At 35.5% G+C, this 57671-nt stretch carries 65 protein-coding genes and 1 other RNA gene (2 of these 66 cut by a window edge); 60 read left to right on the forward strand and 6 right to left on the reverse strand.

The genetic code is table 11. From position 1 onward, the window contains the following. The 32 genes from ypeB to CWR45_RS00800 all read left to right on the forward strand — a co-directional run. Window positions 1–138, forward strand: the end of a protein-coding gene (gene ypeB / locus CWR45_RS00645) for a germination protein YpeB (protein ID WP_115747865.1). The gene continues 1215 nt to the left of window position 1, outside the view; 138 of the gene's 1353 nt are visible here — the last part of the coding sequence; its start codon lies off the left edge, out of view; the stop codon is at window positions 136–138. Window positions 139–239: 101 nt separating this feature from the next. Beyond that, a complete protein-coding gene (locus tag CWR45_RS00650; RefSeq protein ID WP_115747866.1) occupies window positions 240–899 on the forward strand; it encodes a flagellar brake protein in 660 nt (219 codons plus the stop codon). A gap of 163 nt (window positions 900–1062) precedes the next feature. Then, on the forward strand, window positions 1063–1743 hold the full coding sequence (cmk, locus tag CWR45_RS00655) for a (d)CMP kinase (protein ID WP_115747960.1): 681 nt from the start codon (window positions 1063–1065) through the stop codon (window positions 1741–1743). A 125-nt stretch (window positions 1744–1868) separates the two neighbouring features. Beyond that, window positions 1869–3002 (forward strand): 30S ribosomal protein S1, encoded by a 1134-nt coding sequence (gene rpsA, locus CWR45_RS00660; protein WP_115747867.1) that lies wholly within the window; start codon window positions 1869–1871, stop codon window positions 3000–3002. Window positions 3003–3184: 182 nt separating this feature from the next. Next, window positions 3185–3790: a YphA family membrane protein gene (locus tag CWR45_RS00665; protein ID WP_115747868.1), complete on the forward strand. Its 606-nt coding sequence runs from the start codon at window positions 3185–3187 to the stop codon at window positions 3788–3790. Between the two features lie 673 nt (window positions 3791–4463). Then, on the forward strand, window positions 4464–5774 hold the full coding sequence (gene der, locus CWR45_RS00670; RefSeq protein ID WP_115747869.1) for a ribosome biogenesis GTPase Der: 1311 nt from the start codon (window positions 4464–4466) through the stop codon (window positions 5772–5774). A 12-nt stretch (window positions 5775–5786) separates the two neighbouring features. After that, on the forward strand, window positions 5787–6824 hold the full coding sequence (locus tag CWR45_RS00675) for an NAD(P)H-dependent glycerol-3-phosphate dehydrogenase (RefSeq protein WP_115747870.1): 1038 nt from the start codon (window positions 5787–5789) through the stop codon (window positions 6822–6824). Window positions 6825–6883: 59 nt separating this feature from the next. Continuing rightward, window positions 6884–7144 (forward strand): stage VI sporulation protein F, encoded by a 261-nt coding sequence (locus CWR45_RS00680; RefSeq protein WP_115747871.1) that lies wholly within the window; start codon window positions 6884–6886, stop codon window positions 7142–7144. 268 nt (window positions 7145–7412) lie between these two features. Beyond that, window positions 7413–7589, forward strand: coding sequence for a DUF2768 domain-containing protein (locus CWR45_RS00685; protein ID WP_342770074.1), 177 nt, complete (start codon window positions 7413–7415; stop codon window positions 7587–7589). A gap of 63 nt (window positions 7590–7652) precedes the next feature. After that, window positions 7653–8345 carry a hypothetical protein gene (locus CWR45_RS00690; RefSeq protein ID WP_115747961.1) on the forward strand — a complete coding sequence of 231 codons (693 nt, stop codon included), beginning with the start codon at window positions 7653–7655 and terminating at the stop codon, window positions 8343–8345. A gap of 192 nt (window positions 8346–8537) precedes the next feature. Further along, window positions 8538–10016 carry a stage IV sporulation protein A gene (spoIVA, locus tag CWR45_RS00695; protein WP_115747873.1) on the forward strand — a complete coding sequence of 493 codons (1479 nt, stop codon included), beginning with the start codon at window positions 8538–8540 and terminating at the stop codon, window positions 10014–10016. Between the two features lie 474 nt (window positions 10017–10490). Continuing rightward, complete coding sequence (locus CWR45_RS00700) at window positions 10491–10763, forward strand: HU family DNA-binding protein (RefSeq protein WP_114916642.1); 273 nt, start codon at window positions 10491–10493, stop codon at window positions 10761–10763. 493 nt (window positions 10764–11256) lie between these two features. Next, window positions 11257–11481: a trp RNA-binding attenuation protein MtrB gene (mtrB, locus tag CWR45_RS00705; protein ID WP_115747874.1), complete on the forward strand. Its 225-nt coding sequence runs from the start codon at window positions 11257–11259 to the stop codon at window positions 11479–11481. Between the two features lie 140 nt (window positions 11482–11621). Continuing rightward, window positions 11622–12416, forward strand: coding sequence for a heptaprenyl diphosphate synthase component 1 (locus CWR45_RS00710; protein ID WP_147294816.1), 795 nt, complete (start codon window positions 11622–11624; stop codon window positions 12414–12416). Between the two features lie 3 nt (window positions 12417–12419). Continuing rightward, window positions 12420–13133, forward strand: a complete 714-nt coding sequence (gene menG, locus CWR45_RS00715) for a demethylmenaquinone methyltransferase (protein ID WP_115747876.1) — start codon at window positions 12420–12422, stop codon at window positions 13131–13133. Between the two features lie 103 nt (window positions 13134–13236). Continuing rightward, window positions 13237–14208: a heptaprenyl diphosphate synthase component II gene (hepT, locus tag CWR45_RS00720; RefSeq protein ID WP_115747877.1), complete on the forward strand. Its 972-nt coding sequence runs from the start codon at window positions 13237–13239 to the stop codon at window positions 14206–14208. A 74-nt stretch (window positions 14209–14282) separates the two neighbouring features. Next, a complete protein-coding gene (gene ndk / locus CWR45_RS00725; protein ID WP_115747878.1) occupies window positions 14283–14729 on the forward strand; it encodes a nucleoside-diphosphate kinase in 447 nt (148 codons plus the stop codon). Window positions 14730–14787: 58 nt separating this feature from the next. Continuing rightward, window positions 14788–15561: a CheR family methyltransferase gene (locus CWR45_RS00730; protein WP_115747879.1), complete on the forward strand. Its 774-nt coding sequence runs from the start codon at window positions 14788–14790 to the stop codon at window positions 15559–15561. Window positions 15562–15691: 130 nt separating this feature from the next. Next, complete coding sequence (aroC, locus tag CWR45_RS00735) at window positions 15692–16861, forward strand: chorismate synthase (RefSeq protein WP_115747880.1); 1170 nt, start codon at window positions 15692–15694, stop codon at window positions 16859–16861. Beyond that, window positions 16861–17934 carry a 3-dehydroquinate synthase gene (gene aroB / locus CWR45_RS00740; protein ID WP_115747881.1) on the forward strand — a complete coding sequence of 358 codons (1074 nt, stop codon included), beginning with the start codon at window positions 16861–16863 and terminating at the stop codon, window positions 17932–17934. The genes aroC and aroB overlap by 1 nt, the downstream gene beginning before the upstream one ends. Continuing rightward, the gene (gene aroH / locus CWR45_RS00745; protein WP_115747882.1) at window positions 17931–18305 is read left to right on the forward strand and encodes a chorismate mutase; all 375 of its coding nucleotides are present in this window, start codon (window positions 17931–17933) and stop codon (window positions 18303–18305) included. Before aroB ends, aroH begins: the two co-directional genes overlap by 4 nt. After that, a complete protein-coding gene (locus tag CWR45_RS00750) occupies window positions 18302–19399 on the forward strand; it encodes a prephenate dehydrogenase (RefSeq protein ID WP_115747883.1) in 1098 nt (365 codons plus the stop codon). The genes aroH and CWR45_RS00750 overlap by 4 nt, the downstream gene beginning before the upstream one ends. A gap of 106 nt (window positions 19400–19505) precedes the next feature. Beyond that, window positions 19506–20795, forward strand: coding sequence for a 3-phosphoshikimate 1-carboxyvinyltransferase (gene aroA / locus CWR45_RS00755; RefSeq protein WP_115747884.1), 1290 nt, complete (start codon window positions 19506–19508; stop codon window positions 20793–20795). A 447-nt stretch (window positions 20796–21242) separates the two neighbouring features. Beyond that, window positions 21243–22502 (forward strand): tetratricopeptide repeat protein, encoded by a 1260-nt coding sequence (locus CWR45_RS00760; protein ID WP_115747885.1) that lies wholly within the window; start codon window positions 21243–21245, stop codon window positions 22500–22502. Between the two features lie 42 nt (window positions 22503–22544). Further along, window positions 22545–23120: a ReoY family proteolytic degradation factor gene (locus CWR45_RS00765; RefSeq protein ID WP_115747886.1), complete on the forward strand. Its 576-nt coding sequence runs from the start codon at window positions 22545–22547 to the stop codon at window positions 23118–23120. A 62-nt stretch (window positions 23121–23182) separates the two neighbouring features. Then, window positions 23183–23641, forward strand: a complete 459-nt coding sequence (locus CWR45_RS00770) for a YpiF family protein (protein ID WP_115747887.1) — start codon at window positions 23183–23185, stop codon at window positions 23639–23641. Window positions 23642–23949: 308 nt separating this feature from the next. Then, complete coding sequence (locus CWR45_RS00775) at window positions 23950–24462, forward strand: QcrA and Rieske domain-containing protein (RefSeq protein ID WP_115747888.1); 513 nt, start codon at window positions 23950–23952, stop codon at window positions 24460–24462. A gap of 6 nt (window positions 24463–24468) precedes the next feature. Then, window positions 24469–25143, forward strand: a complete 675-nt coding sequence (gene qcrB / locus CWR45_RS00780; protein ID WP_115747889.1) for a menaquinol-cytochrome c reductase cytochrome b subunit — start codon at window positions 24469–24471, stop codon at window positions 25141–25143. 16 nt (window positions 25144–25159) lie between these two features. Continuing rightward, window positions 25160–25936, forward strand: a complete 777-nt coding sequence (locus tag CWR45_RS00785; protein ID WP_115747890.1) for a menaquinol-cytochrome c reductase cytochrome b/c subunit — start codon at window positions 25160–25162, stop codon at window positions 25934–25936. Window positions 25937–26049: 113 nt separating this feature from the next. Then, the gene (gene lhaT, locus CWR45_RS00790) at window positions 26050–26625 is read left to right on the forward strand and encodes a lipoprotein heptaprenylglyceryl N-acetyltransferase LhaT (protein WP_115747891.1); all 576 of its coding nucleotides are present in this window, start codon (window positions 26050–26052) and stop codon (window positions 26623–26625) included. Between the two features lie 66 nt (window positions 26626–26691). Then, entirely contained in the window at window positions 26692–26949 is a 258-nt protein-coding gene (locus tag CWR45_RS00795) for a sporulation protein YpjB (protein WP_245975302.1), read from the forward strand. 63 nt (window positions 26950–27012) lie between these two features. Further along, window positions 27013–27702, forward strand: coding sequence for a zinc metallopeptidase (locus tag CWR45_RS00800; protein ID WP_115747892.1), 690 nt, complete (start codon window positions 27013–27015; stop codon window positions 27700–27702). Window positions 27703–27818: 116 nt separating this feature from the next. Here the strand turns inward: CWR45_RS00800 and CWR45_RS00805 are convergent, their stop codons facing one another. Beyond that, window positions 27819–28694: a YitT family protein gene (locus tag CWR45_RS00805; RefSeq protein ID WP_115747893.1), complete on the reverse strand. Its 876-nt coding sequence runs from the start codon at window positions 28692–28694 to the stop codon at window positions 27819–27821. A 175-nt stretch (window positions 28695–28869) separates the two neighbouring features. Here CWR45_RS00805 and CWR45_RS00810 point away from each other — a divergent pair, with 175 nt between their 5' ends. The 10 genes from CWR45_RS00810 to nth all read left to right on the forward strand — a co-directional run bounded on the left by CWR45_RS00810 (window position 28870) and on the right by nth (window position 40465). Next, the gene (locus CWR45_RS00810; protein ID WP_342770075.1) at window positions 28870–29226 is read left to right on the forward strand and encodes a nucleotide pyrophosphohydrolase; all 357 of its coding nucleotides are present in this window, start codon (window positions 28870–28872) and stop codon (window positions 29224–29226) included. Window positions 29227–29257: 31 nt separating this feature from the next. Next, entirely contained in the window at window positions 29258–30052 is a 795-nt protein-coding gene (dapB, locus tag CWR45_RS00815; protein ID WP_115747895.1) for a 4-hydroxy-tetrahydrodipicolinate reductase, read from the forward strand. A 14-nt stretch (window positions 30053–30066) separates the two neighbouring features. Further along, the gene (gene bshA, locus CWR45_RS00820; RefSeq protein ID WP_115747896.1) at window positions 30067–31191 is read left to right on the forward strand and encodes an N-acetyl-alpha-D-glucosaminyl L-malate synthase BshA; all 1125 of its coding nucleotides are present in this window, start codon (window positions 30067–30069) and stop codon (window positions 31189–31191) included. After that, window positions 31188–32414, forward strand: a complete 1227-nt coding sequence (locus tag CWR45_RS00825; RefSeq protein ID WP_245975303.1) for a CCA tRNA nucleotidyltransferase — start codon at window positions 31188–31190, stop codon at window positions 32412–32414. The genes bshA and CWR45_RS00825 overlap by 4 nt, the downstream gene beginning before the upstream one ends. Beyond that, entirely contained in the window at window positions 32390–33373 is a 984-nt protein-coding gene (locus CWR45_RS00830) for a biotin--[acetyl-CoA-carboxylase] ligase (RefSeq protein WP_115747897.1), read from the forward strand. Before CWR45_RS00825 ends, CWR45_RS00830 begins: the two co-directional genes overlap by 25 nt. A 97-nt stretch (window positions 33374–33470) precedes the next feature. Further along, on the forward strand, window positions 33471–36278 hold the full coding sequence (gene dinG / locus CWR45_RS00835; protein WP_245975304.1) for an ATP-dependent DNA helicase DinG: 2808 nt from the start codon (window positions 33471–33473) through the stop codon (window positions 36276–36278). Window positions 36279–36871: 593 nt separating this feature from the next. Then, entirely contained in the window at window positions 36872–37405 is a 534-nt protein-coding gene (locus CWR45_RS00840) for a cell wall elongation regulator TseB-like domain-containing protein (RefSeq protein WP_115747898.1), read from the forward strand. Window positions 37406–37616: 211 nt separating this feature from the next. Further along, a complete protein-coding gene (gene asnS / locus CWR45_RS00845; RefSeq protein ID WP_115747899.1) occupies window positions 37617–38909 on the forward strand; it encodes an asparagine--tRNA ligase in 1293 nt (430 codons plus the stop codon). A gap of 223 nt (window positions 38910–39132) precedes the next feature. After that, window positions 39133–39810: a DnaD domain-containing protein gene (locus CWR45_RS00850; RefSeq protein WP_115747900.1), complete on the forward strand. Its 678-nt coding sequence runs from the start codon at window positions 39133–39135 to the stop codon at window positions 39808–39810. 4 nt (window positions 39811–39814) lie between these two features. Next, window positions 39815–40465, forward strand: coding sequence for an endonuclease III (gene nth, locus CWR45_RS00855; protein WP_115747901.1), 651 nt, complete (start codon window positions 39815–39817; stop codon window positions 40463–40465). 75 nt (window positions 40466–40540) lie between these two features. Here nth and CWR45_RS00860 read toward each other — a convergent pair whose 3' ends face one another. The 3 genes from CWR45_RS00860 to CWR45_RS19985 form a co-directional block, all read right to left on the reverse strand. Further along, window positions 40541–43330: a transglycosylase domain-containing protein gene (locus CWR45_RS00860; RefSeq protein WP_115747902.1), complete on the reverse strand. Its 2790-nt coding sequence runs from the start codon at window positions 43328–43330 to the stop codon at window positions 40541–40543. A gap of 18 nt (window positions 43331–43348) precedes the next feature. Continuing rightward, on the reverse strand, window positions 43349–43939 hold the full coding sequence (gene recU / locus CWR45_RS00865; protein ID WP_115747903.1) for a Holliday junction resolvase RecU: 591 nt from the start codon (window positions 43937–43939) through the stop codon (window positions 43349–43351). 269 nt (window positions 43940–44208) lie between these two features. Beyond that, window positions 44209–44313, reverse strand: coding sequence for a spore protein (locus tag CWR45_RS19985; RefSeq protein WP_211315919.1), 105 nt, complete (start codon window positions 44311–44313; stop codon window positions 44209–44211). A gap of 157 nt (window positions 44314–44470) precedes the next feature. Here CWR45_RS19985 and CWR45_RS00870 point away from each other — a divergent pair, with 157 nt between their 5' ends. The 7 genes from CWR45_RS00870 to CWR45_RS00900 all read left to right on the forward strand — a co-directional run bounded on the left by CWR45_RS00870 (window position 44471) and on the right by CWR45_RS00900 (window position 49687). Further along, the gene (locus CWR45_RS00870; RefSeq protein WP_115747904.1) at window positions 44471–44683 is read left to right on the forward strand and encodes a hypothetical protein; all 213 of its coding nucleotides are present in this window, start codon (window positions 44471–44473) and stop codon (window positions 44681–44683) included. 76 nt (window positions 44684–44759) lie between these two features. Next, on the forward strand, window positions 44760–45107 hold the full coding sequence (locus CWR45_RS00875; RefSeq protein WP_115747905.1) for a DUF1798 family protein: 348 nt from the start codon (window positions 44760–44762) through the stop codon (window positions 45105–45107). An 80-nt stretch (window positions 45108–45187) separates the two neighbouring features. Then, window positions 45188–45583: a cytidine deaminase gene (locus CWR45_RS00880; protein ID WP_425453583.1), complete on the forward strand. Its 396-nt coding sequence runs from the start codon at window positions 45188–45190 to the stop codon at window positions 45581–45583. Between the two features lie 152 nt (window positions 45584–45735). Then, the gene (gene gpsB, locus CWR45_RS00885) at window positions 45736–46050 is read left to right on the forward strand and encodes a cell division regulator GpsB (protein WP_115747907.1); all 315 of its coding nucleotides are present in this window, start codon (window positions 45736–45738) and stop codon (window positions 46048–46050) included. Between the two features lie 71 nt (window positions 46051–46121). Further along, window positions 46122–46499: RNase P RNA component class B (rnpB, locus tag CWR45_RS00890), an RNA gene on the forward strand. Window positions 46500–46630: 131 nt separating this feature from the next. Next, window positions 46631–47758 (forward strand): THUMP domain-containing class I SAM-dependent RNA methyltransferase, encoded by a 1128-nt coding sequence (locus CWR45_RS00895; RefSeq protein ID WP_115747908.1) that lies wholly within the window; start codon window positions 46631–46633, stop codon window positions 47756–47758. 441 nt (window positions 47759–48199) lie between these two features. Continuing rightward, window positions 48200–49687 carry a carboxypeptidase M32 gene (locus tag CWR45_RS00900; RefSeq protein ID WP_115747965.1) on the forward strand — a complete coding sequence of 496 codons (1488 nt, stop codon included), beginning with the start codon at window positions 48200–48202 and terminating at the stop codon, window positions 49685–49687. 49 nt (window positions 49688–49736) lie between these two features. Here the strand turns inward: CWR45_RS00900 and CWR45_RS00905 are convergent, their stop codons facing one another. Then, on the reverse strand, window positions 49737–49937 hold the full coding sequence (locus tag CWR45_RS00905; protein ID WP_115747909.1) for a cold-shock protein: 201 nt from the start codon (window positions 49935–49937) through the stop codon (window positions 49737–49739). Between the two features lie 296 nt (window positions 49938–50233). Between CWR45_RS00905 and CWR45_RS00910 the strand changes: the two genes are divergently transcribed. The 7 genes from CWR45_RS00910 (at window position 50234) to CWR45_RS00940 (ending at window position 53968) form a co-directional block, all read left to right on the forward strand. Beyond that, window positions 50234–50824 (forward strand): HD domain-containing protein, encoded by a 591-nt coding sequence (locus tag CWR45_RS00910; RefSeq protein ID WP_115747910.1) that lies wholly within the window; start codon window positions 50234–50236, stop codon window positions 50822–50824. A gap of 93 nt (window positions 50825–50917) precedes the next feature. After that, window positions 50918–51874 carry a thymidylate synthase gene (locus tag CWR45_RS00915; RefSeq protein WP_115747911.1) on the forward strand — a complete coding sequence of 319 codons (957 nt, stop codon included), beginning with the start codon at window positions 50918–50920 and terminating at the stop codon, window positions 51872–51874. A 23-nt stretch (window positions 51875–51897) separates the two neighbouring features. Further along, window positions 51898–52389 carry a dihydrofolate reductase gene (locus CWR45_RS00920; protein WP_115747912.1) on the forward strand — a complete coding sequence of 164 codons (492 nt, stop codon included), beginning with the start codon at window positions 51898–51900 and terminating at the stop codon, window positions 52387–52389. A gap of 119 nt (window positions 52390–52508) precedes the next feature. Beyond that, on the forward strand, window positions 52509–52712 hold the full coding sequence (gene tatA, locus CWR45_RS00925; protein WP_115747913.1) for a twin-arginine translocase TatA/TatE family subunit: 204 nt from the start codon (window positions 52509–52511) through the stop codon (window positions 52710–52712). A gap of 15 nt (window positions 52713–52727) precedes the next feature. Further along, window positions 52728–52895, forward strand: coding sequence for a twin-arginine translocase TatA/TatE family subunit (gene tatA / locus CWR45_RS00930; RefSeq protein WP_115747914.1), 168 nt, complete (start codon window positions 52728–52730; stop codon window positions 52893–52895). Between the two features lie 82 nt (window positions 52896–52977). Then, window positions 52978–53745, forward strand: coding sequence for a twin-arginine translocase subunit TatC (gene tatC, locus CWR45_RS00935; RefSeq protein ID WP_115747915.1), 768 nt, complete (start codon window positions 52978–52980; stop codon window positions 53743–53745). A gap of 13 nt (window positions 53746–53758) precedes the next feature. Beyond that, window positions 53759–53968 (forward strand): YozE family protein, encoded by a 210-nt coding sequence (locus tag CWR45_RS00940; protein WP_115747916.1) that lies wholly within the window; start codon window positions 53759–53761, stop codon window positions 53966–53968. 32 nt (window positions 53969–54000) lie between these two features. On the opposite strand, the gene CWR45_RS00945 is transcribed toward CWR45_RS00940, so the two are convergent. After that, window positions 54001–54330 carry a YolD-like family protein gene (locus CWR45_RS00945; protein WP_115747917.1) on the reverse strand — a complete coding sequence of 110 codons (330 nt, stop codon included), beginning with the start codon at window positions 54328–54330 and terminating at the stop codon, window positions 54001–54003. Window positions 54331–55229: 899 nt separating this feature from the next. Here CWR45_RS00945 and vrrA point away from each other — a divergent pair. The 4 genes from vrrA to CWR45_RS00965 all read left to right on the forward strand — a co-directional run. Continuing rightward, window positions 55230–55700: a VrrA/YqfQ family protein gene (gene vrrA, locus CWR45_RS00950; RefSeq protein ID WP_115747918.1), complete on the forward strand. Its 471-nt coding sequence runs from the start codon at window positions 55230–55232 to the stop codon at window positions 55698–55700. Window positions 55701–55783: 83 nt separating this feature from the next. Beyond that, window positions 55784–56743, forward strand: a complete 960-nt coding sequence (gene msrA, locus CWR45_RS00955) for a peptide-methionine (S)-S-oxide reductase MsrA (RefSeq protein ID WP_115747919.1) — start codon at window positions 55784–55786, stop codon at window positions 56741–56743. 53 nt (window positions 56744–56796) lie between these two features. Further along, complete coding sequence (locus CWR45_RS00960) at window positions 56797–57000, forward strand: DUF6501 family protein (protein WP_115747920.1); 204 nt, start codon at window positions 56797–56799, stop codon at window positions 56998–57000. 154 nt (window positions 57001–57154) lie between these two features. Next, window positions 57155–57671: the 5' portion of a histidine phosphatase family protein gene (locus CWR45_RS00965; protein ID WP_115747921.1), read on the forward strand. 41 nt of this gene lie beyond the right edge of the window; the window shows 517 of its 558 coding nt (coding positions 1–517); the start codon lies at window positions 57155–57157; its stop codon lies beyond the right edge, outside the window.

Raw genomic sequence — 57671 nt, forward strand, 5'->3', positions numbered from 1 at the left:
GAAGAAGTATTAGTACATGAATTCTTAGGAGTATTAGGCAATGATACCTATCGAATATTCATAAACGCGATGGATGGTGTTGAAGAAAAAGTTGAAAAATTAGGCGGAACAGAAGTCAATTATCAAAGTACACTCTAGGGAATGGCAAAAAGCCTTTCCCTTTTTTTATATATCTGTAATAATAGGTATATCGTATCATAATAAAAATGATGATAATAATTTAATGCGGGGGTAAACGCATGAAAATAGGTACTGTACTTCATATCGAGTTAAAAAATCCAAAAACGAATAAAAATGATAAATATCGTTGTAAAGTTATTGAAATGAATGAACTATATTTAATCATCGATTATCCAGTAAACGAGATAACTAATAAAACAACGGTTTTGCCTAAAAGAAAACATTTTAGTGTGTCATATATTGGGGAAGATGAAGCGGTTTATCAATTTAACAGTAGTATTACTTCAAAAATCAAATTAAATGTACCCGCACTTGCAATCGAATATCCTAAAAAGGAAAATATTCGACGAATCCAACGTAGGGAATTTGTTAGAATTGAAACAACGGTCGATGTAGCAATTCATAGTATTGATCAAGCATTCAGCCCATTTGTAACCGTAACATCCGATATAAGTGGTGGAGGGATCTCTATCATTGCGCCAAATGGCCATAAATTAGTTATAGGAGATATTGTTGAAACGTGGTTAACATTACAAATGCATGAGGATAAATATCATTATATTAATATGAAAACGAAAGTAGTCTTTATTAAAACATTAAAAAGTAGTATCGAGTTAGTTTCCCTCAAATTTATTGAGTTAGATCAATTATCGCAGCAAGCTATTATTCGATTTTGCTTTGAGAAACAACGAGAAGCAAGACAAAAAGAAATGAGCTAATTGGAACAAATGAACAAACGGTTGGACCAATATTTTTAATCTGTGTTATTATTTATAGTAATGATGTAAAGTTAAAGATGGCATAATCTAGGTTAATTTACAAATGATATAAAAAAGCTAATCGTGGGTTAAAAGCCATATGTGAGAGGATTGAATGGAATTAATGGAGTCAAAGAAAATCGCAATTGCAATCGATGGGCCAGCAGCTGCTGGAAAAAGCACGGTTGCTAAAATTGTAGCTGAGAAACTATCTTATATTTATATTGATACTGGTGCAATGTATCGTGCTTTAACTTTAAAGGCGTTAAATCATAACATTGATTTGCACGATGAACGAGCATTGGTTGAATTATTATTACATACAAAGATTGAATTACAAAAAAATGATAATAATCAGATTGTGTTATTAGATGGAAAAGACGTGACTGCTGACGTACGATCACTAGATGTGACGAACAATGTTTCCTATGTTGCGAAACTACCAGAAATTCGTGAGGAGTTAGTACATCGCCAGCAGTTGCTAGCATCTCATCGAGGGGTCGTAATGGATGGAAGAGATATTGGAACAAGGGTGCTACCGGATGCTGAAGTAAAAATATTTTTAATTGCAACAGTGGAAGAACGAGCTAGTCGCAGGCATGAAGAAAATAAGCTAAGAGGCATTCCATCAAGTATGGAGCAATTGTTGAAAGAAATTGAAGAGAGAGATCGAATTGATTCAGAGAGAGAAGCATCTCCATTAGTAAAGGCTGATTCTGCAATCGAAATAGATACAACTGCAATGACAATAAATGAAGTTGCACAGTTTATTTTAGATGTAGCATCAAAGCACATTAACAAGTAACTAAATAAAATTACGGAAATCAATTTACTTTACTTGACAAATAATTGTAATTATTAGAAGTTATAGAAAGAATAAATTATACTTTAGTTAATTATATATTGGACAATCCATAGGAGGCTATCGTCATGAGTGAAGAAAACAAAGAATTACTTGAACTTAATGTAGGTGATGAAGTTAATGGAACGGTTGTTAAATTAGAAGATAAACAGGTTCTTGTTGATATTGGATACAAAACGGAGGGGATTTTGCCAATAAGTGAATTATCCAATTTGCATGTTGAGTCTACTAGTGATGTAGTAAAAGAAGGGGATTCTCTTACATTAAAAGTTAAAAAAGTAGAAGATGATGAAGTAATCTTATCGAAGAAGGCAATTGATGCAGAGAATGCTTGGGAAGATTTAGAGCGAAAATTTGCAGATGGTGAAGTTTTTGAAACAGAAATCAAAGAAGTCGTAAAAGGCGGTCTTGTTGTAGATGTAGGTGTAAGAGGGTTTATTCCCGCTTCACTAGTTGAAACCTACTTTGTAGAAGACTTTAGTGAGTACAAAGGGAAAAACCTAACAGTAAAAATTGTTGATTTAAATAGAGAGCAGAACCGTATTATCTTATCACATCGTGCTGTAATTGAAGCAGAAGCGGAATCCAAAAAGAATAACGTTTTACAATCTTTAGAAGCAGGGCAAGTCCTAGAAGGTACGGTTCAGCGTTTAACAAACTTTGGCGCTTTTGTTGATCTTGGTGGCATTGATGGACTGGTTCATATTTCTCAGCTATCACATAAACATGTAGAAAAAGCTTCAGAAGTTGTCTCAGAAGGGGATAAAATTAAGGTTGAAATATTATCCGTTGATCGCGATAACGAACGCATTTCTTTATCCCATAAAAATACACTTCCAGGACCGTGGTCAAATATTGAAGAACGCATTTCTACTGGCGATATACTTGAAGGTACTGTAAAACGACTCGTGAATTTTGGTGCTTTCGTAGAGATAATACCAGGTGTAGAAGGATTAGTGCATATTTCACAAATTGCAAATCGTCATATTGGTACACCACAGGAAGTATTAGAAGTTGGACAACAAGTAAATGTAAAAGTATTAGATGTGAATGAAAAGGACGAACGTATCTCATTAAGTATTAAAGAAATTGAACAAGAACAAGCAGAAAAAGAATATAAGCAATACGAAAAAAATGATGAGCAATCAGGTTTTCAATTAAGTGATATTATTGGTGATAAACTAGAGAAATTTAAAAGATAACAATAGATAGTAGAAAACTAAAGCTGTTGTCCGACCAAATAGCCTAAGTTCTCGTTTTATAAAAAATGTGAATTTGTAATTCGCTGATACAAGACCTTGTCTGGTAAAGACAAGGTCTTTTTTCTTTTTGTATAGATTTGGAAAAATGTAGAAATACTATCTACTGGCAGGTGAAGAAAATGATGGAAAGTGGAATTCTGTTTTATTGGTTTAGTTGGATCCTTTGGATTATTGCGACTTTTATTTTAGAAAAAAATCGATTGCGAACATTTATGGCTGGCTGGATATTATTATCGATAACAGGTACATACGTGAATCTGGAGATAATAAACCAAACATTCTCACTAGCGTTTATTATTCTGTTTGGAGGTTCAACGGTATTACTCGCTCGTAATGAAAAATTACTTTATCACACTTTTTCAGCCCTAACATTAACGATTGGCTTTGCCTCCTTTCGCATTTGGGAAGTTTTATCACCAATGTTAAAATTTTTGCCAAGTGGGCTACTTATTACGTTACTCTTCAGTTTATTAACTTGTATTTTAACTAGAAATTATTATAGTAGATTAAGTGTTTGTATTCTTGGAATGCTGACGGGCGAGATGATTTATCAGCTTACTTTATCCTATTATGGATTTAATGAAGTTATTGGGGAATTGTTTTTCTTCGATCATCTTTTGAGTACTGTTTTATTTATCACTTTTTTAGAAGTTGTTTATAAGGTTAGTAATGCGACTGTCAATTGGATTCGGAACTTTTGGGCAAGATTGCGACTTCAAAATCAATAATAATTCAAAGGAAATGTTAACAGCAATATCTTCTTCCGCTCAGTGAGATGGAAACCAGGTCTATACTCGTTCCTTTTTTATTTACAACAAATTACGCTTATTAGATAAAGAGTGTTTTCTATTTAGATTGAGACTTGTTTATTCTTCCCAATAAAAAACTATTCCTATGTAAGTAATTAATGTTATATTTCATATTCGATATAAACTTTGAACTAGTTTTATATGTCAAGGGCTCAAGGACTAGTCGCTTCAGAAATACACTTCGCGCCCCTTAGGGGAGCTGGTGAGCCATCTCGTGCTGACGCACTTCGTAGTCTCACCTAGGCTCTGCTTCCCGCAGGAGTCTTCGTGTATTTCTTCCGCTGGGAGAGTGCAAAATCTAAAGACACAAAATACCTAACCTCAGTAATTATGTTAATTTATTGAGATAATGAAAACTTGTTAATAGCAAGAACCATTCAGATTAAAAATTCACAATTATCACTAGTCCGCAGTTTATATAAATTCCGGACGATACAATACGATTTTTTATAAAAAAGGTTCTTTATTTAATAATAGAAGAACTTTTTTACCAGTGGATACCATTAATCAATTGTTAATATTACCTTCTTTTGCTAGAATGAATAAAGTTAATATAACTAGAGATCGCAAACGAGAAAGGAAGTTCCTTTTTATGAGGAAATCAGTAGTAGCAATTGTAGGAAGACCAAACGTAGGAAAATCAACGATATTTAACCGCCTAGTAGGTGAACGAATATCAATAGTAGAAGATATACCAGGTGTAACGAGAGATCGTATTTATGCACAAGCTGAATGGCTCCATCACACATTTAATTTAATCGATACGGGTGGAATTGAAATTGGTGACGAACCATTGCTTGAGAAAATGCGCCATCAGGCTGAAATTGCCATAGATGAAGCAGACGTCATTATCTTCATGCTAAATGGTAAGGAAGGTATTACAGCTGCAGACGAAGAAGTAGCAAAACTATTGTTTAAATCTAATAAACCTGTAGTTCTTGGTATAAATAAAATCGATAATCCTGAAATGCAGGATACTATTTATGAATACTATTCGCTTGGATTTGGCGAACCTTTCCCAATTTCAGGATCACACGGCTTAGGCTTAGGGGATATGTTAGACCAAATTGTCAGTTATTTCCCTCAAAATGAAATTGAAGAGGATGATGATGATACCATTCATTTTAGCTTAATTGGACGACCAAATGTAGGGAAGTCATCATTAGTAAATGCTTTACTTAATGAAGAACGTGTCATTGTAAGTGATATCGAAGGGACAACAAGAGATGCAATTGATACAAACCTAACAGTGGACGAACAAGATTTTGTAATTATTGATACTGCAGGAATGCGTAAACGTGGAAAGGTATATGAAGCAACAGAGAAATATAGTGTGCTCCGTGCTCTAAAAGCAATTGAACGCTCTGATGTTGTTTTAGTACTTATTGATGCAGAAACGGGGATAATTGAACAGGATAAGAAAATTGCTGGATATGCCCATCAAGCAGGCCGAGCAATCGTGATTGTTGTAAATAAGTGGGATACGATAGAGTCGGACGAAAAAGCAATGAAAAATTTCGAGGACAATATCAGAGCACATTTTCAGTATTTAGATTATGCGCCAATCGTCTTCTTATCTGCAAAGACAAAGAAACGTTTGCACACGCTTATCCCAGTTATTAAACTTGCAAGTGATAGTCATGCTAATCGCATTCAAACGAATGTGCTAAATGACGTTATTATGGATGCAATCGCAATGAATCCGACACCTACAATTAAAGGGAAACGATTAAAAGTTTTATATGCAACACAAGTAGCCGTAAAACCGCCTAGTTTTGCTGTATTTGTAAATGATCCGGAATTAATGCACTTTTCTTATAAACGTTTCTTGGAAAATAAAATTCGGGATGCATTTGGATTTATTGGGACCCCAATTAAGATATTTGCAAGAAGGAGACAATAGGAGGAGTAGGCTTTGGAAAAAGTAGCAGTATTAGGTGCAGGCAGTTGGGGAACTGCCTTAAGCATTGTGCTAGCTGATAATGGACATGATGTTCATCTTTGGTCACATCGCGAAAACCAAGTTAATTTAATCAATGAAACCCATCGAAACGAACAATATTTAGATGTTACGTTACCCAATCAAATTAAAGCATATGCAAGCTTAAATGAGGCTGTTAGTGGTGTAAGTGTAATTGTAGTTGTTGTACCTACAAAAGCGATTAGAGAGGTATGTAGTCAACTAAATAGCATAGTTAAAGAGAGAGTTACAATTATCCATGCAGCAAAAGGAATTGAACCAGTAACGTTAAAAAGAGTATCAGAAATGATTAGTGAGGAAATGGATAATTATTCTGAAGAAGATATCGTTGTATTATCGGGACCAAGCCATGCCGAAGAGGTTGCACTTAGACACCCGACAACTGTAACTGTATCTTCTGTAAACACGAATAATGCCAAGATTGCGCAAAGCCTCTTTATTAGCGATACATTCCGAGTTTATACTAGTCCAGATATTATTGGAGTTGAACTTGGCGGCGCATTAAAAAATATCATCGCCTTAGGAGCAGGAATTTCTGATGGTTTAGGGTATGGTGATAATGCCAAGGCAGCTCTTATTACAAGGGGATTAGCAGAAATTGCCCGATTAGGAACTAAACTTGGAGCAAACCCATTAAGCTTCTTAGGATTATCCGGAGTTGGTGATTTAATTGTAACTTGCACTAGTGTGCATAGCCGGAACTGGCGAGCAGGAAACCTATTAGGAAAAGGGCTTAAACTTGACGATGTGTTAAGTCAAATGGGAATGGTTGTCGAAGGTGTAAGAACTGTCAAGGCAGCATACCAATTTTCCTGGGAGCAGAATGTGGAAATGCCGATTACAACCGGTATTCATCAAATACTATTTGAAGATAAAGCACCTAAAGATGTCGTTGATCAATTAATGAATCGTACGAAACGAGAAGAAATGGACGACCTTGCTTCACTACTAATGGAACGGTATTCTAAATAACACGAAATTGTACTTCTTGCATATAATATGTTGACTTAACATAGCAAGGAGGAGAATATGTGAATAATTTCCAAAAAGGTTTATTTGATAAAATTCAACAGAATGCAAATATTAATCCGAATGATATTTATAAAGTTGCTGATTCAGTTAAAAACGCTAATTTCTCGGATGAGAACACCGTTCGAAATTTAGTACGTAATTTAGCAAAATTAGCGAATAAACCTATATCAAAGGAAAAAGAAGATAAAATTGTACAATCCATTGTAAAAAACAAAATACCATCAGATGCGCAATCATTGAATCAATTATTTAAAAAATGATGATCCTTAGGCAAGTGAGGATACATTTGATCTAAGTACTGCATAAAATAAATCGCACAAGCATTCATGGATAGAGTCTGCATGGATAATTATTTAGTCAATCCGAGATGAGGTTAGCCCCCTTCATCTCGGCTTTTTCTTTTAGTGTTTGCAAACGAGTGAATGGCCTTTTTTATATTGGTAATTTCTCTCATATGATATAATACAATTTGCAAGCGCTATAGAATTATTGGTTAGGGGTGAGGTTGTGTCTATTTCAATGCTCAAAATGTATATTTCATTTGCGGGTATGGTTTTTTTAATTTTAGCAATAGGTCTAATTTTACTTAGTAGATTAAAACTCAAAGGATGGGTAGCGGGTGTTGTATCATTTTTTGCATACATATGCCTAGTATTAGGGGCTTTAATAATATTATATATCGTATTTACTGGTCCAACCAGGTAAATAGAAAGGGAGGTTCTCGCTTTGAAATTTACATTTATGTCAATTTTGGCTGGACTAGTATTCATTATCTTTTTAAGCGGGTGTTTATATCCAGAAAGTGAAAGAAAAGAAAACCAAATCCCATACGAGGATCAACTTGATATGGTACAGAGCGCTGTGGAACAATATAAGGAAGAAACAAATGGATTGGTTCCAATGAAAACAAAAGCTAATGAAACGCCAATCTTCGAAAAATATATCATTGATTTCGCATTATTGAAGGAACGGAATTTAATATCCGAAATTCCAAGTAATGCATATGAAAATGGTGGTGTATATCAATACGTGTTAATTACGCCAGAAGAAAATCCTACTGTAAAGTTAATCGATTTACAATTGACAGAAGCACTAAGAAGTATCAACGTACAGCTGGATTTTTATCGTAATGAGCACCAATATCCTCCATATGGTGAAAAGATTGCTGATAATGTATTTGCAATTGATTTTGAGAAACTTGGTTTAGAAGCTGCACCAACTATCACTAGCCCTTACTCAGAAGAAAAGCTTCCTGTATTATTGGATGCTAAAGGAAAGCTAATTGTAGACTATCGGATTGATTTGAATCATGCATTAGGGGAATATGAACATGAATATGTTGAAGGTGACGACATTCGTTATATTTTAACGGATTATACTCCTTTTGTACCTGCTTATTCATTGCCCTATACGATAGAAAATGGTGAACCTGTATTTTTAGCCGAAGGAACGAAAGAGTAGAAAAAATATATCATATTTAAACCCTTGCAACATATAATGTTGCAAGGGTTTATTTCATATATAAGAAAGTAGAAACAATATTAATTTATTTTACACATAATTAAGTCATATTATGATAGGACAACATCATAGACTTGTAGTGTCAATTATTCGTAGATTTTTTGATAAGTACGGAGATCGGGAGGGGATCTTTTGGAGAAAATCGATATTTTTAAAGATATCTCAAAACGGACCAACGGAGATATTTATCTTGGTATTGTGGGGGCGGTCCGTACAGGTAAATCAACCTTTATAAAAAAATTTATGGAGCTTGTTGTTTTGCCCAATATTGAAGATGAAAGTGAACGTGAACGAGCTCAGGATGAATTACCACAAAGTGCAGCAGGAAAAACGATTATGACTACAGAACCAAAGTTTATCCCCAATCAGGCGGTGTCGGTAAATGTAGAGGAAGGTCTTGATGTTAACATTAGACTGGTTGATTGTGTTGGATATGCTGTTGAAAGTGCAAAAGGCTTCGAGGATGAGAATGGTCCAAGAATGATTCATACACCGTGGTATGAAGACCCTATTCCCTTTCACGATGCAGCAGAAATCGGTACGAGGAAAGTAATCCAAGAGCATTCAACAATCGGTGTTGTACTTACAACTGATGGCTCATTTGGAGAAATTCCACGTGCAGACTATGTAGATGCAGAAGCTAGAGTAATTGAGGAATTAAAAGAAGTTGGCAAACCATTTATTATGGTCATTAACTCGGTGAAACCGTCAAGTCAAGAAACAGAATTATTACGTCAAAAACTAGCTGAAGAGCATGATATTCCGGTAATTTCAATGAGTGTTGAATCAATGACAGAACACGATGTATTTAACGTATTGCGTGAGGCTCTATTTGAATTCCCTGTGTTAGAAGTAAACGTCAACCTCCCTAGCTGGGTGATGGTATTAAAAGAGGATCACTGGCTACGTGAGAATTATCAAAATGCGATACAAACAACTGTTAAGGATATAAAAAGATTACGAGATGTAGACCATATTGTTGGAAATTTCGCTGATTATGATTATATTGAAAAAGCCAATTTAGCAGGAATGGAAATGGGTGAAGGTGTTGCTGAAATTGATCTTCATGCACCAGATCATCTTTATGACCAGGTATTAAAAGAAATTGTTGGTCAAGAGATTCGTGGGAAAGATCACCTCTTAGAGCTAATGCAGGAATTTGCTTATGCAAAACGAGAATTTGATCAAGTTTCTAGCGCACTTCACATGGTCAAACAAACGGGATATGGAATTGCAGCGCCAACTTTAGCAGATATGATATTAGACGAACCTGAAATCATTCGTCAGGGCTCAAGATTTGGTGTTAGGTTAAAAGCTGTTGCTCCATCAATCCATATGATAAAAGTAGAAGTAGAATCAGAATTCTCTCCAATTATCGGTACTGAAAAACAAAGTGAAGAGCTTGTGCGATACTTAATGCAAGATTTTGAAGAAGATCCGCTTTCTATTTGGGAATCTGATATTTTTGGGCGCTCGCTAAGTTCAATTGTTAGAGAAGGGATTCAAGCCAAGATTGCGTTAATGCCAGAAAATGCTAGATACAAACTGAAGGATACGCTGGAGAGAATAATAAACGAAGGTTCTGGTAGTTTAATAGCAATTATTTTATAAGCAGCTGATTTTAGCTGCTTTTTCCTATGAATAGAAATAATATAACTTTAGCTACTCTGTTAAATTGACGCCACTTAAATTCATAACTTAAGATAAGCAACCGAAAATTATCCGCCAGCATCTTATACCTCAAAAAAATAACTCTCTTTTTTTCTTTTTGACGGCAGGAAATCTACGTTATGTGTCGTATAGTTGTATATGAAAGGCTTATAACTGTTTTCTCTAAAAAGGCTGAAAAGTGAAAAAAAGCCACATTTTGTTATAAATTTAGGCTATTTTGCTACTTTTTTACTAAAATTTGATATAAATGGATATTTATTGTTGAATTTTGTTGCAAACTCAGTTAATATAAGCCTTGTCATCATTACAATATGATGAAGTTTACGTATAAAAATAGGCAATTATGTGAACAAATGATTATAACTTATTTTTTGTTCCACTGTCGTTTTTTAATTTTGGGAGGAGGTGAATGTCATGAACAAAACAGACTTAGTAAATGCTGTAGCTGAGAAAAGCGAACTTTCTAAGAAAGATGCTTCAAAAGCAGTTGATGCAGTTTTTGAATCTGTCATGGATTCACTTAAAAATGGTGAAAAAGTACAATTAATCGGATTCGGTAACTTTGAAGTACGTGATCGTTCTGCACGTAAAGGACGTAATCCACAAACTGGTGAAGAAATCGAAATCCCAGCAAGTAAAGTTCCTGCTTTCAAACCAGGAAAAGCCCTTAAAGATATCGTAAAATAATTTTACATAGGGCAATGAAAGGGTACGTTTAAATGCGTACCCTTTTTATATTTGTTTCTACATAAACTCCATTTCGTATTATTCGATACTTATTATATAAACTGTGACGTGACACGATTGTTAATTCCTACTCCGAACAGTGCCATACCTTAGAAAAGCTTCAGACTCAGAAGGGGATATTCAGCTTTTTATTAACAGGCGTATAATGGAGTGTATGTTTTTTCACTATATTAGATAGATTGAGAAGGAATAAAAATATTTTATTACATTCGTGCAACTAAGCTTCTCTCTGTAAATATGGTGATAAATCCGTTTTCTAAAGTACCAAATATCTTTTAGAAAACATGCTTACATAAATATGATTTTATTTGAAAGAATAAAGAGTTGGCGCAATAGTAATGCTTCTTTCAGACCAAATTAAATTGAAATTAATTGTATTGACATTATGATAATAGTTAGAGATAGTAAAAGTAGATGGGAGCGTCGTTAATTAATGGATAATTCAACGTTAAATCGTGATTTCATTGTAATAAAAGCATTAGAAGATGGAGTTAATGTAATTGGTCTAACGCGTGGTACAGATACTAAATTTCATCATACAGAAAAACTTGATAAAGGCGAAATTATGATAGCACAATTTACGGAACATACTTCAGCAGTAAAAATTAGAGGTAAAGCTGTTTTACAAACTAGTCATGGAGAACTTTCATCAGAATAAAATTTGAATTGATTGTACATGTTAGATGTGCAATGTTAGCTGCATAAACACGTTTATCAACTTTCAGTATACAATGATTTGGAACATGCTAGAAATATGCTATAATGAATTAGCATTATTGAATAGGTGAAAGGTCTCAGGTGATTCATTTGAACACATCTAACATGGATACAACATATTTAAAAAAACTATTACAAGATAGTATTCATCATAAATTCTTAGAAAAATATATTAAACAACCTAACATTGACGAAGAAAAGCTTATTATTTTATCGTCGTTAATCAGCAATAACACCGGTTTAACCATAATTGAAAAAGAACATTATATTATTACTACAATGATGGTACAAATTGCACTAGATACACATGAGACAGTTCCAGTTGAAACAAGTGAAATCGAACATCAAGCAGTAATAACAAATCAATTAAAGGTTCTAGCTGGTGATTATTATAGTGGTCTATATTATTTACTGCTTTCTGAAATTGAAGATTTCGACTTAATCCATTGCTTAGCAGCAGCAATCAAGGAAATTAACGAATATAAGATGAAGCTATATTATCGCGAATTTAATACATTCGATGAATATCTATTCCTTACAGAAAAAATAGATTCGTTATTAATCTTAAGTGTAGCAAATTACGTTAATGAACACTCCTTGGACAACGTTTCAAGAGAATGGCTGCTTATGAATAAACTAATGCAAGAAAGAGAAAGTCGATTAAATGGGATTATTGCACCAATTTATGAGCAAATGGCTGATCTAGATCGTTCTACATTTTTAACACGTATTGATACAATGATTGAGAACAAAAAGAGAACAATAGAGAACTTATTAGTTAATTTACCTGAAGAACATACAGCATTTAAATTACATGTACATTCAAAATTATCCGAAGTCATGTATAACAATATCTCTATTGCGGAAGAAGGGTAAGGAATGCAAGAACATAAGCAATCAAAGGAAGAACGTGTACATCACGTGTTTGAAACAATCTATTCAAATTACGATTCTATGAACTCTATTATTTCTTTTCAACGGCATAAGGCCTGGAGAAAAGATGTTATGAAACGCATGAACGTCCGCAAGGGATCGAAAGCCCTAGATGTTTGCTGTGGAACAGGGGATTGGTCTGTCTCATTAAGTGAAGCAGTTGGGGCAAACGGTGAAGTTATTGGGTTAGATTTTAGCCAAAACATGTTGTCCATTGCAGAACAGAAGAAAAAAGACTTTAATTTAAATAACTTGCAATTAATTCATGGAAATGCGATGGAGCTTCCATTTGAAGATAATTCATTTGACTATGTTACGATTGGTTTCGGCTTACGGAATGTTCCAGATTATATGACCGTTCTAAAAGAACTATATCGTGTAGTGAAGCCTGGTGGAAAAGTCGTTTGTTTGGAAACTTCACAGCCAACGATGCTCGGCTTTAAACAATTATATTTCTTCTATTTCCGATTTATAATGCCGCTGTTTGGCAGAGTATTTGCGAAAAGCTATAATGAATATGCATGGTTAAACGAATCTACTAGGGAATTTCCTGACAAACAGAAATTAAAACAGATGTTTTTAGATGCAGGGTTTTCTAGCGTGCAAATTAAAAACTATACTGGCGGAGTTGCAGCAATGCATATGGGCTTTAAAAAGTAACGTGCAATGCTCAAGACCACTACGAATTGAAAATAGACATAAATGCCTTATGTAATGTGTCTTTGCACATCATTTTCATAAGGTATATATAAAGGTGACCTATATGAAACTTCCTAAAACATATGGATATTTAAAAAAAGACTTAAACATTATAGAAAAATCATTACATCAAATGATACAAGCGGAGCATCCTACATTACGCAGTGCGTCTACCGAATTACTTAACGCTGGGGGGAAGAGAATTCGCCCTATTTTTGTTTTACTTTCTGGACATCTTGGTAAATTTGAGTTAGACAAGATTAAAACTGTCGCCGTAACTCTCGAACTTATCCATATGGCAACACTGGTACATGACGACGTTGTTGATGATGCAGAACTGCGCAGGGGTAAACCTACCATCAAGAAACTATATGGTAATCGAGTAGCAATGTATACAGGAGATTATATTCTAGCAAGAGCATTAGAGGAAATATCAACCTTAAGAAATGCTGAAGTACATAAATTATTTTCTAAAACGATTGTTGAAGTTTGTGAAGGTGAGATTGAACAAATTGAAGACAAATATAATTTCGATCAATCTTTACGTGATTATTTACGAAGAATAAAACGTAAAACAGCATTACTAATAGCTATGAGCTGTAAATTAGGTGCAATTGTTTCCGGTTTATCTAAGAGGGATGCTAATAGACTATATCTTTATGGCTACTATGTTGGTATGTCTTATCAAATAATCGACGATATTTTAGATTTCACCTCTACTTCTAAAATACTGGGAAAACCTGCTGGAAATGATTTATTACAAGGAAATATAACCTTACCAGTTCTTTACGGAATGCAAAATGAATCATTTAATAAACGATTATTGGAAACATTTACAGATAAGGATAATGTTCAACCAGTTGATATGGAAGCGCTCATTAATGAATTGAAGCAGACAGACGCTATCCTAAATTCCTACCAATTAAGTGACCATTACTTACAGAAGGCATTAACAACCATTGAGAATTTCCCAAGCTCACGTGCAAAGCAAACACTAGTTGATATTGCTACATTTATTGGAAAAAGACGTTCCTAATATTGTTATTTTCTAATAAATTTGATAAAATTTATTAGATTTAACATATATTTACATAATAGAGGGGTGCGCAAATGGAAAAAACGTTTGTAATGGTCAAACCAGATGGGGTACAACGTAATTTGATAGGGGAAATCACGAAGCGTTTTGAAAGAAAAGGATTCCAGTTAGTTGGGGCAAAACTAATGGTAGTTTCGAATGAGCTTGCACAAACACATTATGCTGAACATAAAGAAAAGGTTTTCTTTGGGGATTTAGTAGAATTTATTACTTCTGGTCCTGTATTTGCAATGGTATGGGCGGGAGAGAATGTTGTTGCTACCTCACGTAGTCTAATTGGAAAGACCAATCCTTCCGAAGCAAGTCCTGGTACAATCCGGGGAGACTTTGGTGTCATTGTCGACAAAAACATTATTCATGGTTCAGACTCTCTAGAGAGTGCTGAAAGAGAAATTAATTTGTTTTTTAAACAAGATGAGATTGTCTCATATGAGAAACAAGAAAGCACTTGGATATATTAATAATTGCCCCCGTTTTGATCGACGGGGGCTTTTTAAGCTATGAAAGAGGAGTACGAGAATGGAAGATGAATACATCGAATTTATTAAAAAGATAAAACATAAAGTAGGCGTTGACCTAAGCTTATATAAAGAAGCACAGATGAAACGGAGAATCACGACTTTAAGGGATAAGCGTGGCCATACCGATTTCAATTCCTATTATAATTCATTAACGAAGGACCCTAAGCTACTAGATGAGTTTATGGATCGGTTAACGATAAATGTCTCTGAGTTTTTCCGTAATCCAAAACGTTGGGATGTACTAAGAGATTCAATAATACCGAATATTTTAGCAAATAAGCAATCTTTAACTATCTGGAGTGCAGCTTGTTCGACGGGTGAAGAACCATACAGTCTGGCGATAATGCTGAAAGAAAATTTTCCGACAGTAAACTATAAAATAATTGCCACTGATTTAGATGAGATTGCTCTCTCCAAAGCAATTCAAGGTATATATGCTGAACAAGCATTAAAAGAAGTTCCAAAACAATATAAACTTAAATATTTCAGTAATGAAAACAATCAGTATCAAATTGATCCTTCACTAAAAAAAGACATCACTTTTAAAAAGCATAATTTATTGGCGGATAAATATCCTCGGAATATCGATCTTATCGTTTGCCGTAATGTGCTCATTTATTTTACAGATGAAGCAAAAGAATTAATCTATCGTAATTTTAGTGATGCATTAATAGAAAATGGCATTCTCTTTGTTGGTAGTACAGAGCAAATCTTTGTTCCAGCAAAGTATAATCTAAGTATTGTTGATACTTTTTTCTATCAAAAGATATAAGAACATTACATAAAAAGCCAGTAGTTCGAATAATACCAATTATATAAAATGACTTTTTTCAGAAAGTTGCACTAAAATGTTTTTAGTTATGCTATAGTAATTAGAAAAACATTTAAAAGGAGAATGTAAATTGCGTTACTTAACAGCAGGGGAATCTCACGGAAAACAACTGACAACGATTATTGAAGGCATTCCAGCTAGAATGCCCATCGTAAAAGAGAACATCAATGATTCTTTATTAAGGAGACAGCAAGGGCATGGCCGTGGTAAACGAATGCAAATTGAGAAGGATCTTGTTGCAATAACGAGTGGTATTCGCCATGGCTATACATTAGGTTCACCTATCTCACTCGTTATAAATAATGATGACTTTAAGCACTGGACAGATATTATGGGTGAAGATCCAATTGACGAGGATGCAAATATTCGTAGGGTTATAACGAAACCTAGACCTGGACATGCAGACTTAAATGGAGCATTGAAATACGGACATCGTGATATGCGAAATGTATTAGAACGATCATCTGCTCGCGAGACTGCTGCTCGAGTTGCAGCAGGTGCAGTAGCGAAAACATTATTAAAACAACTGGGAATAGAAGTTTGTGGGTATGTGAAAGAGATTGGCGGCATTCGTGCAGAAGAAGTGACATCTCTTACAATGGACGATAGAATTCAAATTTCTCAGAATTCTCCGGTAATGGTATTGGATAAAAACGTGGAAAAAGCAATGATGGAAAAAATCGACGAAACGAAAAAAGTGGGCGATTCAATTGGTGGGGTCTGCGAAGTATATGTAGAAGGTATGCCTGCTGGAATTGGTTCTTATGTCCATTATGATCGAAAACTAGATTCAAGGATTGCAGGAAGTGTTGTGAGTATCAATGCTTTTAAGGGCGTTGAATTTGGGATCGGTTTTGATGCTGCAAGATTAAACGGAAGTGAAGTACATGATGAAATAGCTTGGGATGATACTGAGGGGTATTATCGAACATCCAATCGTCTTGGTGGATTTGAAGGCGGTATGACTACAGGAATGCCAATTGTTGTTAGAGGGGTAATGAAGCCAATTCCGACATTAATGCTTAAGCCACTTCAAAGTGTCGATATCGATACAAAGGAACCTTTCAAAGCAACAGTGGAACGCTCTGATGCATGTGCGGTACCAGCAGCATCTGTTGTGATGGAACATGTTGTTGCATTTGAATTAGCGAAGGCAATTACAGAGCAATTCCCTAGTGATCAGTTCCCAACTCTTAAGAAGGCTATCGATGATTATCGCGAAGAAATTAGGTGTTTCTAATGGAGGAAATTGCCGTCACATCCAGTTCCCATACTTATAAAATTGTAATCGGTGAAAACATCCGCTTTCAGCTCAAATCATTTTTACCAAAGACGTATTCATCAATATTAATCATTTCTGATGAGTCGGTTGCTCCTTTATATATCAATGATATTAGAAGCAACTTTACTGAGGAGCAGGTTTTCCAAACAGTTCTCCCATCTGGAGAACAAACCAAAAGCATGGATACCTTTTATAACGTACATACCGATGCAATTAATGCTGGATTAGATCGAAATTCATTGATTATTGCTTTAGGTGGCGGGGTTGTCGGTGACCTTGCAGGGTTTGTAGCTGCAACCTTTATGCGAGGAATTGATTATATTCAAATTCCTACAACAATTCTTGCGCATGATAGCAGTGTTGGTGGAAAAGTGGCAATTAACCATAAACTTGGAAAAAATTTAATTGGCAGCTTTTATCCACCGAGAGCAGTAATTTACGATGTAGAAACTTTACAAACCCTCAGTGCTCGTGAGATACGATCGGGCTACGCTGAACTTGTGAAGGAAGCACTTATAGCTGATCAAGAATTTTTCAATCTGCTCCTTAAAACCGATATTCAGCAAGTGACAGCGGAAGAATTACAATCTCATCTCTCTCTAGGAATCAAAATCAAAGCAAATATTGTCCAAGAGGATGAGATGGAATCAGGTGTCCGTATGTATCTGAATCTTGGACATACACTAGGACATGCACTTGAAGCGGAATTAGGATATGGTACCTTAACACATGGTGAGGCAGTCGCGATTGGGCTCTTATTTACGCTACATGTTAGTGAAAACATGTTTTCTAAACAAATCGCTTCTCATTCGCTAATTCAATGGTTAAAGGAAAACAATTATCCATTTAAGCTTCAACAATTAGACGAACACGCATTATTGCTTAAAATGAAATCAGATAAAAAGACGGTAAATAGTAAGATCAAAATGGTTCTACTTGAAGATATTGGTAGTCCAGTAGTTAAAGAGTTAACTGATCAGCAAATACTTGATTTCTTACATTCATTCAATAGAAAGTTGGTGACCGAATGAGTCGTGGTGTTAGAGGTGCTACAACCTGTACTGCAAATGATGAAAAACAGATGATTACCAATACCCGAGTATTAGTAGAAGAAATGATCGAAAAGAATAATATTGACCCATCAGATGTTTCCCACGTGTTTATTTCGGTCACGAAAGACTTAACAGCCACTTTTCCAGCAAAGGCATTACGAGAAATTCAAGGGTGGACGTATGTACCTGTTATGTGTATGGCAGAAATAGATGTTCAAAACAGTTTACCATCATGCATTCGCATCATGATGGTTGTCAATACAGACAAATCGCAGCAAGAAATCAAACATGTTTTTCATAACGAAGCGATCAAATTAAGGCCAGATTTAATTAAGGGTGATTTACGTTGAAACGAACAGTTGTAATTGCAGGACTCGGTTTGATCGGTGGTTCCTTGGCAAAGAGCATGATGAAATCAGAAGAAAATTATATCATTGGGTATGATGTTAATCAGGATTCATTAGAGTTTGCAAGATTAAACGGAATTGTCCATGAATCTACTACTTCTTTTAAGGAAGCACTACAGAATGCAGATATTGTTATTTTAGCTGCACCAATTTCTGAATCTATCCAATTAATTGGGATATTAAACGAATTGCCGATCTCGAAAGAGTTGATAGTATCAGATGTTGCATCTGTAAAAACCTCTATTATTAAAGCTGCATCGTCACTGACTAATAATAAAATTACCTTTATCGGTGGACATCCAATGGCTGGTTCACATAAAAGAGGAATCAGTGCCGCTAAAGCACATTTATTTGAAAATGCAACTTATGTATTAACTCCTTCTGTTCGAAGTACGGAAGAGAAGGTAGAAACTCTTAAAGACGTATTAAAAAATACAAGAAGTAAATTTGTTGTTTTGAGTCCTGATGAGCATGATGAAATGACAGGAGTTGTATCCCATTTCCCGCATTTAATAGCCTCTTCTTTAGTACATCAAGCAAAGAAGTGGGGGGATACACATACTTATCTTCCGAATCTTGCGGCAGGAGGGTTTCGTGATATTACAAGAATAGCTTCAAGTAATCCAGAACTATGGCAAGACATCTTCTATCATAACCGCGAAAAAATGTCAGTGCTATTAGAAGAATGGATTCAAGAGATGATTGATTTAAAAGTACTAGTAGATAACAATAAAAAGAATGCTATGATTACATACTTACAAAATGCTAAAAATTATCGCGATGGTCTGCCTAGTAAAGATAAAGGTGTCATCCCTTCTTTTTATGACGTGTATGTTGACATTAAAGACCAAACAGGGTCCATAGCAGCTGTTGCACAACTTTTAGCAGAACATCGTATTAGCATAAAAAACATTGAAATATTGGAAATGCGAGAAGGAATAACAGGTGTCTTGAGATTAAGCTTTTATTCCAAAAAAGCTCAAACAGAGAGCGCTATATTGTTACGAAATAACGGATTTGACACTACGATATTATAATCGCTTATCTTCCATAAACTTGTAAATATTCTTTATATTACTAGTTGTAATTACACACATGGATAAAACAAATGGGTAAATTGAATATATAAAGGAAGTGGACTTAATGGCAGAACGTGTATTAGCACCTTGTAATAAAGCTTTACAGGGTGAACTGGAAATTCCGGGTGATAAATCAATTTCTCATCGTGCAGTGATTCTCGGATCCATTGCTAATGGTACGACAAAAGTTTCTAATTTCTTAGATGGCGAAGACTGTATGCGAACCGTTAAAGCATTTGAATTAATGGGAGTATCCATCGAAAAACAAGACTCAACCGTAATTATAGAGGGTAAGGGGACGAGTGCACTAAAGGAACCAGTAGAGCCATTATACTTTGGGAATTCCGGAACAACGACAAGATTAATGCTAGGAATTCTTTCCGGCCTACCTTTTTTTACTACTGTTTATGGAGATGCATCGCTAACGAAGCGCCCAATGGACCGTGTCATCGATCCATTAAGGGCAATGAATGCCTCAATCGATGGCAGGCAAGATGGGAGTTATCTACCACTTTCCATTAGAGGCGAGAACCTGCAAGGGATAAGCTACACCCTTCCAGTTAAAAGTGCACAAGTAAAGTCAGCTGTATTATTGGCTGGTTTATTTGCTAATGGTGAAACAAAAGTGATTGAAGATACACCAACACGAAATCATACCGAAAACATGTTAGAAGCTTTTGGTGCTGCCATTTCATCTGATGGAAGAGAAACGACGATTACGAACATCCAAACATTAACTGCGACAAATGTATATGTGCCAGGAGATATTTCATCTGCTGCATTCTTTCTAGTGGCTGCTGCAATTGTTCCTGGTAGTAAGCTAACGCTGAAAAACGTTGGGTTGAATAGAACGCGCACCGGGATAATTGATGTGCTTCTAACGATGGGTGCTGATTTACAGATAACGAATCAGCAGATCAGTGGTGGAGAGGAATTCGGCGATATTACGATAACGTATAAAGAACTTAGCAGCACCGTTATTGAAGGAGAAATAATTCCACGCTTAATAGATGAAATCCCAATTCTTGCATTGCTGGCTACCCAAGTAGAAGGAACTACGATCATTCGCAATGCAGAAGAACTACGCGTAAAAGAGACAGACCGTATTGCAGCTGTTGCTGATGTTTTAACGACACTTGGTGCTGATATTGAAGCGACTGTAGATGGATTAGTCATCCATGGAAGAAAAACACTTACAGGTGGGGAAATCAAATCTTATAATGATCATCGAATTGCAATGATGGGTGCAATTGCATCATTAATTGCGAAGGATGATGTAATAATTGATGATGATTCCTCGATTTACATTTCTTATCCTAACTTTTTCGATCATTTGCAGGATATTATTTTGTGATTATAGAAGAACTTACTTTATATAGTAAGTTCTTCTATTTCTATAGGCGATTAATTCATACTTTTGTTCTTATTTTATATAATCTATGAACTAGGCGCAATGTTGATTTCCGCTACGGACAGCCGCGTACCCGGAGTGCAACGCGGTCCACTCCTTCGGAAGAAGACCACTTCCGATGGAAATTCAGCTGTTGCTTTTCCCGCAGGAGTCTCCAGTCCTCCGCTGCAATCAACGGCGCATAGAGAGGTAATACCGTTGCATCATATAAATATTGCAAGATATAACAACTGCAAATCTTTCTTTACTTAAAAAAGCGATAAATTCTCAATTAGAGCTTAGTAAAGCATTAGAAACCAATATCTTTTCATTATTAGCATTGTATATTACAATTAAGTAATGTTATCTAGATTAACAAAAGTACCCGTCTACTGAGAAAGGATGTTCATGATGGATACCATTATGGAAGCAGTGCAATTAATTGAGAATAATGAAGCAGAAAAAGCGTTGAAGCTTCTTAAGCAACACTTAGAAATGGCATCTGATGATGAAAAATTTACGATTGCACAGCTTTATTTGCAATTGGGATTTTTACAAGAAGCAAAAGAATTATTAACGGAGCTATTAAAAATATATCCGGATGAAAGTGAACTTAAGCTAACTATTTCGGAAGTTTTTATAGAATTAGAAGATGATGAATCAGCAATCAATTTATTAGTAGGAATTAAAAAAGATGATGAATTTTATGTGCAGGCATTATTGCAATTAGCCGACTTATATCAAGCGCAAGGTCTGTTTGAAGTTGCGGAACAGAAATTACTTATCGCAAAACAGCTTGAACCAAGTGAAGAAATCATTGATTTTGCACTCGCTGAATTATATTTCTCAATTGGTGAGTATAAGAAAGCGATATTATATTATGAAAAGATTGATCAGGAAAAAATTGTCGCTGTTTCAATTGATGACCGATTAGGTGAAGCTTATGCTGCGGCTGGAGAGTATGAAAAAGCATTAAATTATTTTAAAGAGCATGAAAACGAAGATCCTGAGCGTCTATTTAGATATGGTATAACAGCTTATCAAGCGGATCGAAATGATATAGCGATTAAAGCCTGGGAGCATGTAATCGAGCTTGATCCGTATTATCATACCGTTTATTATCAGCTTGCAAGAGCATATGAGGAAGAAGGAAGACCTGAGGAAGGGTATGCTATCTCCAAGAAGGGAATCCAAATAGACGCATTCAATAAGGAATTATTTTTACAAGCTGCAACCTTTGCACATCAATTTGGTGAGAATGAGCAAAGTGAAGAATTCGCGAGAAATGCTGTCGTATTAGACACTGATTACAAAGAAGCTGTACTATTTTTAATTGAATTATTTAAAAACCAGACGAATTATCATGCTATTATCGATCTATTGCTAGAAATTAAAAAAACAGATGCAGAAGATGCTCTGTATGAGTGGGAATTAGCACGAGCATATAATGAAATTGATTCCTATGACCATGCATTAAAACATTATCAAGAAGCATATAATACTTTAAGCCAGGATAGTGACTTCGTGAAGGAATATGGATACTTTCTAACTGAAGAAGGGAGGATAGGTGAGGCGATTCCGATTTTCGAATCCTATTTACTATTACAACCTTTAGATGTGGAAGTCGAGGAATTTGTAAATCGATTAAAATTATCTAGAAATGACGATTGACCATAAGTTTAAAGTAAGAAATATACAAAGGAGGAAGAAGTGATGAATACTCCTATTTCTATTAATGATAAAAAAAGCTTTATTCAATGGTTTCTAAATCATTATCAGTTAAAAAAACGGGAAAGCGTCTGGATTTTAAATTATTTAGTAAATCACAAGGAGTTATTAATGAATGTTCATTTCGTTCACGACGTGAAATTTACTCCAAGAGGTATAATAATGACGGCGCATTGTTCTGATGAAGTGCCGTTTCGCTTCTACAAGAATCAATTAGTCACCACGGATGCCGAGAAAACCTTTCATGATATTCGCTTAAATCAGCATGATGATTTATACATCCAACTAAATTTCAAAAATGCTAATCAAAATGCTTATTATGCCTCTATCATGGAGGATAATCCATTTATCCCTGATGACTATTTTATTACGAAGAAAGAAAAAGATATTGCGAAACAGATTTTAGACAAAACTGTTTTTGATTATAAGCGAAATACACTTTTAAAAGAAATTGATCAGGCATTAGATGAAATGGATCAAGAAAAATTTATTACCTTATCTAGCCAGCTCCATAAACTTGAAAAAGTTTTCTTTATTCAACCTAAATTGCAGAAGCAATAGGTTGATTTTTTTTTGACTAATTGAGATACTATTTTAAATGACAGAAGGGGGACAGTTATTTAATGAGGTGGAGAAGCTCAGACTTAACGAAATATGGAGATTCTAAGCAATACATAGATACAATTATTATTCCTTTAATACCATTTCAAATGTCACATAATGAAGAACTAGAAAAGCTAGCTTTTCAGAGTGAGTTACTGAATATATTTACTAGTGAAATCGAAAAGGAATTAGCAGGGAGAATAATGTTAATGCCCGCGTACTCCTATTTAAAATCTGCAGATATAGAAACAGAAATCAACCGAATCAATGGTTGGATTACCGACATAAAGGAACAACCATTTGCCAATGTTTTTCTGTTTACTTTAGACGCAACATGGAAAAAGAAAGAACAAACATTAGATGGCCACATGCTTTGGCTACCATCAGTACAATTAGGTGACCTTCAATCAAAAGAAATGAGAGCGATGATCCGTGATCAAGTAAATCAATTAATAGAATTGATTCGTTCCTATTGGTAGGTTACTTTCACAGTAACTGTTATTAGTACTTGCGTTTATAATATTTAAATAAGATACTGTACAAACTTATCGATTATAGAATGACAAGTTCTCAGGTTATTATCTTACACTTCCTGCTAAGAATCTATGAAATTACTAATTCGAAAAGTATCTATTAGCATCTATCTATTCCATACAATATATGGAAAACATTTGGAAATTAGGATGGATATTTATTGACCGAATAAATAGATTGCGCTATCATGGTATTGTCCTAGTAATCTGAAAAGTTTGAGTAACCGTGATTAACGTTAAGAGGGGGGAAAGTCATGAGCAAAGAGAAACAACAAGTTTCCCGTAGACAGTTTCTAAATTATTCACTTATGGGGGTTGGTGGATTTATGGCCGCCGGATTACTTGTTTCTCCAATTCGCATGGCGATTGATCCAGTTCTAAAGAAATCAGATTCTGGTGATTATGCAAACGTAGGCTTATCTGTTGATGATATCACGACAGAGCCACAACGTGTGGATTGGACAGTTGAACAAGTAGATGGATGGTATGAGTCCGAACCAAGTAAAACAGCATGGGTATATAAGGACGATAATGATGAAATTGTTGCATTATCACCAATCTGTACACATCTGGGCTGTGTTGTATCATGGGAGGGGAACGAGCAATACCCGGAACAATTTTTCTGTCCGTGTCATGATGGGCGCTATGAAAAGGACGGAACAAATATAAAAGGTACACCTCCACTAGCTCCATTAGCTGTTTATGAACAAAAAGTGGAAAATGGGATATTGTTTTTAGGTAATGCGATTGATAGAAAGGGGGCGTAATCACTCATGTTACAAAAAGTTTATGATTGGATTGATGAACGTATAGATATTACGCCGATTTGGCGTGATATTGCGGACCATGAAGTACCTGAGCATGTTAATCCAGCCCACAATTTTTCCGCTTTTGTTTATTGTTTTGGTGGTTTAACATTTTTCGTAGTAGTAATACAAATTCTGTCTGGAATGTTCCTGACAATGTATTACGTTCCAGATATTGAGAATGCTTGGAAATCTGTTTATTACTTACAATCGGAAGTTGCTCATGGGCAAATCGTTAGGGGCATGCACCATTGGGGTGCAAGTGTTGTTATCGTAATGTTATTATTACATACTTTACGCGTATTTTTCCAAGGGGCATATAAGAAACCACGTGAACTTAACTGGATTGTAGGGGTATTGATTTTCTTTGTCATGCTTGGTTTAGGTTTCACCGGGTATTTATTGCCTTGGGATAACAAAGCCTATTTTGCAACACAGGTTGGACTGGAAATTGCAGAGCAGGTTCCATTTATTGGTACCGAGCTTAAGACTCTATTAGCGGGGGATGCATCAATTGTTGGTGCACAGACTTTAACTAGATTCTTTGCTATTCATGTATTTTTCTTACCAGCTGCATTATTTGCACTACTTGCAGTACATTTTATCTTAATTCGTAGACAAGGTATTTCTGGTCCACTATAAAAAGGAGGGGAAATCGATGCATAGAGGAAAAGGTATGAAATTTGTTGGGGATTCTCGGATCAAAGCTGAGAAAACATCACAAATACCAAAAGACTATTCCGAATATCCTGGTAGAACAGAAGCGTTTTGGCCCAACTTTTTATTAAAAGAATGGTTAGTAGGTGCTGTATTTTTAGTTGGATTCCTTATTTTAACACTAGCACATCCTTCTCCATTAGAAGGGATGGCTGATCCTACAGATGCAGCCTATATACCATTGCCAGATTGGTACTTCTTGTTCTTGTATGAACTTTTAAAATATAAGTATGCGAGTGGCGATTTTATTTTATTCGGTATTCTTGTACTGCCTGGACTAGCATTCGGGGCACTTCTCTTAGCACCATTTTTAGACAATGGTCCTGGAAGAAGACCACATCAACGTCCAATTGCAGTAGGAATGATGTTACTTGGGTTAGTGTCTGTAATTTGGTTAACGTACACTTCTGCATCACATGTTAATTGGCAAGAAAGAGCAGAAGCAAATAAACCAATCCCTGAGAGTTCCGTTGTTGTTGATACAGAGCATGAAGGATTTGCTGCTTATGAGGCAAGCTGTATGACATGTCATGGTGCAGAGTTAGAAGGCTCAGCAGCAGCACCAACTCTAGTTGGAATCGAGTATACTCCTGAAGAAATTGCAACTATTGCTAAAGAAGGTACAGGTTCAATGCCAGCAGGAATATTTACTGGTTCAGATGAAGAACTAGAGCAATTAGCAGATTTTATAATTACTGTAAATGAATCTGCTGAATAAACTTTCACTCACATAGGAAAAATAGTATATTTAGTAGAACACCTTTGCCCTCGGTTGGTGAAGGTGTTTTTTCACGAGATGCGTAAATATATTATATTAAGGTAGGTTAAACGATGATCCGATACATACTTCTCGATAAACGGTTTTTGCTTTGTTTATTTATCATTAATTTATTTGGAACAATTTATGGATATTTCTGGTACGGTGGCCAATTAGCAATAACTCCCGATATCTTCTTGCCATTTGTACCAGACAGTCCAACCGCAAGTTTATTCTTTACAATTTTCCTTCTATTCTTTTTATTTGATAGACATGTTCCATATATTGAGGCACTGGCAATCACTACATTATTTAAATACGGAATATGGGCAGTAGTAATGAATCTGTTAACCTTAATTATTGAAGGATCGCTTAGCTGGCAAGGTTATATGCTGATGGCATCTCATGCAGGAATGGCAATTCAAGGCCTTCTCTACGCTCCGTATTATAAAATTCAATTCAAGCATATTGCAGTTGCCGCAATTTGGATATTGCATGATATCGTAATTGATTATGTATTTGGAATGATGCCGACCTATTCCGTGCTTTCAAACTTCATGGAAGAAATTGGTTACTTTACATTTTGGTTAAGTATTTTATCAATATTAATTGCTTACTTTCTTACGGTTCGAACAAAATCACAAATATAGTTCGTGTTATAAATGTTCAGACACCTTCATACATTTATAAAATAAGATGTATGTGAGGTGATTTTTTTGGTAAAAAGAAGAAGGCTTTATCTTTTATTACCACTCGTCATTCTCATAGTGATAATGGCAATAAACGCCATTCCAGTTTACGCAAATCCGCAACAAACGGTTGCTGTAACCGAAAACAACTTAGAGTGGGCAACATTTATTTACTCGTCATTAATCATTGCTGGACTAATAATTAGTACATTATCGTATGTTAGTTGGAGAAAGTATAAAGGCAAACTCAAAAGAGAGCAAAACAACGACAAAATGGTTGACTAATAGCGCAAATTTGACTAAAATTGACCTTAATAAATCTTTTCGAAATTATATGGAGGAATGTACATGTTTGGTAGTTTAGGCGGCTATTTGATTTATATTGCGATTTTGATGATCATTCCAATTTGGGCGCAATCAAGAGTAAAAAGCACATATAAAAAGTACTCTAATAAAGCAACCTCATCACAAATGAATGGTGCTGAAGTAGCGCGAAAGATTCTTGATGATAATGGCTTATATGATGTATATATTGAAGAAACAAGAGGGTTGTTATCAGACCATTATGATCCAAGAAAGAAAGTTGTTCGACTGTCAAGTGACATATACCACGGTCGTTCAATGGCTTCCTCAGCAGTTGCTGCACACGAAGTAGGGCATGCAATCCAAGATGAACAAGGTTATGCTTTCTTGCGATTTCGGAGTGCATTAGTTCCAGTTGCAAATATTGGTTCAAACCTTTCATTTGTCTTTATCTTGGCTGGTCTCTTTTTACAAATGTCAGGATTGTTTCTTTTAGGAATAATCTTTATGGCTGCTGCAGTGTTATTCCAGCTAGTAACACTGCCAGTTGAGTTTGATGCCTCCAATCGAGCGATGGGGCAACTCGTTTCTTCTGGTGTTATTCGAAATAACGAAGAACGCGAAACAAAAAAGGTGTTAAATGCTGCAGCAATGACATATGTAGCAGCTGCATTAACTGCATTAGCAGAACTTGTTCGCTTTATCTTGATGTTTGTTGCATCAAATGATGATTAAATGAACAAAAGCTTAAGCATGTTTAGTGATGTATGGAGATGAAGAATTCGAAGTATCTGGACTTGGCTTCCTACATCTTAAACCACTAAAAGAGGGATGACGTAGTCATCCCTCTTTTAGTGTTCTCGTAACGGCATTTTATTCTCATCAAATGTAAAACCTTCCCCAAGTACATCATGTACAGTTGTAACAGCAACAAATGCGTGTGGGTCAATTTGATTAATGATGCTTTTCAGATGGACAATTTCATTTCGAGCAACGATACAATAGAGAACTTCCCGTTTTTCTCCTGAGTAGCTGCCACGTCCGTCAAGAACCGTAACGCCTCTATCCATTGTTGTTAGAATTATTTTTGCTAATTCATCACTGCGATTGGATATAATCATTGTACCCTTAGCAGAATATGCTCCTTCTTGAAGAAAATCAATAACTCTCGCACCTATGTATACTGCAACTAACGTGTACATCCCTTGATTTAATTCCAAAATTAAGAAGACAGACGTTGTTATAACAACGAGGTCAAAGAGGAACATTGTCCTTCCCATACTCCAGCCAGCATATTTATTAACGATTCTTGCTATAATATCCACTCCACCAGTTGTTCCGCCAAATCTGAAGATTATTCCAAGACCTACACCAATAAACACGCCGGCAAATAGAGCTACGAGCGTCATATCGTTTTGTAAATTAATCGGGAACTGATATTTTTGGAAAATACTTAAGAATATTGAAACCGCAACAGTTCCTATTATAGTGTAAAGAAATGTAGATCTACCAAGATATTTCCATCCGATGAAAAATACAGGGATATTTAATACAATATTCATGATTGCTGGATCCCAGCCCCATAAGAAATATAATAATAATGTAATCCCGGTAAATCCTCCTTCACTTAGGTTGTGCTGCATATTAAAGTGAACAATACCGAAAGAAAAAATAGCCGAACCTAAGAGAATAAATAAAATGTTTTTAAGTTTTAATCCAAGAAGCATATAGGAACCTCCTAATAATCGATTCTTTTGCAGAATCCTTCCTTATTATAATCACTTTGGATAATAATAACAATTCATTCTATCATTAACAGAAATTGATCCAGACAAATAACAGAATGCAGAAGAAAAAATTTGTCAAAATCCAAACCATTCGCTAACATAAAGATAGAATCTAATTCATGAAGGGGTAATTATCATCGATAAACCAATATACAATACAGAAGATATTCAAAAACGGGTTGATGATTATATTTCACAATTTAAAGAAGGTTATTTTTCTCCTTTAAGCTTAATGGCAAGAATGACAGAGGAAATTGGTGAGCTTGCTCGAGAAGTAAACCATTATTATGGTGAAAAACCAAAAAAATCAACCGAAGTAGAGAAAACGGTGGAGGAGGAGCTTGGGGATATAATCTTTGTCCTAACATGCTTCGCAAATTCGCTGGACATTGATCTATCACAAGCATTCAACCTTGCAATGACAAAATTTGAAACTAGAGATAAAGATCGCTGGACACGAAAAGATTCTTAATCGATTTAGTTTAGTTTGGGAGGAATTGTTCATGACAATAAATATTATAGTAGCAGGCCCACGTGGTAAAATGGGTTCAGAAGCAATTACCATGATTGAAAAGGAAGAAGCATTCCGATTAGTTGCATGTATTGACAGAAAAAATGGAGGAAAAACATTAAAAGATATTGAAAATCAGCCAGCTTTAGATATTCCTATCTATGATGATGCAGAAGCTTGTTTCGAAAACATAGAAGCGGATGTATTGGTCGATTTGACAGTACCAAAAGTGGGATACATACATACATTAGCAGCAATTAAACATAATATCCGTCCTGTTGTCGGCACTTCGGGCTTTACTTCAGAGCAAATCAGTGAATTATCTACTTTAGCGGAAGAAAAAAAGGTTGGCGCGATTATTGCTCCTAATTTTGCAATTGGAGCTGTTCTCATGATGAAATTTTCGCAAATGGCGGCTAAGTATTTCCAAGATATTGAAATAATTGAAAAACATCATGATAATAAATTAGATGCACCATCAGGAACAGCAATTAAGACGGCAGAACTCATAAGGGAATCTAGAAGCAGAAAAGAGCAAGGCCATCATGATGAAAGCGAAACGATCAATGGGGCAAGAGGGGCAGAATTCGATGGAATGAGAATTCATAGTGTTCGTCTTCCAGGCCTTGTAGCCCACCAAGAGGTTATCTTTGGCAGTGACGGACAACTTTTAACAATTAAACATGATTCATTTAACCGTGGTTCCTTTATGGAGGGAATCAAATTATCTGTTGAAAAGGTGATGGAGCTAGATAAATTAGTGTATGGATTAGAAAATATTTTATAGAATTGAGATGACATATATTGAAAATTGGCATTACCTGTTATCCAACTGTTGGTGGCTCAGGTGTCATCGCAACAGAACTTGGAAAGCTACTGGCTGAAGCTGGCCATGAAATACATTTTATTTCATCCAGTATTCCATTTCGTTTGGATAATTTTCATCCTAGAATCTTCTATCATGAAGTGGAAATCAATCATTATCCTGTATTTCAATACCCGCCATATGATCTTGCACTTACCTCGAAAATGGCGGAGGTAATTGATCAAGAGAAACTCGATATTCTTCATGTTCATTATGCGATGCCACATGCAATCTGTGCGATTTTAGCAAGGGATATTGCAAGCCATAAGGTAAAAATTGTAACAACACTTCATGGGACAGATATTACGGTACTTGGTATTGATACAACCTTTAAGAAGACGATTAAATATGCTATTGAACAATCTGATGCTGCTACTGCAGTTTCCAGAAGCCTAGTTGACCAAACGAAGCAAATGCTGCAAGTAAATAAAGAAATCGAGGTCATCTATAACTTTGTAAATGAAAAAGAATATGTGAAAGTAGAACAGCCATCACTGAAACAATCATATGGAATCAAACAAGATGAAAAGGTTTTGATTCACATTTCGAATTTCCGGAAAGTTAAGCGAGTACAGGACGTTATTTATACGTTCAATCGTGTTCGGGAAAAGGTTAAGAGCAAGCTGCTTCTAGTAGGAGACGGTCCGGAATATTCAAGCATGGTGAAATTAGTGGAAAAACTGCAATTAGTAGATGATGTCCTATTTTTAGGTAAGCAGATTAATATTAGCAAATTATTATCCGTTTCAGATATTCTGCTACTGCCATCGGAAAAAGAAAGCTTCGGACTCGTCTTACTAGAGGCCAATTCCTGTGAAGTACCATGTATAGCAACAAATGTCGGTGGAATTCCTGAGGTTATAAAACATGGAGAAACTGGATATCTTGTAGATTTGGGAGATATTGAACAATCCGCTGATTATTGTATTGATTTATTAACGAATGAAGCTGAACTAACTCGTATTTCTGAGAATGCGTACATGCATGCAAGAAATACCTTTCATTCAGCTTCAATCGTGAAACAATATTTAAGTGTATATGATAGGGTGTTAAGTCTATGACAGACAGAATAAATGGTGATTCCATGTTAACGGAACCTTTTTTAACCGCAAAACCAATTCTCGAACATATTGAAAAACATCATCATCAAGCATATTTTGTGGGTGGCTGTGTTCGTGACTTTTTATTAAAACGTCCTATCGGTGATATTGATATTACAACATCAGCAACACCCGATCAAATCCAAAAGATTTTTCCAAAGGTAATTCCAGTTGGGATTGAGCATGGTACGGTTGTTGTAAGGCATGAACACCAATCGTATGAAGTGACGACTTTCCGTGTAGACGGAGACTATATTGATAAACGCCATCCCGACTCTGTAACCTTCATCGATAATATTGACAAAGATTTAGAACGTCGTGACTTTACAATCAATGCACTAGCAATGAATATAAAAGGAGAAATCCTTGATTTGTTTAATGGAAGAAGTGATTTGAAAGCAAAAGTTATCCGAACGGTAGGAAATGGAGAGTCGCGATTCTCTGAAGATGCTTTACGAATTATTCGTGCACTGCGATTCTCGAGCCAGCTTGGCTTTAAAATTGAAGACAGCACTTTTGATGCGATGATACATGTAAAAAAGGAAATCGAAAGCCTTGCAATGGAACGCATAACCAATGAGTTTACGAAATTATTTTCGGGATCATATGTGCATTTAGGCATTCATTATTTACAAAAGCTTGAAATCCACCAATATTTGCCCGTATTTCGAGAACACCCGGAACTCATGTACAACCTGCCTAAATCGCTTCAGCCACTTAAATCATTTGGCGAAGTAATTGCTTTGCTTCACATATTGAAGCCTGAAGTCTCAATATTGAGTTGGATGAGTGCTTGGAAATGCTCGAATAAAATAAAACAGGAAGCAATTCAGCTTGCGGGTGCATATGCATACTTTAAAAAAAATGGGCTCGATCCATTATTAGCATATCGGCTTAAAGAAGAATATTATGATGGGTTTATTCGTTTATTGAATAGCTTAAGTCTTTATACAATTCAATTGCAGCAATTAATAAATATACAAGAGCAGCTGCCGATTCAGAAAAGTAAAGATTTAAGTATCAATGGAAATGATCTAATGGCATTATTTCCTAATATAAAAGGTGGTCCATGGTTAAAACAAATGCTTATAATGATTGAAAAGGAAGTTATCTTCGGTCGATTACAAAATACAGAATATGATATAAAGGAGTGGATAAAATGGAATCCACCCGAAATAAATTAATCCAGCTACTTGCGGATAGCTCAGAAAAATATATTTCTGGTCAATTATTATCGGATGAATTGCAAATTTCCAGGAGCGCCATTTGGAAACATATGAAGGAGCTTGAGAAAGATGGCTACCAAATTGAAGGGAAGTCAAATAAAGGCTATCGGATTATTAGCTATCCAGATAAACTAAGTGAAAATACCATACGTTGGGGGTTAGAAACGAACTGGATTGGCAAATCCATTATCCATAAAGAATCGACAACTTCAACCCAGCATATTGCACATGATGAAGCCCGTAATGGAGCGGCTCATGGCACAATTATAATTGCTGATGAGCAAACAAATGGGAAGGGAAGAATGAATCGATCTTGGTTTTCAACGAAGGGGAAAGGGATGTGGCTCAGTATCATTCTAAGGCCTAAGATTTCTCCACTCCAAGCACCACAGTTAACCTTATTAACCGCTACGGTGTTAGCCGATGTTTTACATTCGTATTGTAATGTGCAACCATTAATTAAATGGCCGAATGATATACTGCTTCATGATAAGAAAATCGTTGGGATTTTAACGGAAATGCAGGCAGAACAAGATATAATAAATTACATTGTTATCGGTATAGGGCTTAATGTTAACCAATCTAAAGACGATCTTCCAGAAGAAATAAGCCATAGGGCAACTTCTTTATTGATTGAAACGGAAAAAGAACATTCAATTAAAGCATTAATTCAAGAAATATTAACGACATTTGAGAAATCCTATGATCAATATATTAAAAATGGATTTCCAGAGATTAAACAGAAATGGGAAAGCTATGGATTTAAAATAGGGGAAGAAATTACAATCAAGACATTAAAAGATCACTTTCGAGCAATATTTTTAGGAATCGAGGAAGACGGCGCATTACGTATAAAGCGAATGGACGGTTCAATCGAAAAATTGTACTCAGCTGAAATAGATTGGTTTGAAAAATAATACTGACCACTGGAATGCAAGTTTGACGATAATAAAAATCATGCTATTATTGGATTGATGGTCAAGTTATTAAGTTAATGGGTTAGAAAGCAAGGTGATGCTTGTGCAAAGATATGTAGTAATCGATTTAGAAACGACAGGCCATTCCCCAACAAAGGATGATAAGATCATCGATGTGGGAATTGTCGTTATTGAAAATAATCAAATAATAGAAACTAAAACAACCCTATTTAATCCAAATCAACCAATTCCACCATTTATTACAAATCTAACGGGTATAACGGATGAGGATGTTCAGGATGCGCCATTGTTTCATGAAAAAGCAGACGAAATTATTTCCATTTTTGAGGGCAGCTATCTAATCGCTCATAATGTACCTTTTGATTTAGGTTTTTTAAATGTGGAATTAATGAATAATAACAAACAAATTCTACGTACCCCAGTAATCGATACAGTAGAACTATCCCGTATATTATTTCCGAAGGCACCTGGTTATAAATTGGGACAATTAGCAGAGTATCTCCAGATTGAGCATAATGATCCACATCGGGCACTATCGGATGCATATGTTACAGCAAAGCTGTTCTTAAAACTAGAAGAGAAGATCAATTCATTACCGTATGAAACGATTACTCATTTATTGACATTAGAGAAGATGCTGAAATCGGATTTACATGAACTATTATCCAGTAGGCAGCAGCAACTAGCATTTTCTACTACTGAAAATGACCAAATTATCTCCTTTAATGGGATTGCCTTTAAACAAATTGAGGATCTTACAGATACTACTGTTGAAGATTTGCCTTCGTTCGGTGATTATTTAGATGAAATTTACGAAGAAGCAGGTTCAATTAAGCGACATATGAAAAATTATGAACCACGTCCTGGACAACGTCAAATGTCGGAAACTATTTTTGACTCATTTCAAACGAAGAATCATGCACTAATTGAGGCGGAGACTGGAACAGGGAAGTCACTTGCATATTTAGTTCCCACGATTTATGAAGCAGTGAAAACAGGACAACGAATTGTTATTAGTACCTATACTACCCAGCTTCAAACCCAATTATTAGAAGAGGAAATACCACTAATTCAGAAGTTAATCGCATTTCCTTTTAAAGCTGCCCTATTAAAAGGAAAAAATCATTATATTAGTCTTGAGAAATTTGCGCATGAGTTAAATACAAATCCACATGAGAATTATGATATCACGTTAACAAAAGCAATGATTCTTATTTGGCTAACTGAAACAGAAACAGGCGATATTGATGAGCTGCATCTATCATCAAGCGGCTATTTATTTTATAAGCGAATATCTACAGATGCAGAAGGTATGATCGATGCCTATTCACCTTGGTTCTCAAAATCCTATTACCAAAAGGCAAGAAAAAAGGCACAGCAAGCAGATATTATCATTACGAATCACGCATTACTTTGTACAGATATGTTTAATGATTATCAGTTTTTACCTAGTTATAATCGAGTGGTAATTGATGAAGCACACCATATAGAGGATACAGCATCACACCATTATGGATTAAAGCTAGATAATATCAATATGCAATTTGTATTAAATCAAATTGGCTTAAGTGAAGAAACAAAGCTATTTGGTAAATTTTTAGCCAATTATTCCTTCGATAGAAAAGAAGTTCCACTTGAAAAATGGGACTCCATTCTGAATGATACGAAGTACGAAATTGATGTGTTATTTGGATCGTTGTATCAATATGTCGTTTCAAAACAAAAAAATGATAAGTCTTTAAGTGATATCGGCAGGGTTCAGTATCGGTTTGATTCCGAAAAAGAAGAATCAAAAAAATGGAATGCAATAAAAGAAATGGTTACTCGACTTACGTTCTTTATTAGAGACTTGATTCATATACTCGCGATAGTTGAACAGCATTTTAATCAACATGCACCTTTAGATAAACATGATAAAGATGATTTACATGGAATTATAAAATTACTTCAAACTTTTATTGATCATTTAGAGCAACTATTTTTACTCGAAGACAGTGTCCCACAAGTAAAATGGATTGAAATCGACACGAAGAGTACAAAGAACGCTGTTTATTTGTATTGTGAACCAACCGACGTCTCTCAATTATTAGCTGCAGGTTTCTTTGATAAAAAGGACAGTGTAATTTTAACAAGCGCAACATTAACAATGAATGATTCATTTACATTTATCCAAAACCGTTTAGGCTTAAATGACGATCGGCTAGTGACGAAGAAATTCAGCTCTCCATTTACATATCAAAATCAAGTGCAGTTAATGATACCAAACGACTTCCCAGATATTAAATATGGAAATACCGATGATTTTATATTTGCGACCTGTGAAGCAATTTTATCTTTAGCGGAGATTACAGATGGAAGAATGCTCGTATTATTTACTTCCTATGACATGCTGAGGAAATCCTATTATTTATTAAAAGAAATCATTGATACAGATAAGTATGTTTTAATTGGACAAGGTATTTCTAGTGGCAGCCGTGCAAGATTAAAGAAAAACTTCCAAACATTTGATCAAGCTATACTGTTAGGAACTAGTTCATTCTGGGAGGGTGTTGATATTCCTGGTGATGATTTATCCTGTCTTATGATTGTTCGATTGCCGTTCCAGCCCCCAGCCCATCCAGTTTATGAGGCGAAATCAAATTACTTAAAAGAGCAGGGTAAAAATGCATTTATGGAATTGTCCTTACCTAATGCAGTTATTCGATTCAAACAAGGGTTTGGCAGGTTAATTCGTTCTACTAGTGATCGTGGCATCGTATTTATCTGTGACGCACGGATTAAGAAAGCTCGATATGGTAAAAACTTCTTAAATTCGATACCAGACGTCCCAATAACGTACGATTCCACCCAAACTCTTATGAGTAAGGCAGAGGAATGGTTCTAGAGAAGTCTTATTACGTATAAATCTGTTGCTTTTAATAAACTGTTAAATAAGTGCAACGTTTATTCCAGCTCTTGACAGTAGTATCTCTTAGGCAACACTTCAGCAACAATTTACGTCATATATTGGGGAAATGTGTTTTTGTCTAGCAGAGGACAGAAGATTACTTTTACTCGCACAATCCGAGTGAAGGAAATACACGTAGACTCCTGCGGGAGGCTCACCAGCCGCCCGCGGAAAGCGTAGTTTATTTCCGCAACGACTGACCCGTGAGCGGATATTTTGCAGTTTATATCAACCGTTGATTGTCATCCATCACTAAAAAAAGACTACTGATGTAATAAGTATCCATCAGTAGTAAAAGTTAAAAATGGTATGGGTTAAAAATTTTTGTTGAAAGTTAGAAAAATAAAGCAAAATAGACGAAAAAATTGTATACTATAGTGGTGCTTCATCTTAATAATATCAACTTGCTTTTATTGTTAGCAACACTGCATCATCCTATGATTAGTAAAATTTGATAAAACAAGAAGTATTTATAACGAAGAAAATCAAGAGTTTCACGATTAAACCTCAAAAATAGGATGGAGAGAATAATGAACAACGGATATTCACAATCAACGAAGCGTATTTGGCTAAAAAAGGGGTTAGTAACCGTACTCGTTATTGCTTTTGCTTGTTTAATTTACGCTATATTTTTATATAATGATCTATATGAGAGTAAAATTGAGGGATTTGCTGAAACGGAAAAGCAAATTTTAGCACAGACTGCAATAATCGAAGTTGATAAAATTGAACGATACAATGGTGAAAGTCCTTACCATGTAGTGCATGGTAAGAATGAAGACAATGAAGAGAAAATAATTTTCTATCCATTGATTGGGAATGAGAAAAATCTAACAACTATTAATAAAGCAGATATAATCTCAGAACAGCAAATATTAAATGCTTGGCAAAATCAATGCAGCCAATGTCAATTAGTACATATTTCTCCAGCATTGATGGAACAAGAACCATTGTGGGAGATCGCTTATTATAAAGATAACAAATCAAAATATGTATTGGACTATTTATCGATGGATGATGCAAGTCGCAAAGAACAACTTCAATTCTCAAAGCTTTTAAAATAACGTGATGGAATTAGGTGCAGACAGCAGCAAGAGAGTAGCTTGAATTTAAGGGAATTCATGGTATTTCATTTCTAATGATGTATAATATACAAGAACTCAGAAGATATAAGAGAACAAAATACACACAGAATCAGCTATAAATAAGTGTTTTATCATTATTTAGACGATTCATCTCTAATCATTAATTTTAGTTTTACGGAGGTAATATTTTATGAAAACAACTATTTCACAAGTAGCAAATCATCTAGAAAAAACCGTTACAATTGGAGCGTGGCTAAGTAACAAACGTTCAAGCGGAAAAATTGCATTCCTTCAGTTACGCGATGGTACTGGATTTATGCAAGGTGTCGTTGTGAAGAGTGATGTATTGGAAGAAACTTTCCAAATTGCAAAAGGGTTAACACAGGAAACATCCATTTATGTGACAGGGAAAATTGTTGAAGATACAAGATCAAAATTTGGCTATGAAATGCAAGTATCAAATATCGAAGTTATTCATGAATCACATGATTATCCAATTACACCAAAGGAGCATGGAATCGAATTTCTAATGGATCATCGCCACCTATGGTTACGTTCTAAAAAGCAGCATGCGGTGATGAAAATTCGTAATGAGATCATTCGCTCTACCTATAATTTCTTTAACGAAAATGGCTATGTAAAAATTGACCCACCAATACTGACAGGATCATCAGCAGAAGGGACAACAGAGCTATTCCACACGAAGTATTTCGAAGAAGAAGCATATTTATCACAAAGTGGTCAATTATATATGGAAGCTGCTGCAATGGCATTTGGCAAGGTGTTTTCTTTTGGCCCAACATTCCGCGCCGAAAAATCGAAGACACGTCGTCATTTGATTGAGTTTTGGATGATTGAGCCAGAAATGGCGTTTGTTACGCATGAAGAAAGCTTAGAAATTCAAGAAAACTATGTAAGTTATATTGTGAAATCTGTTCTTGATAACTGTCAGTTAGAATTAGATATATTAGAGCGAGATGTAACGAAACTAGAAAAAATTACTGCTCCATTCCCTAGAATCTCTTATGATGATGCAATTTCATTGTTGAAAGAGAAAGGATTTACAGATATCGAGTGGGGTGAAGATTTCGGTGCACCGCATGAAACTGCAATTGCTGAAGACTTTGACAAGCCTGTATTTATTACAAATTATCCTTCTGACATCAAAGCTTTCTATATGAAGCCAGTCGCTGACAGACCTGAGGTTGTATTATGTGCTGATTTAATTGCACCTGAAGGTTATGGTGAAATCATTGGCGGTTCACAACGTATCGATGATTTAGATCTAATGAAGGAACGTTATGAGCAACACGGATTAACTGGGCCTGAATACGAGTGGTATTTAGAGCTTAGAAAGTATGGTAGTGTGCCACACTCAGGATTTGGACTAGGATTAGAACGGACAGTAGCATGGATATCTGGTGTCGATCATGTTCGAGAAACAATTCCATTCCCACGTTTATTAAATCGACTATATCCTTGATTTTATTCAAAGGCTTCGACTTTACTATGTCTTAAAGGACAGTTTTAATCAACATATGCAAATAAAATCCCTTGTTAAGTATTCGCAAGGGATTTTATTTTTGGTAATTAAGAGAGTAAATTCTTTCTTACTACATAAGTGCAAGTAAGGTGTCACCGAAAGACTTGGTGACTACCAAGTTTTTTAAAGTACATGCTATACTTATAATGAGGTGTTAAAATATATGTCAAATTCAATACCATTTCAAAAAATATTATTAAACCAATTACCAATCCCCATTAAACTGCTAACAAGCTATCATTCGCTTGGTTTAGATGAGCGGGAAGTTATGGTTATCATCCACTTATTGCGATATCTTCAAGAAAACAATGATTTTCCAACGCCATTTGAGCTTGCAGAACAGATGACAATTTCTGAGAAGGATTGTGCGAACATTCTTCGTAAGCTTATTCAAAATGATTTTCTTGCAATTGAACAACAAAAGAATGAGGAGCAGCAACTAAGTGAATCGTATTTACTCGATCCACTTTGGGAGAAGCTATATTCTCCACTTCCTGTCCAAGAAGAACAAACAGTGGGGACAATTTTCATTTTGTTCGAGCAGGAATTTGGTAGACCACTATCACCTTTCGAAATCGAAACAATTAATGCATGGTTAGATGAAGATGAAATTGCACCAGCACTTATAAAAGCAGGCTTGCGTGAATCGGTATTAATGGGCAAGTTAAATTTCAAATATATTGACCGTATTCTTAGGGAATGGAAGAAGAAGGGGATTCATTCCGTCGAGCAAGCTCGTGATGCTAGCAAAAACTTCCACAACAAACAAGTAATAAAACAAGATAACCAACAAAAGAGGGATACTTCCTTTTATTATAACTGGTTAGAAGGGGAAGAATAGAAACATGTTAAATAAAAAGCAAATCCGATATTGTCTAGATGTTATGGCTGAGATGTTTCCAGATGCGAAGGGCGAATTAATACATTCCAATCCATTTGAACTGGTCATTGCCGTTTTATTATCTGCTCAATGTACAGATAAGCTTGTAAATAAAGTAACTGCTGATTTATTCCTTAAATACAAAGAACCAGAGGATTATTTAGCGGTACCTTTAGAAGAATTACAGCAAGATATTCGATCGATTGGACTTTACAGAACAAAAGCTAAGAACATCCAGAAGCTTTGCCAATCATTGATTAATGATTTTGATGGAGAGGTTCCAAGAACGATAAAAGAATTAATGACGCTTGCCGGTGTTGGAAAAAAAACAGCAAACGTTGTTGCTTCCATAGCGTTTGATGAACCAGCAATAGCTGTTGATACACATGTTGAAAGGGTTTCAAAAAGATTGGGAATCTGCAGATGGAAGGATTCCGTAATAGAGGTAGAAGAAACATTAATGCGTAAAGTACCTCGCGAAGAATGGAGTGTAACACACCACAGGATGATTTTCTTTGGCAGATACCACTGCAAAGCTAGAAACCCTAATTGTCTTGAATGCCCATTACTCGAGTTATGTAGAGAAGGAAAGAAACGAGTGAAGGATGTAAAATAAATGATTAAGAAAATGAGGTAACCTCCATTTCGAAGGTTACCTCATTTTCCGCTTGTAAAAGCGATTATTCTATTATCACTCTGTATTTGTTTCTGTATCCTCTTGGCCATTATCAGGATTGTTTTCTTGCTCCGTTTCCTGGTCTGGATTAGGCTCTGGCTCTGTGTCTGGTTCCGGCTCAGGTTCTTGATCGGGCTCTGGTTCATTTCCAGGTTCTGGCTCATTTCCAGGTTCTGGATTAGTGTCAGGATTAGTGTTTTCATCGGTATTAGGGATAGTCAAAGATGTACTCTCTGTAATACCTCTTACACCTTCATTCGCACCATTTTTGCCAATTGGTGTTACTGTAATCGTATAGCTCTGTCCTGGTGAACCACCGCTTATTTCAATTCCTTTCGAATCCACTGTTTGTACTTGACCATTAACAGAGACTTCGTATGCGGCAGGAGGGCCATTGTAATCCCAAGAAACATCGATAATTGAGCTTTCTTCGATATACTCTGCGGATAATCCAGAAACCCCAGGAAGCTCTTCTTCCTGCTCGCCCTTTGTCTTCACTGATGCTGTTGCAGGTTTACTAGTAGATGTGCCATCATTCACTACTACTTCAATAACGTACTCTGCGTCAGGCTCAACTTCTGTTATTTCAATTGATTTATCCTCTGTTGATGAAAGGTTTTGTTTTTCGCCACCGTTTATAGCAGCACTTACGTCGAATGTTACATCATCTTCAGAATTATATTGCCAATCAACACGGATCACATTTGCAGCTTCATCATAAGTTGCTTTTAATCCGCTGACAGGATCAATTTCATCAAATTTCTTAGATGTCTTAGTTGGCTCAGTTCCTTTAACAAATAACTCAGTTATGATTTGCGAAGATGGAGTGTATTTGCTTGGTAATGTTGCAGGATTAGAGCCATTTTCAACTGCAACTTCTACAACAGAATTTGGTTTTGCAAAATCTGCTGTATCGATTCCTTGTGAAATAGTTTCCATCGTATTTTTGAATAGGGCATGCGAGATTTCTGTATCAGGCATTACATCCCGTTTTCCTTCATCATCTGTATAACCACCAGTCCAAACGGCCATTGTATAGTTTGTCGTATAGCCAGCTAACCAAGAATCTGGACTGCCAGGTTTATCTTTTAAGTTAGTTGTTCCTGTTTTAGCGGCTAATGGTAAGCCTGGAACATTCGCTTTATAACCAACACCTTCTGTTACTGAAGTCTTAAGCATGTCTGTGATCATGTATGCTGTATAATCAGACATTACAGCTTCAGGTTCTGGTACAAGTTCTACTACACGTCCATCAGGGAATTCAACCTTTGTAACGGCATAGGGTTCATTATAAATTCCTTCATTACCGAATGCACGGTATGCTCCTGCTAATTGAAGAGGGCTTACCTGCGCTTCCGCTCCACCAATTGCATCCGTCAATTGAACCTGATCTTTAGGAAAAGTGATTCCTAACCCTTTAGCAAAGGTTTTCGCGTTTTCTCTGCCAACTTCTTCAAATATTTTTACTGCTGGAACGTTTAGAGATTGACTTAAAGCATATCTTGCAGTAATCCATCCGGAATATTTACGGTTCCAGTTATTGATAGTCCCACCGTCAGTTCCGGCTATTTCATATGGTTTATCATCATTAATTAGATGATAGGTCGACATTTTATCATATTCTATCGCAGGACCATAATCAAGTATTGGCTTAATTGTTGAGCCAGGTTGGTAAGTGCCCTGTGTTGCATAGTTATAACCCCAATTACCATCGTTATTTCTGCTGCCGCCGATTGCTTTGATTGCACCATTTTTCGTATCAAGGATGACCATTCCAGCCTTCATTTCATCATCTGGATATGGAATAGGGTTCTCCGCACTGTCTGTTAATAAAAATTCTACATGGTCCTGGATGCTTGGATCTAATGTCGTGTAGACTTTTAGTCCATCAGAGAAAATGTCTGCACCATCTACTTTTTCTTTTACTTCTTTTTCTACTTGTTGAAGAAATGCTTCATATGGTGTTGAATCAGGCTGTGTTTCAACAAGCATGGAAGGAATATCAACTTCTCTTGCTTCATCAGCCTGTGCTTGCGTTATTTTACCGTGTCTAACCATCAGTTTTAATACAGTATCCATTCTGCCCTCTGTTAAATCGGGGTTTTGGAAAGGATTATATGCTGTTGGCCTTTGCGGCAACCCAGCGAGTATGGCAGCCTGTGGCAGTGTTAGATCATGTAAATCGGTAACTCCAAAGTAGGTTTCCGCTGCTTGTCCAACACCCCATGCTCCTGCACCATAGAATATTTTATTTAAATACATTTCTAAAATTTCTTCTTTAGAATACTGACGTTCCAATTTCAATGCTAACCATTGTTCCTGTACTTTCAGTTTTAATTCCTTTTCTGGTGATAAAAATGATTTCTCTACAACTTGCTGTGTAATCGTACTTGCGCCCTGTGAGCCGAAACCATTCGAAAAATTGGCAAGAATGGCACCACCGATTCGTCTAAGATCAATGCCGTGGTGTTCAAAGAATCTTACATCTTCTGTTGCTGTGACTGCATCAATTAATACCTGTGGCAAATCTTCATAATTAATTTTTTTACGATTTTGTGCACCAAGTACTGCGAATTCATCGCCATTCTGATCTAGAAACGATGATGAAAACGGATCTGATAATTGAGCTGTATCAATGTCTGGTGCAGTTGCAATCCAGTAAGTGAATAACCCACCAACACCAATTCCAATTGCTAAAACGATAATAAATCCTATTAATAAAATTCTCTTCCAAATTGGTTTCTTTCTATTTTTTTTCTTCTTTTGTTGTCGTCTTGCTGTGCGAGTTTGGCCATTTTCTGCCATAGCTCTACACCTCCATCTCTAAAAGTAAAGCTTATCAATAATTGATAAATAATCTATTCTTGCCTGATATTGTAAGGGGATATGAAAACCATCCTGCTTTATTGTTTCATATGGGATTGATTTTCTCCCACCATTTAACATATCTTGCCAATAGCGAAGCAGTTTTTCCGCTTGCATGTAATAGGTTTCGTCATGGGCAGCAAAGCGAATGAGTAAGAAGCAAATTCCTTCGTGCTCAACAATTTTCTTCATATGATTAATTTGATGGTCATGAACATTTGCCAATGGGAAAATTGTTTTATTCTTTGTTTCCTTCGCTTCAAAATCAATATATTTCCCTCGATATAGGCCATTATAATCGGTTGTTGAAGCTTGTTTAAAATAGGCTTCCGTAATAACAGCTGCACTTCGTCTTGGATAATGTACCTTCACAATTTGGACTGGTGTTGGTTTCTTATGAATGACGGCACGATCAATATCCAAGTAGAACTGATTCGTAGTATTTATATCGTCCTCTAATGACATTCCTCGATTACTGAATGTATTATTCGATTGCCAGGACGATGCCTGTTTTGATATGATCTTCTTTTGTCCATTCGGATAATTCATCTCTCTTCCTCCTAGCATACATATCATATCAAAAATACGATTCATTACATTATACATTATATAACAAAGTGAATAAAATCACATATTTGAACATTACATGACGATTGTTTTCTTTAAAAATAGGTCTATCGCACTGGAAGTACACAACATTCTTCTCAGACAACTCCCTGTTGCGAGTATCTACGTAAACTTTTTGTGAACATAAAAAAGGATTTGCTGATTAGTAGCAGCAAATCCTTTTTTGAAAAGACTAATTGAAGCATGTTGATTTAAGTTGAGGGGCGATTTGGACCATTTAATTTTTTATCACCAATAATCGCTGAATTAGATTTATTTCTTTCTTGTTTCTTTAATTGATTCTTCTTTTGTTTCAATTTTGTAACCTCCTTTTACTATTATTATGTCTTAATATAGGAAAATCATAAGTACCTACACTTGTTTTGTATATAATGTTCTAGTTTTGTCGAACGTGAAGGAGTATTTATATTTTCCTCGAAATACTAAATAACTAAATTGAATGAGGTGGGACTTATGTATGCCATTAAAGAATTGGATTCCTTCGTCAATGGTGTTAATAAAGAGGATGTTGAGTCATCAGTAGAACATCTATTGGATCAGCTAAGAAGAATCGATCAGAAGCTAAGGTTGAAAGTGGAAAATGAAATTAAGCATAATTTTCACCAACAGCAAGAATTCGTTCTAGCTGCAGATGCTATTGTAATTCAAATAATTAATAACAGATAACTTAACGCATTCACATTATAATATGATAAAGTAGAGGGAAAGGACTATTTTTAAATAGAAGAAGGCGGAATACATCATGGAATTATCAAAGCAAACAGAAACGCTTAGAGAGTATCTTTATAATTTACGAGACAAATTCGAGCACAGTACTCCACCAGAAAATGTGAAGGATCGTAGTTTCTTTGAAAAGGTAAAAGAGGAGACGACACCAATCTATGATCTGATTGCAACCTGGGAAGAGGACGCACTGCAAACGGTTAAAGAGAAAAAGATCACAGTTCATCCACAACAAGTCATTTCTACTAGGGAAAATATGGAGTTACTTATCATGCATAGCTATTATAAGGATGCTAGAAGAAAACGTTATATGGAATTATATAATTCAGTACTTTATATTTATGATCAAGTAATTCGAGACTTATAAACCTCTCTTTGCTTTACAATTGTTCATTAATTTCTTATAATTTATAGCAACTTATTAGACTGAAGGGAATAAAAATAATCATGAATAAACTGATTGATGAAGCAATTAATGCAAGAAACAATGCGTATGTACCGTATTCGAAGTTCCGGGTTGGTGCTGCATTATTAACAAAATCTGGCAAGGTGTATACCGGCTGCAACATTGAGAATGCTGCTTACTCACTAGCATGTTGTGCGGAGCGTGTTACGATATTTAAAGCTATTTCTGAAGGGGAAACAGAATTTGTCGAAATGGCTGTTGCTGCAGATACAAAACGACCTGTACCACCATGTGGAGCATGTAGGCAAGTGATGAGTGAATTTTTTGATAAAAAAATGAACATTTATTTAACAAATATTAATAAAGAAACGAAGAACTTTACAATGGAAGAACTATTACCATTTTCATTTGATACCAATGATTTGCTAGGGGAATAAATCAGGCAGGGGTAATGCTAATGAGCTTACATTGGAGACTGATTTTCAGTTTCCTTTTTTTAATGGTATAATAAAATGAGAAATAATGCTTGAATTATAGACTAAATTGAATAATCGATGAATATGGAAAAGTGAATATGATGAGGTGAGAGATGATGAGTAAACGCGCACAATTAAATGGCAAGGCAATTCTCGAAAAAGATTTTAAAACGACCATGAGAGGCTATAGTCAAGAAGAAGTAGATGAATTTCTGGATCTTATCATTCAAGACTATGATGCGTTCAGTCAAGAAATAGTAAGATTACAGCAAGAAATCGATAGGCTGAAAAAGAGCACTCCAGAACAACAGCCAGTACGCACGAGAGCTGCCCAACAAAATACACAAGTTAATTATGATGTATTGAAACGTTTATCAAATTTAGAAAAAGAAGTTTTCGGCAAGAAGTTTATTGAGGCAGACGAATAGGCCAAGTAGCATTTCGAAAAGAATGATTGAAATAAAGCAATAAATATGATAGTATTATTTAGTGTTATTAAATACTCAGGTAATCGCTGCAGTTGATGCAGAGGAAAGTCCATGCTCACACAAACTGAGATGTTTGTAGTGTTCGTGCTTGATGAATTCATAAGTCAAGGTAACCAATACGGTTAACGGCAGGAAATATTCCTAAGTCCAATCGGATATGGAATATTATACTTGAAAGTGCCACAGTGACGGAGCTGGAATGGAAACATTTCAGGTGGAACGAGGTAAACCCCACGAGTGAGCAACCCAAATAATGGTAGGGGCATCCTTTAGTAGGGAATTCAACCGAAAGAGGGACAAGGAACTCCTTGTAGATAGATGATTACAACCTAAAGTACGAGGCTTGACCACCGTTTGCAGTACGTAGGTACAGAACATGGCTTATCGAGTATTTAATCGGTCTCTAAATTAATTAATCGAACCTTTTTTATAGTAGATACTATGAGAAAGGTTTTTTTATTTTTCGTCGAATGTGATAAACTAGGACTACACTAATTTTAGTAACGAGAGGAATTCATATATGAAAAATATAACACTAATTGCAACAGCCGCTATGGGTCTGGAATCTGTAGTTGCACAAGAAGTAAAACAGCTTGGATATGAAGTAACAGTAGAGAATGGCAAAGTAATCTTTGAAGCACCAGTTTCTGCTATTCCGCGCTGCAATCTTTGGTTACGTACAGCAGACAGAGTAAAGGTTCTTGTTGGGAAATTTAATGCGACGACATTTGACGAGCTATTCGAATCTACAAAGGCCCTTCCGTGGGAAGAATTTATTGCAGAGGATGGACAATTTCCTGTTTCTGGAAAATCAATTAAATCACAATTGCACAGTGTTCCTGATTGCCAAAAGATCGTTAAGAAATCAATTGCTGAAAGACTTAAACTTAAATATGGAATGGTTTCGAAAATGCCGGAAACAGGAGCATTGTACAAAATTGAAGTTGCGCTGTTAAAGGATGAAGTTACCCTTACATTAGATACGTCAGGTACAGGGCTTCATAAAAGAGGCTATCGAGTAGGTCAGGGAGATGCACCTTTAAAAGAAACGATGGCAGCTGCACTCGTTTTACTTACGAATTGGAAAGCTGAATATACATTTATTGACCCTTTCTGTGGATCAGGTACGATTCCAATTGAAGCTGCATTAATTGGACAAAACATTGCACCAGGTTTTAATCGTGACTTCGCCTCAGAAAATTGGGCTTTTATCCGTAATAAACATTGGCAAAAAGCATTTGAAGAAGCAGAAGACCTTGCCAATTACGATCAAAAACTGGAAATTATCGGCTCAGACATCGACCATAATTTAATTAAAGTTGCGAGTGATAATGCAATAGAGGCTGGATTAGGCGATTTAATTACATGGAAGCAAATGCAGGTAAAGGATCTATTTATTCGTAATGAGAATGGTTATATTGTCACAAACCCTCCTTATGGTGAGCGACTAAGTGATAAAGAAGCTGTTGCAGCACTATATAAAGACTTTGGTGATGTTATGAAGAATCATCCAACATGGAGTATTTATGTAATTACTGCGTTCGCTGCTTTCGAAAAACAATTTGGTATGGAAGCAACGAAGAAACGTAAATTATTTAATGGCTTTATTGAAACAAACTATTATCAATACTTTGGAGAACGTTCTTAATAGCTCTGAACATCGAGAAGTTGGGGCTGAAAACTCAATCAGCCTCAGTAATAGCTCCAGATTGTAAATTATATATGCACAATATAACGACTTTTATAAGTGTAGATGGAGCTTATACTTCATTTACAGAACAATTGTGATACATGAAAATATATGCGCAACATTTTACGAGAAGTAAGTCAATTCAATTTGGCAAGCTTCTTTTTTTCTTTAAATCCCCCTAAAGTGAATAACGTCATGTTATTTTAAAAACCTCTCTTTTCCAGCGGTTTGTAATCAAATCCAATCTACTCAATCTCTTGTTTTTTTCTGGTCAATCAAATAAACTATGAATTAATAGAATCATGGTTAATTGAATTTCTACTACTACTTGCGTTGTTAGAAAACTATTATCAATATTTTCGAGAGAAAGAAAGTTAAGGGGGAATAGCTTTGAAACAAATCGCCACAATTGAAAAGGATTTTCTGGAATTATTAAAGGAAATGGATAGTTATCGTGAAGTAATTGCACTTGCACATTGGGATATGCGAACAAAGATTCCAAAAAATGGTGTAGAGCAACGTTCAGAGGTTGTTGGATTCCTAGCACATAAACTTCATAAGCTAGAAACTTCTGAGGAAATGAAGAACTATATCGATCAACTTAAAGGTAAGACAACGAACTCAATCATCCAAAAATCAGTGGAAGAATGCGAAGAAACATACAATAAAAGCAGTAAAATACCAAGTGATGAATTTAAAGAATATGTCATGCTTCAATCAAAATCAGAGGCTATTTGGCAGGAGGCACGTGAGAAAGCGGATTTTGCACTTTTTCAGCCTTATCTAGAACAGTTAGTAGAATATAATAAGAAATTCGCAAATTACTGGGGTTATGAAGATAATATTTATGATGCGTTGTTACATAACTTCGAACCAGGTGTCACTACAAAAATGCTGGATGAAGTTTTTTCGAAGCTAAGGGTTTCATTGACAAGCTTAGTTGAAAAAGTAAATCAAAGTAAATCAAAGCCAGACCCGACAATATTGAAAGGTCACTTTGCAAAAGAGAAGCAGGAAGCTTTTTCAGTCGAAGTATTAAAACAAATTGGCTATGATTTTAATTCTGGTAGACTTGATGATACGATACATCCATTTGAGATCACACTCAATGGAAATGACGTACGGATAACTACAAGATATGATGAAGAGGATTTCCGCATGGCAATCTTCGGGATTATCCATGAAGGTGGACATGCACTGTATGAACAAAATATAAGTATAGAATTAGCACGTACACCTCTTGCAACTGGAACTTCCATGGGAATACATGAATCGCAATCACTATTTTGGGAGAATTTAATCAGCAGAAGCAGGCCGTTTTGGGAACATTACTATGACTTATTTAAATCTTATGCACCAGAAACTTTTCAACATGTGGCGCTTGATGACTTTTACCGTTCGATTAATGAGGTAAAGCCTTCCTTTATTCGAATTGAGGCTGATGAGCTCACATATGCACTCCATATTATGATTCGCTATGAATTAGAAAAAGGTTTAATTAATGGAGATATCGCTGTTAAAGATTTACCAGATTTATGGAATAAATTAATGGTTGAGTACTTGGGAATTGAGCCACCGACAGACCGTGAAGGAGTCTTACAAGATATTCACTGGTCAGGTGGAGACTTTGGCTATTTCCCTTCATATGCATTAGGCTATATGTATGCAGCACAAATTCATCATACACTAGCAGCTGAAATGAATGTTGAACAATTGGTAGCATCCGGAAACTTTGCACCAATCTTAGAGTGGCTAACTAAAAATATTCATCAGTATGGAAAGATGAAAAAACCATTAGAAATTATTGAAGATGTTACGAAAGAACCACTTAATCCTGATTATCTAGTCAACTACTTAACGAAGAAGTATACCGCGATTTATCAATAGTAAATAAAGAGGCAGTGACCCACTAGGATCACTGCCTCAAACTATACTTTTATTTCTTTACAACATTTGCAGCTTGTGGGCCACGTTCACCTTCAACAATTTCGAAAGTAACCTCTTGTCCTTCTTCCAGCGCCTTATAACCTTCTTCTTGAATTGCTGAATAATGAACGAACACATCGTTTCCTTCTTCTAGTTGAATAAATCCATAGCCTTTTTCAGCATTAAACCATTTTACTACACCGTTTTCCATGTATATATCCTCCTATAGTTTCACGTAAACGTGTTAATACAAAGTAGAGAAAGAACGCATTAAAAAAAGGCAACACCGATAGAAGAGTAGGACCATAAATTCATCCACTTCTATGGAAGTTGCCTGTAACATTAACGGATCCGTACTTCTTCTTTGCTTACTATATAATTTAGCGTACTTCTTTACAGTAGTCAATGATTTCAACTTGTAGAAATAAAATCCAATTTATTAGTTGATCGATAATAGCCTTATCATTATTATAGTTACTAGGAAGTCAGCGAAAGGGAGGAGATTAAATGAACGAGAGAGTGAAACTAAAGAGAATTAGAGAGTATGCTTTTCAGATATTCCATGACGATGTAACCGGTCATGATTATTATCATATGGAACGGGTTGCACGGACGGCAAAACAGATTGCAATAGAAGAAAAAGCTAACTTATTTATATGTGAAGCGGCTGCGTTGCTCCATGATGTCGGGGATGCAAAACTATTTGAACAGCCAGAGAAAAATGTGAAAGCAATGAATCTTTTTCTAAAATCTATCGAACTAACAGCTGAACAGATAAAGTTCCTCAATCAAATTATCAAAGAAGTTTCTTTTAGCAGAGGAGTACAGGTCCCAGCTACAATTGAGGGAAGAATAGTACAAGACGCAGATCGAATCGATGCAATCGGTGCGATTGGGATTGCAAGAACCTTTGCATATGGTGGTGCAAATCAGCAAATGATCCATCATAATACAGAGAAAAGTACATCAATTCAGCATTTCTATGATAAATTATTAAAGCTTTATGATTTGCTGCATACTACGAAGGCAAAAGAAATGGCAATTAGCCGTCAGCGGTTTATGGAGCAGTATTTAGAACAATTCTATAAAGAATGGTAACAGGATAAAAATGTATTTTCTTGGTTTACGATTATGTTACAATAGATGCATTATGCTTTTTATTAAAAATGAATTAATGGAGGGAATACTCTCATGATTAAAGGAGAACAAGCTTACTTAAACTTGTGTAATTACATATTAGAAAATGCTGCGGAGAAAGATGATCGAACGAATACGGGTACCTACTCCATATTTGGACACCAAATGCGTTTTGATTTAAGCGAAGGGTTTCCACTTCTAACAACGAAAAGAGTTCCCTTTCGTTTAGTCGCAACAGAGCTTCTTTGGTTTATTAAAGGAGATACAAATATCCGTTATTTACTAGAGAATAATAATAATATCTGGAATGAATGGGCATTTGAACGATGGATAGCTAGTGATGACTATACTGGTCCAGATATGACTAATTTTGGAATTCGCAGTCAACAGGACCCTGAATTTAATGAAGTATACAAGGAAGAAATGGATCAATTTAAGGAGAAAGTTCTTCGGGATAACGCATTTGCAGAAAAATATGGTGATCTTGGTTTTGTTTATGGGAAACAATGGCGGAACTGGAAAACTTCTAAAAATGAAAGCATTGATCAATTAAAGGATGTAATCAATTCGATTCGTACCAACCCTAATTCACGTAGACATATCGTTTCTGCATGGAATCCAGAAGATATCCCAAGCATGGCATTGCCACCATGTCATACACTATTCCAGTTCTATGTTGCTAACGGGAAGTTATCCTGCCAGTTGTACCAACGAAGTGCAGACGTATTCCTTGGCGTACCATTTAATATCGCGAGTTATGCATTACTAACACATTTGATTGCACATGAGTGTGGACTAGAGGTGGGAGAATTCATTCATACATTAGGGGATGCACATATATATTCCAATCATCTAGAACAAATTAAAACACAATTAGCTAGGAAACCGAAACCATTACCAGAAATTAGAATCAATAAAGATAAAGCTTCCATTTTTGATTTTGAGCTTTCAGATTTCGAAATTATCGGATACGACCCACACCCAGGAATAAAAGCGCCAATCGCTGTATAACAATCATTAGAGGAGGAAGATTATTGATCTCTTTATTAGTAGCTATGGACCGAAACCATGTTATTGGTGCAAATAATCAATTACCATGGCGTTTACCAAAGGATTTACGATTTTTTAAAGAAAAAACAACCGGAAATACGATTATTATGGGAAGAAAAACATACGAATCCATGGGAGGAGCATTACCTAACCGGAGAAATGTTGTTTTAACACGTAAAAATCATGACTACCCTGAAGACGTTGAGGTTATCCATGAATTGTCGACAATTCAAGAATGGGATAAGGAAAACCCTAAGAATGAGTACTTTGTAATTGGCGGCGGTAATATTTTTACACAGGTGATGCCATTTGCGGATCGGATGTACATTACATTCATTGACAACGATTTTGATGGTGATACATATTTCCCAAGCTTTTCAGAGAATGATTGGACATTGACTTCTAAAGTAAAAGGCGATAAAGATGAAAAAAATCCGTACGAATATTATTTCTTACAATATGATCGTAAAAGGTAACATTGATTGATTATTCTCTAGATAGAACTTGTTTCAATGAAGATAAACGTGTTACTATGTACTTGTATGATAATATTAATAATTAATTTTGAATATTATTAGGTAAAGAAGGTGTACTTATGTTATCTAGTATCGGTGTACCAGGATTAATCTTAATTCTAATTATCGCACTCGTTATCTTTGGTCCTAAAAAATTACCAGAAATCGGTAAGGCTGCTGGACAAACTTTGCGTGAATTTAAACACTCTGCTCGTGAAATAACAAGTGACGCAAAAGAGGAAATAGACGAAGCAAAAGTTATCGTTAATAAGAAAGAAAACTAATCTTGGAGTGATTATATGCTTAATAGTATTGGAGTACCAGGATTAATCTTAATTTTAATTGTTGCATTAATAATTTTTGGACCTTCTAAGTTGCCGGAAATTGGCAAGTCATTTGGCACTTCTTTAAGAGAATTCAAAAATGCTGCAAAGGATATTGTTGATGACGGCAAAAATCAGAAATAATAATAGAACGACGATGAAGGTGTAGGGGGTTCATTTAACCTTACATCTTCTTTTCTGCTTTAATCCTAAGGGGTGTTAACAAATGGAAAAGGATACAAAAATAGCGGATGACGAAAAGGAAATGGATTTCGTCGGACATTTATCTGAGCTAAGAAATCGATTGATTGTAACAGCAATATTATTTGTGATTTTATTTATTGTTGGTTTTATCTATGTAGAGGAGATTTACGCATTCTTTGTTAAAGATTTGGAGTTCAAGCTAACTGCAATCGGGCCAAGTGAAATTATTTGGATCTATTTCTCGATGGCGGGGTTAATTGCAATAGTCGGAAGTATTCCAGTTTTAACATATCAAATCTGGGCATTTGTTAAACCTGGTCTAACGGAGCGAGAACAACGAGCATCCTTAGCATATATACCTGCTACTTTTATATTATTTATCGTTGGATTGGTGTTTGGTTACTTAATGTTTACTAAGTCACTCATTCCGTTTTTACTTTCTTTAAATAATGGTATGTTTGAAATTATGTTTACAGTAGACAAGTATTTCAAGTTTTTAATGCAAGTAACAGTCCCAATTGCAATCCTTTTTGAGCTGCCAATTGTTGTTATGTTCTTAACGAGCATCGGAATTCTTACACCTAAGTTTCTTGAGAAAAATAGGAGATATGCATACTTTGCATTGGTTGTTATTAGTACAATTATTACCCCAGCTCCTGATTTTATCTTACCAGTAATTATATCGATACCACTTATTTTCATATATGAAATTAGTATCCGCTTAGCGAAAAGAATCTACAATAAGAAACTTAAGAAACATGAAGAAATAATGAGTGAGGAGAATCTTTAAGCGGGGTGAAACAATGCGTACATTTTATCAATTTCTAATGACTTATCGAGGAAAAATAAAGGCGGATGACTATAGCAGGTTGGCAGACTGGGCATTCTTTGATTCTAGTTTCCCTAAACATACAAAAGATTATCATGAAATAAGTAATTACCTTGAATGGAATAGCCCATTTCCGAATGCTTTGATGACATTTGATGAATTATGGGACATCTATCATAGTTAGATTAAATGGCTCTGGAATAATTCCAGAGCCATTTAATTTACAATAAGTGAAGTTATTTGCTGAAATGGAATACGGTGTCTATTGTGGTCTTCTGTTTGCAACACAATCTCATAGCCATACTGATCTAATTTAGTAATTAATCCTGTTAAATGCGATATTGTCGCGTTTTGATAGCGGGAGAGCGTAACATATTTCCTTAACCGATAAGCTTCCATCAAATCATTATGAATGACCTCGATTTGCTGTGGATCAAGTAAAGGTTTCGTGACCTTCTCATCTTCTTTCCATAATTCTTTTAACAACTCTACATGCTCTGGCAGCATTAAAGATGACCATTTAATTGTTCCTCTGTCCTTTGCCATGTATATCACCTCAAATACAGTATATACGAACATAAGTTCTTTATTCAACATAAATATATTATTAATCGGCAATTTAGCTTACAGATACTAATAATGGTTAATTATCGCTAAGAACAAATTTAATGATGAATCAATTAAGCGAAATACATCCATGACGCATTTGGTAATAAAAAATATTACCATATTAATAAGATCAGAAAGAGAGTCATCAATGTCTATCTTGTAAAAGGAAGAAGGTCATTTCAGAAGATGGGTTCGCTGATGGTCTGAAAAAAATAACGACACTATGTGATAGTTGTGATGCAAGTCGCATCAGTGATGAAGGGCATAAGGAAATTGTAGATGGCAGATACATGTTTAACTGATAACGTACATGATGTTATTCAAGAGGGCTTAAATCTTGAGCGTGTAGCGAATATTCCAATCTTCAATCATATTGTGAGTTGAATAAACGAGAGTGGAAAATCGGCGGTTAAAAGAGAATTCCAGATAGATAATGGAGTGGAAATTTACAAATGATCTAGATCTAAGCAGATCAATCAAAAAAAAGCTTAAAATAATACTTTCAATCTATTGTATATAACAATTAATAGTACTAACTTACAGTAATCAAAGGTCCTTAAGGCTTATGCATTAAGGGATAGACCGATTCAAACAAACGTTTGATTTAATAACTGATAATTCCGTTATATGCAAAGGTGTTATACAAACAAATAGTGTCTAATTTCGCCATTATCTGCAATTAAAAGTAATTTTTGTTGATTTCTGCGCTTACCCGGGAAATATTAAATCTAGGATATTTCACTTTATCATCGCGAAGAGAGCCTTTGCCCAAACACTTTCTGTAAATTTACGTACAATATTCTATAATGCATTTAACGATATAAGGGGAGAGTATAATGTTTCCAGGAAACAGACAGAGAAATGGATATTCAATGCCAATGCATCGTGGAATGAATAATTTCAGAATTCCGAATCAGGGTTTTAACCAGCAACCCCAACGGAGTATGGGAGCAAACTTATTACAGCGATTTTTACCACAACAAGCTCAAGCTGCAACGATTGCCAGTAAAGGTGCAGGTGGGTTATCGAATACATTAAATAATGTTCAGCAAGTGTTAAAGGTCGTTCAGTCCACTGCGCCACTCGTACAGGAATATGGACCAATGGTAAAAAACCTTCCAGCAATGTATCGAATGATGAAGGCATTTAAAAATCTTGATTTAACAGAAGATAGTGCAGAAGACAAAGCGGAAGCAGACATTGAAGATCAAACTAATCCATCTAATAATACTAAAAATACAGATACAATTAGAAAGATACCAACGAAGAAAGGGAACGGAAATTCTAAACCAAAACTGTATATCTAATAAATTATAAACATACTACTTGATTTTTGAATCAAAAAAGGGAAAAATAGATATAATCAATACAGTATTGGAGGAATTTAGAAATGGCAGCCGATTTTGAACTTGCAACGTTTGCTGGTGGGTGCTTTTGGTGTATGGTCGAGCCTTTTGATACAAGGCCAGGAATAGAAAGTGTAGTATCTGGATATACCGGAGGAACAGTTGAAAACCCGACATATGAACAAGTTTGTTCCAATACTACAGGACATGTGGAAGCAGTACAAATTAAATTTGACCCGATGATTATGTCATACGAACAGCTTGTTCAAACGTTTTGGCAACAAATTGATCCAACAGATCCTGGCGGCCAATTCCACGATAGAGGAGAGTCTTATCAAACAGCAATTTTCTATCATAATGATTTACAAAGGCATATTGCTGAGGACTCTAAACAGAAATTAGATGCAAGTGGAAAATATAATAAGCCAATTGCTACAAAGATATTACCTGCTGCAACTTTCTTTCCTGCTGAAGAAAAGCATCAGGATTATTACAAAAAACAACCCTTTCATTATCGTTCCTATAAAAAGGGATCTGGCAGAGAAGATTTTATTAAATCAAACATAAAGATGCCCATTGACAAGTCAAGATTGAAAGATAAGTTAACGCCAATTCAATACGTTGTAACACAAGAGAACGGAACAGAAAGACCGTTCCAAAACGAATATTGGGATAATGAGAAAGAAGGAATCTATGTAGACCTGATTTCTCGGGAGGCTTTATTCTCTTCAACTGATCAATATGATGCGGGTTGTGGTTGGCCAAGCTTTACTAAACCAATTGATAGCTATCAGTTAGAGGAAAAGACAGATACAACTCATGGTATGATTCGTACGGAGGTAAGAAGTAAAGTAGCGGATTCTCATCTTGGACATGTCTTTGAGGATGGACCAGTCGAAGCAGGTGGACTGCGCTATTGTATGAATTCAGCAGCAATGGAATTTATTCCAAAAGAAGAAATGAAAGAAAAAGGCTATGGAAATTACTTAAGGTTATTTAAATAAGTAAATTAACAATAACATTATTATGTAAACTTAGAAATTGGAGTGGGTGTAAAATGATTCATTTAGATTGGGAAAATAGAGAAACAATGAAACAAATTGAATGTGTTCATGCAGATGCAAAGAAATTCATGGTGAATAATAAGTTAACACCGGGCAAGACATATGATGTTAAAAATGAATCGGATGAATTCTACTTTATTATAGACAACAGCAACCGAATTGGTGGATTCTTAAAAGATTATTTCAAGGAAATATAAGATTTTTAAAGATAACAGGGTTTCCCCCTGTTATCTTTATGTAAACCTTTGTTAATATAGATTATTCTTTGTAAAAATGCTAATTAGAGTTATAATAGATGTACAATTTCTAATATAGCGAAAGTACATAAATCCCAATAAAGGAATGATCGATTTGAGAAAAATATATTTTGTTCGACATTGTTCTGCTTTTGGGCAACATAAAGATTCACCATTAACAAATGATGGAATTATGCAAGCGCAACTTCTTGCAGATTTTTTTGAAGAACAAAATATTACCTTTGATCAAATAGTTTCTAGCCCCTATTTAAGGGCAGTTGAAAGTATTAAACCTTTTGCAGAAAGAGCAGGGATTGACATAGAAGTTGATAATCGTTTAGAAGAACGTATACTTAGTGACGAGCCGATTGAAGACTGGTTGGAGGAATTAGAATGCTCCTTTAACGATTACCACTATGCATTACCTGGTGGAGAATCTGCAAATGAGGTAATCAACCGTGCAAATGAGGTATTAAAGCCAATCCTAAATGGGCATTCGGTAACAAATGCAATTATAGTAAGTCACGGAAATCTATTAGCATTAGTATTTAGTCAGTTCGATAAAAGCTTCGGTTTTAATCAATGGAAAGAGCTAGGAAATCCGGATATATACTTACTAGAATCCAATGATG

Origin of the sequence: Oceanobacillus chungangensis, from assembly GCF_003369565.1 — a bacterium.
Lineage (GTDB): Bacteria > Bacillota > Bacilli > Bacillales > Amphibacillaceae > Oceanobacillus > Oceanobacillus chungangensis.

Coding starts and splice junctions, on each gene's coding strand:
- CWR45_RS00945 (WP_115747917.1), bottom strand. CDS start 54,330: ATGGCAAAGGACAGAGGAACAATTAAATGGTCATCTTTAATGCTGCCA.
- aroB (WP_115747881.1), top strand. CDS start 16,861: ATGGAGGAAATTGCCGTCACATCCAGTTCCCATACTTATAAAATTGTA.
- CWR45_RS00850 (WP_115747900.1), top strand. CDS start 39,133: ATGTCAAATTCAATACCATTTCAAAAAATATTATTAAACCAATTACCA.
- nth (WP_115747901.1), top strand. CDS start 39,815: ATGTTAAATAAAAAGCAAATCCGATATTGTCTAGATGTTATGGCTGAG.
- CWR45_RS00910 (WP_115747910.1), top strand. CDS start 50,234: ATGAACGAGAGAGTGAAACTAAAGAGAATTAGAGAGTATGCTTTTCAG.
- CWR45_RS00775 (WP_115747888.1), top strand. CDS start 23,950: ATGAGCAAAGAGAAACAACAAGTTTCCCGTAGACAGTTTCTAAATTAT.
- mtrB (WP_115747874.1), top strand. CDS start 11,257: ATGGATAATTCAACGTTAAATCGTGATTTCATTGTAATAAAAGCATTA.
- gpsB (WP_115747907.1), top strand. CDS start 45,736: ATGATGAGTAAACGCGCACAATTAAATGGCAAGGCAATTCTCGAAAAA.
- hepT (WP_115747877.1), top strand. CDS start 13,237: ATGAAACTTCCTAAAACATATGGATATTTAAAAAAAGACTTAAACATT.
- CWR45_RS00765 (WP_115747886.1), top strand. CDS start 22,545: ATGAATACTCCTATTTCTATTAATGATAAAAAAAGCTTTATTCAATGG.
- CWR45_RS00915 (WP_115747911.1), top strand. CDS start 50,918: ATGATTAAAGGAGAACAAGCTTACTTAAACTTGTGTAATTACATATTA.
- CWR45_RS00860 (WP_115747902.1), bottom strand. CDS start 43,330: ATGGCAGAAAATGGCCAAACTCGCACAGCAAGACGACAACAAAAGAAG.
- asnS (WP_115747899.1), top strand. CDS start 37,617: ATGAAAACAACTATTTCACAAGTAGCAAATCATCTAGAAAAAACCGTT.
- CWR45_RS00960 (WP_115747920.1), top strand. CDS start 56,797: ATGATTCATTTAGATTGGGAAAATAGAGAAACAATGAAACAAATTGAA.
- CWR45_RS00840 (WP_115747898.1), top strand. CDS start 36,872: ATGAACAACGGATATTCACAATCAACGAAGCGTATTTGGCTAAAAAAG.
- ndk (WP_115747878.1), top strand. CDS start 14,283: ATGGAAAAAACGTTTGTAATGGTCAAACCAGATGGGGTACAACGTAAT.
- CWR45_RS00905 (WP_115747909.1), bottom strand. CDS start 49,937: ATGGAAAACGGTGTAGTAAAATGGTTTAATGCTGAAAAAGGCTATGGA.
- CWR45_RS00700 (WP_114916642.1), top strand. CDS start 10,491: ATGAACAAAACAGACTTAGTAAATGCTGTAGCTGAGAAAAGCGAACTT.
- CWR45_RS00650 (WP_115747866.1), top strand. CDS start 240: ATGAAAATAGGTACTGTACTTCATATCGAGTTAAAAAATCCAAAAACG.
- tatC (WP_115747915.1), top strand. CDS start 52,978: ATGGAAAAGGATACAAAAATAGCGGATGACGAAAAGGAAATGGATTTC.
- qcrB (WP_115747889.1), top strand. CDS start 24,469: ATGTTACAAAAAGTTTATGATTGGATTGATGAACGTATAGATATTACG.
- dapB (WP_115747895.1), top strand. CDS start 29,258: ATGACAATAAATATTATAGTAGCAGGCCCACGTGGTAAAATGGGTTCA.
- lhaT (WP_115747891.1), top strand. CDS start 26,050: ATGATCCGATACATACTTCTCGATAAACGGTTTTTGCTTTGTTTATTT.
- recU (WP_115747903.1), bottom strand. CDS start 43,939: ATGAATTATCCGAATGGACAAAAGAAGATCATATCAAAACAGGCATCG.
- CWR45_RS00875 (WP_115747905.1), top strand. CDS start 44,760: ATGGAATTATCAAAGCAAACAGAAACGCTTAGAGAGTATCTTTATAAT.
- CWR45_RS00685 (WP_342770074.1), top strand. CDS start 7,413: ATGTATATTTCATTTGCGGGTATGGTTTTTTTAATTTTAGCAATAGGT.
- der (WP_115747869.1), top strand. CDS start 4,464: ATGAGGAAATCAGTAGTAGCAATTGTAGGAAGACCAAACGTAGGAAAA.
- CWR45_RS00805 (WP_115747893.1), bottom strand. CDS start 28,694: ATGCTTCTTGGATTAAAACTTAAAAACATTTTATTTATTCTCTTAGGT.
- tatA (WP_115747914.1), top strand. CDS start 52,728: ATGCTTAATAGTATTGGAGTACCAGGATTAATCTTAATTTTAATTGTT.
- CWR45_RS00800 (WP_115747892.1), top strand. CDS start 27,013: ATGTTTGGTAGTTTAGGCGGCTATTTGATTTATATTGCGATTTTGATG.
- aroH (WP_115747882.1), top strand. CDS start 17,931: ATGAGTCGTGGTGTTAGAGGTGCTACAACCTGTACTGCAAATGATGAA.
- tatA (WP_115747913.1), top strand. CDS start 52,509: ATGTTATCTAGTATCGGTGTACCAGGATTAATCTTAATTCTAATTATC.
- CWR45_RS00785 (WP_115747890.1), top strand. CDS start 25,160: ATGCATAGAGGAAAAGGTATGAAATTTGTTGGGGATTCTCGGATCAAA.
- CWR45_RS00770 (WP_115747887.1), top strand. CDS start 23,183: ATGAGGTGGAGAAGCTCAGACTTAACGAAATATGGAGATTCTAAGCAA.
- cmk (WP_115747960.1), top strand. CDS start 1,063: ATGGAGTCAAAGAAAATCGCAATTGCAATCGATGGGCCAGCAGCTGCT.
- aroA (WP_115747884.1), top strand. CDS start 19,506: ATGGCAGAACGTGTATTAGCACCTTGTAATAAAGCTTTACAGGGTGAA.
- CWR45_RS00665 (WP_115747868.1), top strand. CDS start 3,185: ATGGAAAGTGGAATTCTGTTTTATTGGTTTAGTTGGATCCTTTGGATT.
- menG (WP_115747876.1), top strand. CDS start 12,420: ATGCAAGAACATAAGCAATCAAAGGAAGAACGTGTACATCACGTGTTT.
- CWR45_RS00940 (WP_115747916.1), top strand. CDS start 53,759: ATGCGTACATTTTATCAATTTCTAATGACTTATCGAGGAAAAATAAAG.
- CWR45_RS00825 (WP_245975303.1), top strand. CDS start 31,188: ATGACAGACAGAATAAATGGTGATTCCATGTTAACGGAACCTTTTTTA.
- vrrA (WP_115747918.1), top strand. CDS start 55,230: ATGTTTCCAGGAAACAGACAGAGAAATGGATATTCAATGCCAATGCAT.
- CWR45_RS00880 (WP_425453583.1), top strand. CDS start 45,188: ATGAATAAACTGATTGATGAAGCAATTAATGCAAGAAACAATGCGTAT.
- rpsA (WP_115747867.1), top strand. CDS start 1,869: ATGAGTGAAGAAAACAAAGAATTACTTGAACTTAATGTAGGTGATGAA.
- CWR45_RS00730 (WP_115747879.1), top strand. CDS start 14,788: ATGGAAGATGAATACATCGAATTTATTAAAAAGATAAAACATAAAGTA.
- dinG (WP_245975304.1), top strand. CDS start 33,471: ATGCTTGTGCAAAGATATGTAGTAATCGATTTAGAAACGACAGGCCAT.
- msrA (WP_115747919.1), top strand. CDS start 55,784: ATGGCAGCCGATTTTGAACTTGCAACGTTTGCTGGTGGGTGCTTTTGG.
- CWR45_RS00830 (WP_115747897.1), top strand. CDS start 32,390: ATGGAATCCACCCGAAATAAATTAATCCAGCTACTTGCGGATAGCTCA.
- CWR45_RS00760 (WP_115747885.1), top strand. CDS start 21,243: ATGGATACCATTATGGAAGCAGTGCAATTAATTGAGAATAATGAAGCA.
- CWR45_RS00870 (WP_115747904.1), top strand. CDS start 44,471: ATGTATGCCATTAAAGAATTGGATTCCTTCGTCAATGGTGTTAATAAA.
- CWR45_RS00895 (WP_115747908.1), top strand. CDS start 46,631: ATGAAAAATATAACACTAATTGCAACAGCCGCTATGGGTCTGGAATCT.